Raw genomic sequence first — 54,024 nt, 5'->3', positions numbered from 1 at the left:
CACGTAAACGTGGGCACAATTGGTCACGTTGACCATGGTAAAACAACTCTTACTGCTGCGATCGCAACTATCTGTGCGAAAACTTACGGCGGTGAAGCGAAAGATTACTCGCAAATCGACTCGGCTCCAGAAGAAAAAGCACGTGGTATTACCATTAATACTTCACACGTAGAATACGATTCTCCAATTCGTCACTACGCGCACGTTGACTGCCCAGGCCACGCCGACTACGTTAAAAACATGATTACTGGTGCTGCTCAGATGGACGGCGCGATTCTTGTGTGTGCAGCGACTGACGGTCCTATGCCACAAACTCGTGAACACATCCTTCTTTCTCGTCAGGTAGGTGTACCTTACATCGTTGTATTCTTGAACAAATGCGACCTTGTAGACGACGAAGAGCTTCTTGAGCTTGTAGAAATGGAAGTTCGTGAACTTCTATCTACTTACGACTTCCCGGGCGACGACACTCCAGTGATCCGTGGTTCTGCACTTGCAGCGCTTAACGGTGACGCAGGTCAGTACGGCGAGCCTTCAGTTCTTGCGCTTGTAGAAGCACTAGACTCTTACATCCCAGAGCCAGAGCGTGCAATCGACAAAGCATTCTTGATGCCAATCGAAGACGTATTCTCAATTTCTGGTCGTGGTACAGTAGTAACTGGCCGTGTAGAAGCTGGTATCGTGAAAGTAGGCGAATCAGTTGAAATCGTAGGTATCCGTGATACACAAACTACGACAGTAACTGGCGTTGAAATGTTCCGTAAACTTCTAGACGAAGGCCGTGCGGGCGAGAACTGTGGTGTTCTTCTTCGTGGTACTAAGCGTGAAGACGTACAACGTGGTCAAGTACTTGCTAAACCAGGTACAATCAAGCCGCACACTAAATTCGACGCAGAAGTATACGTACTTTCTAAAGAAGAAGGTGGTCGTCATACTCCGTTCCTTAACGGTTACCGTCCACAGTTCTATTTCCGTACGACTGACGTAACTGGTGCAATCCAATTACAAGACGGCGTTGAAATGGTAATGCCAGGCGACAACGTTGAAATGTCAGTAGAATTGATCCACCCAATCGCAATGGACCCAGGTCTACGTTTTGCGATCCGTGAAGGTGGTCGTACTGTAGGTGCTGGTGTTGTTGCGAAAGTAACTGCATAATCAAATAAAGTTGCATTTCACAAGCCGGGGGTCTAGACTCTCGGCTTGTGTGTCATAGGTCAGTAGTTCAATTGGTAGAGCGTCGGTCTCCAAAACCGAATGTTGGGGGTTCGAGTCCCTCCTGGCCTGCCATTTTTTTCTAAATAAAAGCTTGATGCTGGCTTAATTGTCATATAATAAGTCGCGAATTCTACGACGAGTACAAAAATGTCGAACGATAAATCGCGTGACGCATTAAGCGACGCGCCAATTCCTCAACGAAACAATTCTGCTGAAGTTGTCACTTCTGCATCTGCATTAGACGTAGTGTTATGGGTTATTGCACTGGCGTTATTGATTGGTGCAGCCATGGTAAATCAATATTTGCCTGCATATTGGCCGCCTGCAACCAGTGTTTGGGTGCGTGTCGCTGTAATTTTGACTTGTATCGTCGTCGCTTTAGGTTTATTATACGCCACCCATCAAGGTAAAGGCTTTGTTCGTTTACTTAAAGATGCGCGAATTGAGTTGCGTCGAGTAACTTGGCCGACCAAGCAAGAAACAGTGACTACATCTTGGCAGGTGCTGTTGGTCGTAGTGATTACATCCATTGTGTTGTGGTGTTTTGACTATGGTTTAGGTTGGTTAATTAAGTTGATTATCGGGTAAAAGAGCTATGAAACGTTGGTATATTATTCATGCCTACTCTGGTTATGAAAAGCAGGTGATGCGTTCGCTTAATGAGCGAATCCAGCGTAGCGCTGTTGCCGATAGCTTTGGTGAAGTCCTTGTTCCAACCGAAGAAGTGGTTGAGATGAAGGATGGCAAGAAACGCAAATCTGAGCGTAAATTCTTTCCGGGCTATGTGTTAGTCGAAATGGAAATGAATGATGAAACTTGGCACATTGTAAAAGAATGTCCAAAAGTGCTTGGATTTATTGGTGGTACTGCTGAAAAGCCTGCCCCAATTACGCAAAAAGAAGCGGATGCTATTCTTGCACGTGTACGCAATACTGGTGAAGCACCTCGTCCGAAGACGATGTTTGAACCAGGCGAAGAATTGTTGGTGATCGACGGTCCGTTCACAGACTTTAAAGGAGTCGTGGAAGAGGTACTGTACGAAAAGTCACGTCTCACGTTGACGATTAATGTATTTAACCGTCCAACTCAGGTTGAACTTGAATTTCGTCAAGTCGAAAAAACGGTTTAATTTGAATTGGTTGGAAAGCGCCCGATTTAATCGGGCATTGTTATTACAGTGCTTTGGTGCTGTGAAATGAAAATTGGGGAGCCTCACGGCGTTTGTACCCAGAGGTAATAGATAATGGCTAAGAAGATTGACGGCTATATCAAGCTGCAAGTTCCAGCTGGTAAAGCGAATCCATCTCCACCAATTGGTCCTGCTTTGGGTCAACGTGGTGTAAACATCATGGCATTCTGTAAAGAATTCAATGCTGCTACACAAAAACTTGAAGTTGGTTTGCCAATTCCAGTCGTGATCACTGTGTACAACGACAAGTCGTTCACATTCATCATGAAAACTCCTCCTGCTTCTATTCTTCTTAAGAAAGCTGCAGGTATCCAAAAGGGTTCATCTGTACCGAACAAAACTAAAGTTGGTAAGTTGACTCGTGCTCAATTGGAAGAAATCGCGACTACTAAAGAACCAGATCTTACTGGTGCTGATTTAGACGCACGTGTTCGTACCATCGCTGGTTCTGCACGTTCTATGGGCTTGGAAGTGGAGCTATAAGACATGGCAAAGTTAACTAAACGTCAAAAAGCCATTGCTGCTGCTCTTGAAGCAAACAAAGTTTACACTTTGGAAGAAGCGGTACAAGTTCTTAACAGCCTACCAGCTGCTAAGTTCAAAGAGTCAATGGATGTTGCGGTAAACCTTGGTGTTGACCCACGTAAATCTGACCAAGTTGTTCGTGGTGCTACGACACTTCCAGCCGGTACTGGTAAAACTGTACGTGTTGCTGTATTTGCTCAAGGTGCTGCTGCTGAAGCTGCTAAAGCTGAAGGTGCTGACATCGTTGGTTTTGATGACCTTGCTGAAAGCATTCAACAAGGTAACCTTGACTTTGACGTTGTGATTGCAGCTCCAGATGCAATGCGCGTTGTAGGTAAGTTGGGTACGATTCTTGGTCCACGTGGCTTAATGCCAAACCCGAAAGTGGGTACGGTTACTCCAGACGTAGCTTCTGCAGTTAAAAATGCGAAGTCAGGTCAGGCGCGTTACCGCGTAGACAAAGCGGGTATTATCCACGCTGCGATTGGTCAGGTTGGTTTCACTGCTGAAGCAATCCGTCAAAACGTTGAAACTTTAGTTGCAGACTTGAAAAAGTTAAAGCCTGCTACCTCTAAAGGTGTTTACATCAAAAAGATCACTTTAAGCTCAACTATGGGCCCAGGTCTTGTTGTTGACGTAAACAACGTTTCAAACTAAGTCTTAACTTAGTCAAGAATTTTAAAGTCCTGATTTTGGATATGGCCTTTGGTTATATCCAACCCATCAGGCGGACTTTGAATTGATAAATGTAAATTTATCAGCGTCAAAGACCTCAGGCGAAGTGAGCTTGTTTGCAAGCGATCTTCTTAATAGACCAGTCTGAGTAGACGCGGTGGTGTGATTTATTCCTCCTCCGCGTGTAAATCGAAAGATTTACGAATTGGGAGTGTACCTGTTTAGGTGCATAAATCACCGTTAGGAGGTTTTACAATGGCTCTTCTTATCGAAGACAAAAAACAGATCGTTGCAGAAGTAAGCGAAGTTGCTTCTAAAGCGTTTTCTGTTGTTGTGGCTAACTATCAAGGTTCTAGCGTAGAGAAATTAACTCAACTTCGTGTTGAGGCTCGTAAGCTTGGTGTAACGACACGTATCGTACGTAACACTTTGGCAAAACGCTCACTCGAAGGTACTCAGTTTGATATCTTGAGTGAAGAACTTGTTGGCCCAACCATTCTCGGTTTCTCAACTTCTGAAGACGATATGGGTGCAGCTGCACGCTTGTTCGAAGAATTTGCAAAAACGAACAAAACATTTGAACTTAAAGCTGCTGCATTTGACGGCAAGCTTTATCAAGGTGCAGATGTTAGCGTGATCGCAAACCTTCCGAACCAAGAGAAAGCGCTTACTATGCTTGCCTCTGTTCTTCAAGCTCCTATTTCGAAATTGGGTCGCCTTATTACAGCGCTCAAAGAGAAAAACGAGTCAGAAGCGGCTTAATCCTACTCTCACACCATTCAATATCCATTTGGAGTTTATCTCATGGCTTTAACTAACGAAGAAATCTTAAACGCAGTTGCTGAAAAAACAGTTCTTGAACTTGTTGAATTAATCTCTGCTTTCGAAGAAAAATTTAACGTATCTGCTGCTGCTGTAGCTGTAGCTGCTGCTCCTGGCGCTGCTGCTGCTGCTGAAGAGCAAACTGAATTCAACGTTGAATTGACTTCTTTCGGCGCGAACAAAGTAGCTGTTATTAAAGCAGTTCGTGAAGCAACTGGCCTTGGTCTTAAAGAAGCTAAAGATCTTGTTGAAGGTGCTCCACAAGTTCTTAAAGAAGGCGTTTCTAAAGAAGAAGGCGAAGAGCTTAAGAAGAAACTTGAAGAAGCTGGTGCTACAGTTACTCTTAAGTAATTTCTTAAGGGGTCGATTATTTGATAATCGGCTCCATAAAATGGCTGATGGCTCTTGGGTCATCAGCCTTTTTGCGTTACAATAATCGGCTCGATTTTTGTTTGTTCGAATGTACGAATTCTAATTTTAAGAATAAACAAAAGAATTTCAAACGCTTACCAATATTTTTCGATCTTAAAAATATTGTTAAGCGTTTTGATACCACTTAAAAATTGCAGCATTTGTAAAAGTGGTGGCCATATCGGCCTGCGTAATTCCATCCAAGCTCGTTCTGCAGGCGAGCCTGGTTTACTTTCCGAGGACTCCAGATGGCATACTCATATACCGAAAAGAAACGGATCCGTAAGAATTTTGGTAAATTGCCTAGCGTCATGGACGCTCCATACTTGCTTTCGATTCAAGTCGACTCGTATAGAACGTTCTTGCAAGATGGCAAAACACCAAAAAGTCGCGAAGATATCGGTCTCCAAGCGGCATTTCGTTCAGTTTTCCCAATTGAAAGTTATTCTGGCAATGCTGCTTTAGAATTTGTTGAGTATAGTCTTGGTAAACCAGAGTTTGACGTGCGTGAATGTATTCTTCGCGGGTCAACTTATGCGGCACCAATGCGCGTTAAAATTCGTTTGATCATTAAAGATCGTGAAACGAAATCAATTAAAGATGTACGTGAGCAAGAAGTGTACATGGGTGAAATTCCACTCATGACCGAAAACGGTACGTTTGTGATCAACGGTACTGAGCGTGTCATCGTATCTCAGTTACACCGTTCACCAGGCGTGTTCTTCGATCACGACAAAGGCAAGACCCACTCAAGTGGTAAAGTCTTGTACTCTGCACGTATCATTCCTTACCGTGGTTCATGGTTAGACTTCGAGTTTGATGCAAAAGATTTAGTATACGTACGTATCGACCGTCGTCGTAAGCTATTGGCATCGGTGATCTTGCGTGCCCTAGGGTATAACAACGCTCAAATCCTTGAATTATTCTACGAAAAAGTACCGGTATATCTAGACTTCGGTAGTTACCAGATTGATTTGGTGCCTGAGCGTTTACGTGGCGAAATGGCGCAGTTTGACATTGCAGACAATGACGGCAAAATCATTGTAGAGCAAGGTAAACGTATCAACGCACGTCACGTTCGTCAAATGGAAGCTTCTGGTCTGACTAAACTGTCTGTTCCAGATGAGTACTTGTATGAGCGTATCACTGCTGAAGACATCACGTTACGTGATGGCGAAGTGATTGCAGCCAATACTTTGCTTAGCCATGAAGTGATGGTGAAACTGGCAGAAGGTGGCGTTAAACAGTTTAATATTCTGTTTACCAACGACATCGACCGCGGTTCATTTGTTGCCGATACATTACGTGCCGACACCACTGTAGGCCGTGAAGATGCCTTGGTTGAAATCTATAAAGTGATGCGTCCGGGCGAGCCACCAACCAAAGAAGCTGCAGAGAACCTATTTAATAACTTGTTCTTCTCTTCTGAGCGTTATGACTTGTCTCCAGTGGGACGTATGAAATTCAACCGTCGTTTGGGTCGTCCATACGAAGTCGGTACAGATCAGAAATCACGTGAAGTCGAGGGAATCCTCTCGAATGACGATATCATCGATGTACTTCGTACATTAGTTGAAATTCGTAACGGTAAAGGTGAAGTCGACGATATCGACCACTTGGGTAACCGTCGCGTACGTTCGGTTGGTGAAATGACCGAAAACCAGTTCCGTGTAGGTCTGGTACGTGTTGAACGTGCAGTAAAAGAACGTTTGTCACAAGCAGAAACAGATAACTTGTCGCCACAAGACTTGATCAATGCCAAACCTGTTGCAGCGGCGATCAAAGAATTCTTTGGTTCAAGCCAGTTGTCACAGTTTATGGATCAAAACAACCCACTGTCAGAGATTACGCATAAGCGTCGTGTTTCTGCACTTGGTCCGGGTGGTTTGACTCGTGAGCGTGCAGGCTTTGAAGTGCGTGACGTACATCAAACCCACTATGGTCGTGTATGTCCGATTGAGACGCCGGAAGGTCCAAACATTGGTTTGATCAACTCGCTTTCTGTGTATGCAAAAGCCAACGATTTTGGTTTCTTGGAAACACCGTACCGTCGAGTTGTAGAAGGTCGTGTTACAGACGATGTGGAATACTTGTCTGCAATCGAAGAAGTAGGCACCGTGATTGCACAGGCCGACTCTGCCGTTGACACTGATGGTAACTTGATGGAAGAGATGGTCTCTGTTCGTCATCAAGGTGAATTCGTTCGCATGCCACCAGAAAAAGTAACGCATATGGACGTTTCTGCCCAACAGGTTGTTTCTGTTGCGGCATCGTTGATTCCGTTCCTTGAACACGATGACGCCAACCGTGCATTGATGGGTTCCAACATGCAACGTCAGGCGGTTCCAACTTTGCTTGCCGATAAACCACTTGTGGGTACCGGTATGGAAGCAAACGTTGCGCGTGATTCGGGCGTATGTGTGATCGCGAAACGTGGCGGGATGATCGAGTTTGTTGATGCTTCACGTGTCGTGATTCGTGTCAATGAAGACGAAATGATCGCAGGCGAGGCAGGTGTAGATATCTACAACCTGATCAAGTACACCCGTTCGAACCAGAACACCTGTATCAACCAGAAAGTACTGGTGAATTTGGGTGATAAAGTTGGTCGTGGTGATGTCTTGGCCGATGGTCCATCAACGGATGGCGGTGAGTTGGCGCTGGGTCAAAACATGCGCGTTGCGTTCATGACTTGGAACGGCTACAACTACGAAGACTCGATCTTGCTTTCTGAGCGTGTGCTTCAAGAAGACCGTTTGACTTCGATTCACATTCAAGAATTGTCATGTGTTGCACGTGATACCAAGTTGGGCGCAGAAGAAATTACTGCCGATATTCCTAACGTGGGTGAAGCAGCACTGTCTAAGCTTGACGAATCAGGTATCGTGTACATCGGTGCTGAAGTGACTGCGGGCGACATCTTGGTTGGTAAAGTGACACCAAAAGGTGAAACACAATTAACCCCTGAAGAAAAACTGCTTCGTGCCATCTTCGGTGAAAAAGCCGCAGACGTGAAAGATTCATCTTTACGCGTTCCATCGGGCACCAAAGGTACCGTAATTGACGTTCAAGTCTTTACCCGTGATGGTTTAGAAAAAGATGAACGTGCACTTGCGATTGAAAAAGCACAGCTTGATGCTTACCGTAAAGACTTGAAAGAAGAATACAAAATCTTTGAAGAAGCGGCGCGTGAGCGTGTTGTACGCTTGTTGACCAATCAAGAATCGAATGGCGGTGGCACCACCAAACGTGGTGACAAACTGTCTGAAGATATGTTGTCAGGTTTAGAGTTGGTTGATCTATTAGACATCCAACCAACTGATGAAGGTATCGCAGAGCGTCTGAGCCAGATTCAAGTGTTCTTGAAAGAGAAGAGCGCAGAGATCGACGAGAAATTTGCAGAGAAAAAACGCAAACTTGCAACCGGTGATGAACTCACAACGGGTGTATTGAAAGTTGTGAAAGTGTATCTTGCAGTTAAACGTCGTATCCAGCCTGGTGATAAGATGGCGGGTCGTCACGGGAACAAGGGTGTTGTCTCTAACATTCTGCCTGTAGAAGACATGCCACACGATGCCAACGGTGTACCTGTTGACGTGGTATTGAACCCGCTGGGTGTACCATCACGTATGAACGTGGGTCAGATTCTTGAGACACACTTGGGCCTTGCAGCAAAAGGCTTGGGTGAGCAAATCGATAAGATGTTGCAACAGCAACGTACGATTGCCGAGCTACGTATTTTCTTAGACAAAATCTACAACAAGGTAGGTGGCGAGCAAGAAGATCTTGATAGCTTGACTGACGAAGAAATCTTGGTGCTTGCAGGTAACTTGCGTAAGGGTGTTCCTTTAGCCACGCCAGTGTTTGACGGTGCTGAAGAAAACCAAATCAAAGAGTTGCTTGAGCTGGCTGAGTTGCCACGTACGGGCCAACAGATTTTGTTTGACGGACGTACAGGTGAACAGTTCGATCGTCCTGTTACTGTAGGTTACATGTACATGCTCAAGTTGAACCACTTGGTTGACGACAAGATGCATGCGCGTTCAACTGGTTCTTACTCGCTTGTCACTCAGCAGCCGCTTGGTGGTAAAGCACAATTCGGTGGTCAGCGTTTCGGTGAGATGGAAGTCTGGGCACTAGAAGCATACGGCGCAGCTTATACGCTTCAAGAGATGCTTACAGTGAAGTCGGATGATGTAGAAGGTCGTACCCGTATCTATAAGAACATTGTAGATGGTAACCACTACATGGATCCGGGTATGCCTGAATCCTTCAACGTATTGACCAAAGAGATCCGTTCTTTAGGTATCAACATTGAACTGAAAAATGGTGACTAAGCGTTAAGCTCGCTCAGATTTTTCAGGAAAAACAGTATTTGTGACCCAGCCGAGTGAGTGAAAACTCCTCGGCATACGGAGAAATAAATTGAAAGACTTGCTCGATATCATGCGTAAGAAAACGGACTCAGACGGTCATACACCGATTGAGTTTGACCGTATTCGTATTGGTCTTGCGTCACCAGAAATGATTAAGTCATGGTCTCACGGCGAAGTAAAAAAGCCTGAAACCATTAACTACCGTACTTTTAAACCAGAACGCGATGGTTTGTTCTGTGCCAAAATCTTTGGTCCAGTAAAAGATTACGAATGCTTGTGTGGCAAATACAAGCGTATGAAATACAAAGGCGTCATTTGTGAAAAATGTGGCGTAGAAGTCACGACTGCAAAAGTTCGTCGTGAACGTATGGGTCACATCGAACTGGCGTCTCCAGTTGCACACATCTGGTTCTTAAAGTCGTTGCCAAGCCGTATCGGTTTGCTACTCGACATGACACTTCGTGATATCGAACGCGTTTTGTATTTCGAATCTTACGTAGTGACTGACCCAGGCATGACACCGCTTGAAAAGTATCAACTTCTCACTGATGAAGAATACTTCAATGCACTTGAAGAACACGGAGATGAATTTTCTGCGAAAATGGGTGCTGAAGCGGTTCAAGACTTGTTAAAAGACATCGATCTTGATGCTGAAATTTCACGTCTTCGTGAAGAGATTCCACAAACAACTTCTGAAACGAAGTTGAAAAAAGCGTCAAAACGCTTGAAATTGATGGAAGCTTTCAAAGAGTCGAACAACAAGCCAGAATGGATGGTGATGAATGTACTGCCAGTACTTCCACCAGACCTACGTCCGCTTGTACCACTTGAAGGTGGTCGTTTTGCGACATCTGACTTGAACGATTTGTATCGTCGTGTCATTAACCGTAACAACCGTTTGAAGCGTCTTCTTGACCTTGCAGCGCCAGATATCATCGTACGTAACGAAAAACGTATGTTGCAAGAATCTGTCGATGCATTGCTTGATAACGGCCGTCGCGGTCGTGCAATTACCGGTTCGAACAAACGTCCATTGAAATCTTTGGCAGATATGATCAAAGGTAAACAAGGTCGTTTCCGTCAGAACTTGTTGGGTAAACGTGTTGACTATTCTGGTCGTTCGGTAATTACCGTAGGTCCTACTTTACGTCTACATCAATGTGGTCTTCCAAAGAAAATGGCACTTGAGCTATTCAAGCCGTTTATTTTTGCAAAACTACAAGCGTCTGGTCAGGCCACAACCATTAAAGCTGCGAAGAAAATGGTTGAGCGCGAAACTCCAGAAGTATGGGACGTTCTTGCCAACGTGATTCGTCAGCATCCAGTGATGTTGAACCGTGCGCCAACGCTTCACCGTTTGGGTCTTCAAGCATTTGAACCGATCCTGATCGAAGGTAAAGCGATCCGTTTACACCCGCTCGTCTGTGCTGCGTTTAACGCCGACTTCGACGGTGACCAAATGGCGGTACACGTTCCATTGACACTTGAAGCACAGCTTGAAGCACGTGCCTTGATGATGTCGACCAACAACATCTTGTCACCAGCCAACGGTGAGCCGATTATCGTTCCATCTCAGGACGTGGTCTTGGGTCTTTACTACATCACGCGTGATGCGGTAAATGCCAAAGGTGAAGGCATGATGTTTGCCGACACACACGAAGTGAACCGTGCGCTTGCAACCGGTCAGGTCGCTATTCACGCACGCGTAAAGGTTCGTGTTCACCAAACCGTGATCAATGAAGACGGTCAACGTGAAAAGCAAACCATTGTTGTGGATACCACACCTGGTCGTTGCTTGCTTTGGGAAGTTGTTCCTGAAGGTTTAAGCTTTGAAATGATTAACCTTGAGATGACCAAAAAGAACATCTCGAAGCTGATCAACTCGTGCTACCGTAAGCTTGGTCTTAAAGACACTGTTATTTTTGCCGATCAGTTGATGTATCTTGGCTTCCGTCAAGCAACACGTTCAGGCGTTTCTGTCGGTATGGAAGACATGGTCATTCCACCGCAGAAGCAAGCGATTATCGACAAAGCAGAAACTGAAGTTCGTGAAATCGAAGAACAGTTCGAGCAAGGTTTCGTAACCGCAGGTGAGCGTTACAACAAAGTGGTCGATATCTGGGCACGTACCAACGACCAAGTTGCAAAAGCGATGATGGACAACTTGTCTTTTACCAACGTGAAAAACAAGCAAGGTCAAGACGAGAAACAAAAATCGTTTAACAGCATCTACATGATGTCTGACTCGGGTGCCCGTGGTAGTGCGGCGCAGATTCGTCAGTTGGCGGGTATGCGTGGTTTGATGGCGAAGCCAGATGGCTCGATCATTGAAACCCCGATTAAAGCAAACTTCCGTGAAGGTTTGACGGTACTTCAGTACTTTATTTCAACGCACGGTGCGCGTAAAGGTTTGGCCGATACTGCATTGAAAACTGCAAACTCAGGTTACTTGACACGTCGTTTGGTTGACGTTGCGCAGGACTTGGTAATTACCGAGCCGGATTGTGGCACCATGGGTGGTTTGGTGATGACACCATTCATTCAAGGTGGTGACGTGATCGAGCCATTACGTGACCGCGTATTGGGTCGTGTAACGGCGGAAGACGTACGTCGTGCATCTGATGACGAAGTGGTGTTGCCACGCGGTACATTGATCGACGAGAAAATCGCAGCTCAGCTTGAAGAAGCGGGTGTCGATGAAGTGAAAGTGCGTTCAGTAATTGCATGTGAATCATCATTTGGTGTGTGTGCAAAATGTTATGGTCGTGACCTTGCACGTGGTCATCAGGTTAATCCTGGTGAGTCTGTGGGTGTTATGGCAGCGCAATCGATTGGTGAGCCGGGTACACAGTTAACCATGCGTACGTTCCACGTAGGTGGTGCGGCAAGCCGAACTTCTGCAGCAAACAGTGTTCAGGTACGTAACAAAGGTACAGTTCGTTTCCACAATGTGAAAACGGTACAGCACGCGAAAGGTCACTTGGTGTCTGTTTCACGTTCAGGTGAAATCGGTATTGCCGATGAGTTGGGTCGTGAGCGCGAGCGCTATAAACTGCCATACGGTGCAAGCATCTTGCTTAAAGATGGTGAAGCGGTAGAAGCAGGCGGTATTGTGGCGACTTGGGATCCGCATACGCATCCACTTGTGACTGAAGTTGCGGGTAAAGCACGTTTCAGCCAAATTGCGGATGGTGTGACTGCAACATCGAAAACTGATGATGCAACCGGTATGACAACAGTTGAAATCTTGCCAGTGACTGCACGTCCTGCGTCAGGTAAAGACTTGCGTCCTGCGATTGTACTCGACACAACCGATGGTGGCGAACAGTTCTACTTCTTGCCACAAAATACCATTGTGACCGTTCGTGACGGTGAAACAATTGGTGTAGGTGACGTTATTGGTCGTGTACCACAAGAATCTTCACGTACACGTGATATTACCGGTGGTCTTCCACGCGTTGCGGACTTGTTCGAAGCACGTAAACCAAAAGAGCACGCGATCTTGGCCGAAGTGTCTGGTATCGTGAGCTTTGGTAAAGAAACCAAAGGTAAGAACCGTTTGGTGATTACACCTGATGATGGTTCTGAGATCTACGAAGAATTGATTCCAAAATGGCGTCAAATCAACGTGTTCGAAGGTGAGCATGTCAACCGTGGTGAAACCATTTCTGATGGTCCACAAAACCCGCATGACATCTTACGTTTGAAAGGCGAAGTGGCGTTGACCAACTACATCGTGAACGAAGTTCAAGACGTTTACCGTCTCCAAGGTGTAAAAATCAACGATAAGCACATTGAAGTCATCGTACGTCAAATGTTGCGTAAAGTAGACATCACCGATGGTGGCGATACCAGCTTCATCAAAGGCGAACAAGTGGATTACATCCGTGTTGTTCAAGAGAACCAAGCTGTCTTGGCGCAAAATAAATTCCCTGCGAAATTTGAGCGTCAATTAATGGGTATTACCAAAGCATCGCTTTCGACTGACTCATTTATCTCGGCAGCATCGTTCCAAGAAACGACGCGCGTGTTAACCGAAGCCGCTGTAACAGGTAAAGAAGATGATCTACGCGGTCTCAAAGAGAACGTTGTGGTGGGTCGTCTGATTCCAGCCGGTACAGGTTTGGCGTATCACCTTGAGCGTCGTCGTCAGGAAGCGGAAGCGGCAGAATTTGAACTGCACAACGACTTTAGTGACGTTGACCAAGCGTTCAGTCAAGCATTGAACCAAGAACAGTTCTAATCTAAGTAGATTGCAAAAAAGGCACCTTCGGGTGCCTTTTTTTATATCGATGAATTGAATGTGTAAGCAGTTACAAAACTCCTGCATTTTTTTGTAGGAATTAACATTTTGACAAGTATCAATTCACAAAAAATGCTTATGCTGAGTGAAAAGAAAGGAGGATCTTTTCATGAAAAAGACAATAAGTTTAATGGCTACAGCAATCGTTTCAACCGCACTTCTTGCAGGCTGCCAAAATATGAGCCCATCTGATCAACGTATTGGTGCAGCCGCACTGGGCGGTGCCGTTGGTGGTGGTGTGGGTAACCATGTTGGCGGTGGTTTAGGTGCAGGTGTCGGTGCAGCTGCTGGTGCCGGTGTAGGATCAAATGCCAAAGGTGGTAGCCGAAATACCACCACCAGCAGTGCAGTCGGTGCCGGTATTGGTTCGGTGGTCGGTAAAGCCATTTTTGGTGGTGATGGTGGTGCTGCCATTGGTGGCGCAATCGGTGGTGGTGCAGGCGCTGCGATTCAAGAGCGACGCTAAATCTGCCTTATCAAAAGAGACGACTCGGGTCGTCTTTTTTATTGCCGTGATGATTTAGGCTTTTTGCGGCGGATGTATAGCGTTTTATGCACTTCTGCAATACGAATACCAGACTCATCAAATATATTCACCACATAATTACGAATGACGGGCGCATAATTCTCGGCCAATCCTTTAACATGATCAATTTCGTTGGCATCCAGCCGGATATCAGCATACACCGTACTGCGTCCCGGGGCCAGAAAGTGAATCGTGGCAGATTTATCCCAGACAATATATTTAGACCCCAGATGATGCATCAGAATCAGCATGTAAAAAGGGTCAACCATTGAATATAAACTTCCTCCAAAATGTGTACCGACAATATTTTGGTTTTTACGCGTCAGGGGCATTTTGACGCGGATAAAGTAGTTATTCAGGTCGATTTGATCAATCTCAATGCCGGCACCCCGGTAGGGAGAGTAGCGATTGATCATAAACTTGGACACCATGGGTATGGTCTGAAGATGTCTTAAAATATTCATAATGGTCAATTGTTTTTATATGATGATTATTCATACTAAATAACTATCACTAATCTGGCATTGATGGCAATGCCCAATCCGACTAAAAACATGGTCAATTAAAACAACAAGGACATCGCAATGCATCCTCAGATTTCGACTGTACGCACCACGGATCAACAGACCTTATGCTGTAAAGCATGGGGGCATCCAGAATTACCAGCGTTGGTACTGGTACACGGCTATCCTGATAATCAGGAAGTGTGGGAGCCGATTATACAAGAACTGATTCAGCACTTTTATATTGTGACCTATGACGTGCGAGGCGCCGGACAGTCGAGTGTTCCCAAAAAAATCTGGGATTATCGTATGGCGCAATTGTCTCTAGATCTGGAGGCGGTAGTAGATCAGGTTTTAGAAGGGCGACCTTTTCATTTGGCTGCCCATGACTGGGGGTCATTGCAATCGTGGGAATCGGTGACAGATCCAAGATTTAAAGATCGGATTTTATCGTATACCACCATTTCGGGGCCGTGTCTGGATCATGCAGCACACTTGCTGGGCAGTGAACTGAAAAGCCAGCCGTTAAGTGTATTAAAAAAGCTATCAAAATCATGGTATATCGCGGCGTTTCATCTGCCATTTCTGGCACCGTCGGTGTGGCATTTCTTTACCCCACAGAAATGGGGGAAAGTGCTGAGTAGGTTAGAACGCAAGCAAGATTTACCACTCAATCCGAATATTGCACGTGATGGCAAATATGGCATTAATTTATACCGTGCCAATTTTATTCCTGCAATGCGTCATCCGCGCAAGCGTTTTGCGCAGTGTCCTGTACAGGCCTTGGTACTTAAGCACGATGCATTTGTCAGCCCTGAATATATTTTAAACGAAATGCCAAACTGGGTTGATCAGTTTGAGTATCAGGAAATTAACGGCAATCATTGGGCCGTGTTGAGCCAGCCAAAATTAGTCGCCGGCCATATTGCACGCTTTGCCCAGCAGCATCATGATGAAAACACCCTGTGAAAGCCCATGAGTATTCCGACAAGATAAACGACAGTCACAGCCCATGCATGGCATGAATCTGCTAAAATATCGCCTTTTATTTTACCTGACCTTGATTCATGAATGCTGTTGTTATTGCGATTGCCGTGATGTTTATCTTGTCACTGGCACGAGTCTCTGTTGTTTTAACGTTGGTGATTTCTGCTGTTGTGGGGGGATTGGTCGCAGGCTTAAGCTTATCCGATACGGTTCAGGCTTTTAATGCTGGACTAGGCGATGGTGCCGAAGTGGCGCTTGCCTATGCGGTTTTGGGTGCATTTGCCTTGGCATTGTCCAAATCTGGATTACCAGATTTGCTGGCGCATAAACTGATCGGTTTACTGGGGATGGAAGCCAGCAAAAAGCGCGAGAAAAAAGTTAAGTATTTATTGCTGAGTATTTTACTGATTGCCGCGATTTTTTCACAAAACCTGATTCCGGTCCATATTGCCTTTATTCCGGTGCTGGTGCCGCCTTTATTGCAGGTCATGAACCATCTAAAGCTGGATCGTCGTGCTGCGGCATGCGTACTCACATTGGGCTTGGTCGGAACCTATATTTTCTTGCCTGTGGGTTTTGGTGCCATCTTTCTTGAACAGATCCTGATGGGGAACATCAATAAAATTGGCGCACAGTACGGCTTGCATGTCGAACGCTGGATGATGCCGATGGGAATGGCCATTCCGGTTATGGGCATGGTTCTGGGAACACTGGTGGCAGTATTTATCAGCTACCGTAAGCCACGCCATTATCAAGATCGAGCCGTCGCCCGCGTGACCACAATTGACCTAGATAAACCACTTCGTGCCGAAGCGCATGTCACGCATTCTCTTGCCGAAGATGCAGAAGAACTCAAGCAAGAAGCACAGCACGTGCCGTATATTTCCAAGAAAACCCTATTCATGGCGATTTTAGCCATCGCGCTGACCTTGGTTGCACAGCTGTATTCGGGATCGATGATTTTAGGCGGATTGGTCGGTTTTGCCGTGTTGTCTACCGCGGGTATATTCAAATGGCAAGATGCCGATGATGTGTTTGTACAAGGGATGCGGATGATGGCATTGGTTGGCTTTATCATGATCTCGGCTGCCGGCTTTGCTTCGGTGATGACCCATACCGGTGATATCAACCAGTTGGTCAATGGCGTAGTGCATCTGATTGGTGATAATCATGCTTTGGCTGCATTTCTCATGCTGTTTATTGGTCTGTTTGTCACGATTGGGATTGGTTCATCGTTCTCAAGTGTACCTGTACTGGCTGTGATTTATGTACCCCTCTGTGTACAGTTTGGTTTTTCACCACTTGCGACCATTGCACTGATTGGAACTGCTGCGGCATTGGGTGATGCGGGATCACCTGCATCTGACTCAACCTTGGGCCCAACGGCAGGACTGGGGGTCGACGGTCAGCATGACCATATTTGGGACACTGTGATTCCAACATTTATTCACTTTAATATTCCTTTACTGATTTTTGGCTGGATTGCAGCCATGGTACTTTAATTTATTTATTAACGCGTGAATATAAATCAGTACTTCCTGATTTATGTTCATGCGAAGTTTAATTTAACAACAAATAAAACCTGATTAAAAAGGTTGGAATAAATAAAAAATCAGATTAAATTAATCGGAATTAAATCCTGATTAAAATAATAAGAATTAAAAATAAAACCAAGTATTTTTGTATGAATTAAAATAATTTTATTATTAATCATTGGTTTAAAAATAATATTAAAATATATTAATTCTCTATATTGCATTTAAATAAAATCAATGTTTATTATTATAAAAGAGATAGGGGGTAATCATGTTGCTTAGAGTTTTTGTTTTATCTTTGCTAGGTATTTCAGCGTCAGTATTTGCTGGCGAATGGCAAGTTAAAGTGGGTGCAAGTGTTTTGGCACCTTCAAGTGATCATAATACGATGGCCGATGGTGCTGTCACTGAAGCGAAAGCCGATCATGCATTTAGTTTTACACCATCAATCGAATATTTTTTTGCCAATCGCAATATTTCATCTGAGCTTTTATTGGCGACACCCTTTAAACATAATGTATTGGCACGTGTCGCGGGTGGAGCGCCTGAAACGATTGCGAGCTTTAAACAGTTGCCACCTACACTCACGGTGAAATATCACTTTAAAAATTCTACTGGATTTACGCCATATGTCGGCGTAGGTGCAACCGCACTATTGGCATGGGATGAACAGACCAAAGGTTCACTTGCAGGAACTTCATTAAAGGCAGAACACGCCTATGGGTTTACCGGTCAAGTCGGGTTTAATTTCCAGCCGGCCGATGCAAAACATTGGGGTGTTTTTGCCGATGTGCGTTACGCTGATATTGGTTCTGATTTGAAATGGAATGGTGAAAAAATTGGAACACTTGAAGTTAATCCGTGGGTATATAGCGTAGGTTACAGCTATAAGTTTTAATTTAAGTATCAACCATAGCGCAAAATAATAAAAACCATCATAAAAATAACAAGAGAGATAACGGCAATTAAAGGTCTTATTGGAGAGCATAAGACCTTTTTATTTTTTTATAGTGAGATACACAGTGTCACATTTTGTGTTGAAACTTTACCCAATGCCACATTTGAATTTTTTAAGCTAAGTATATAAGCCTTAAAATGAGAATTAAAATATGCGTCGTTCAGCTTTTATCATGTTCACGTGGTGTGGTTTGATGTTTGCGGGTGCGGCTTCTGCTGCAAGCTTTCCCTGTGAAAAAGCCCAGCTTCGCTCGGAGAAAACCATTTGCCAGACTCGCTCACTCAATGATGCCGATGTAAAAATGGCCACCACCTACGCAATTGTATTGCATGCATTACCTATGGGAGGGCGTGATGCCGAAAAAGGCATGCAGTATCAATGGCTCAAACAGCGCAATACTTGCGGTTCAAACACGGGCTGTTTAAGTCGAAGCTATGCATCGCGTCAGCAACACCTCGATGACATTATTCAAAATCGTGTTTTGAGTCATGGGCCATTCTGATTGATCAAAAAATCTTTAGGATTACCATTGAAAATTAATCTAGGCACTCCAATACATAGCACATTACATAACAACATGTTGTGATCTATTAAGGAGTGTCCTATGAGTGAGCAAACGAGCACATCACAAAATTATAGCTTTCAAGCCGAAGTTGCACAGTTACTGCATCTGGTGACCCACTCACTGTATTCGAATCCTGAAATTTTCTTACGTGAGTTGATTTCGAATGCGTCCGATGCTTGCGACAAACTGCGTTTTGAAGGCATTAAGCATCCGGAATATTATGAAAACGATTCGGCACTGCGTGTACGCGTGCGTCTGGATAAAGATAATCGTACGTTAACCATCAGTGACAATGGCATTGGCTTGAGCCAGCAAGAAGCAATTGACAACTTGGGTACGATTGCTAAATCGGGAACCAAAGACTTTATGTCTAAGCTAACCGGCGATCAAAAATCTGATGCACAATTGATTGGTCAGTTTGGTGTTGGCTTTTACTCAGGCTTTATTGTGGCCGACAAAATTACGGTAGAGTCGCGTCGTGCCGGGTCGGATGCACAAGACGGTGTTCGCTGGATTAGCGGCGGAACGGGTGAATTTGAAGTACAGCAAATCACTAAGGATTCACGTGGAACCGACATCATTTTGCATTTGCGTGACGATGCACTGGACTATTTAGAATCTTGGAAAGTTAAGCAGATTATTAATAAATACTCTGACCACATCAGCTTGCCAATCGAGATGCAAAAAGAAGTATGGCAACAAGAAGAAGCTGCTGAGGGAGAAGAAGCGAAACCGGGTCAGTATGTGAAGACTGACGAATGGGAAGCCATTAACTCGGCGAGCGCATTATGGACCCGCAGTAAAAGCGAGATCACTGACGAGCAGTACATCGAGTTTTATAAAAATGCAACGCATGATTTTGAAGCACCGCTTGCATGGACACATAACCGCGTAGAAGGCAATACTGAGTACACTCAGTTGCTGTATATTCCGGCCAAAGCCTCACAAGATATTTTTACCCGTGAAGCCAAAGCAGGCATTAAGCTGTATGTGAAGCGCGTCTTTATTATGGACGATGCGGATAACCTGATTCCAAACTACTTACGTTTCGTTAAAGGTGTGATCGACAGTGCCGATTTACCACTGAACGTGAGCCGTGAGCTGTTACAAGAAAGTCGTGATGTCAAAACCATCCGTGAAGGCAACACGCGCCGTATTTTGAATGTGTTGGATGGTTTGGCGAAGTCTGAAGATGAGAAAGATCAGGAAAAATTCAAGACCTTTTATGCCGAATTCGGTTCTGTACTCAAAGAAGGCTTGGGTGAAGATTTTAGCAACCGTGAACGTATTTTAAAGCTTTTGCGTTATGCAACTTCGACTAACGATGAGATCAGCACCTCGTTTGCCGACTATAAAGCGCGTATGAAAGAGGGCCAAAAAGCCATCTACTATGTTACGGCAGAGAGTTTAAATGCAGCCAAACATTCTCCACAGCTTGAGTTGTTTAAGAAAAAAGGCATTGAAGTCTTGTTAATGTCGGAGCGTGTGGATGAATGGGCAATGAACTTTGTGCATGAGTTTGACGGTGTGGCACTGCAAAACGTGTCGAAAGGTGCGGTTGATCTGGGCGATCTGCAAGATGCCGAAGAGAAAAAAGCACTTGAAGAAGCTGCGGAACAATTCAAGCCAGTGGTTGATAAATTATCGGATTCACTCAAGGCAAAAACCAAAGAAGTGCGCGTGACTACACGTCTGGTCGATTCGCCTGCCTGCTTGGTGACCAGTGACGGTGAACTTTCACCTCAGTTGGTTCGTATGCTGAAACAAGCAGGGCAGCCTGTACCTGAAAGCAAGCCAATTTTAGAAATCAATCCAGCGCATCCATTGGTACAAAAGCTCGAACATGCAGCGCAGTTCGATGATCTGGCCAATGTCATCTTTGATCAAGCCGTGATTGCTGAAGGTGGTTTGCCGGAAGATCCAGCCGCTTATGTAAAACGTATCAACAGTTTGCTGCTAAGCTAACAGTAAAGCCCCGATTTCGTATCGGGGCTTTTTTTAATTGTGGATAACGTCAAACTTATCCACAATTCTCATCGATACTAAAAATTGGCCTCAAAACTCATTTGATAACTAAAGTGATAGCCATTTTGATCGGTCAGATCATCGGTATAGTTCAGATCATTTTGCATAAATAACCAGTTACGCCATAACGGGCGTCGCCAAGACAAATAAGGGCCCCATTGGCTCAGAAGTACATCTTTCTTCTGTTTTTCATAAATTCCTGAGGTTAATACACCATAGGTCACTTTATCTTTACCGCTTAAACTGAGCTGATGAAAGGTGGTATTACGCCATGTAAAATCTTCATCCTGTGTTTTGGTCACATTAAACTGGCTGGCAAAGAGCGTGCTGTCGCTCAATTTTTGTTTGAGATTCAGATTAGTTTCACTGTAATTTTTACTGCTCGAACCGTAGCGGAACACTTGCTCGGTATCTAAATCTAAATGATGCATCAATACCCATTTCTTTTTAGCCAGAAACTGGACATAGACATCTGAACTTGAATTTGCACCCAAATCGAGATCATTGGAAAAAGGCAATAGGCTTGAAAGTGTCGACCAACTGGCTGAAAAAGGGTTGGGTGCGGTCGACTCGGCCCGATGTGTTTTTGAGTTCTTTTTGGTTTTGCCAAAGCGTTTGACGGGCGGCGCATAATGCTGCTGCGTGCGTTGCCACAATGAATCTTGTCCAAAGACTTCAAGTAAACGTTGATTTAAAACTTGAGGATCTTCAAGAGACGATGCAACCTCAGACACTGATGCGTTGCTTTCGGTTTCGCAGTGCTGATCAGAAGACCTGACCAAAAGATACTTTAAAGACGAACCATTACTCAGCAATTGCATGCCGTAGTAAATGCTGAGCATGCCCATTGTGATAAAACTTAAAGAGATCACATGCCGTTGAGTCATCGTTTAAAAAAACATAAATCATGAACGGCACACTATAGGCAATCAAGCTTAATAAATGCTTTAAGCTCAGACCATTACTCATCTATATCACTGCCAAATTAAACCGTATTTGGCAGCCAGTACATCGACTTAAAAAATAGCTTCCAAACGTACAAAGGTACTCAGATAATGACTACGATCTTCACGATGATCATTGAGATAATTGAGATCACCTTGCACATAAAACCACTCCCGCCACACGGGTTGACGCCATGACATAAACGGCCCCCAGCTATTGAGGCGTAAATCGTTGTCGTTGTAATAGCCGCCCATATAAATGCCATAGTTAAAGCGCTGATTGGTAAAAAACTGATGCTGACGAAACAGACGGTTGTCCCACCACCAGTCATCTTCTTGTTCATCGGCATGTGTCAGGCTAAATTGATTCGACAAAAAAGCTTCGTTTGGGCGAGCATGGGTGAGTTCTAAGTTGGTTCGGAAATAGTTTTTGCTGTCGATACCGTAGCGATAGATTTGTTCGGCATAAAATGAAAAATCATTACGTAATACCCACGCGCGTTTGGCCTTAAGTCTGACATAAATGTCATCGCCTGAGCGAATCCCTAAATCGGCATCGGTTTCAAAGGGAAGCTTTTTCGCAAAATCTGACCAGCGCAGGGCAATGGAACTGTTGTTGTCTCTGGTCTGGCGGGTATCGAGACGCTTGTTATCGGCATTGGGTTCGATGTTGGTATTGGCAATGTTATTTTCAAACTCGTTATCGAGCGACTCATCCCCAAACACCACACTAAAGCGACGTTCTAAAGTGGGAAGCTTAATTTTACCTCGAATACGTGGTTTGACTTCAAAACCGTTATATTTATCCCAGTAATTATCCAGCATTACACGTAATGTGGCATTGGCGGGTTTATTGGGGTCGATATCACCAAACCAGTCATCAATTTTAACTGAAGTATGATCAGCCCAATCGCGAATTTGTTTTTGCTTACGATCCACCCAAGTTTTGTTTTCGGTTTCGTTCACTGACGGCACCATGACCTGATCGGATTCCTTCGGCAGCATGGTCGGCATGGCATCTACCCATGCCGGAATATAATCCAGAAGATTCTTTTCATTACTTTGATTTAATTGCCGAAGTTCGACTGGATAGGCCACTGAGGTGGGAGGAATGTCTGGATTACTCGGTAAAACCAAATCAGCGCTGGCTGTGCTGGTTACGGTACTTTCGGCCCAAGCAGATGGAAGGCTGGCACCAATCAAACACGTTGAAACCGCCCCGAAAATCCATACTTTTTGTTGTGTTTTCATCATGTATCAAATCGTTATTATCAAACTTATACTGGTCACTGTTGTTGATTTGGCATGTAAAATCAAGACCATCAACAAAATAAAATAAATTTAATAACATAAGCCTCTTTAACTCAAGCATGATTCAGGCTTTAATCAAAAGGTTGCTTGATACACATAGAAAAATGCCCCTCATTTGAAGGGCATATTGATCATGAAATAAATATGATGATTAAACACAATCATTGATTATGATTAAGCTGTTTTAGCACAGCGTCGAGAATAGAGTTTACCTGCAACTCCCCCAATCAGGGCACCACTAAATGTACCAAATACTGGCAGGACACTGCCTGCAACAGCACCAATCACAGCGCCTTTAACCGTTGGAGAAAAGCGAGATTTTTTCTTCGCTACAGGTTGCTCCGGTTGATCAGATGGTTCAACAGAATTAAGTGGGCGTGCTGTGTCTTGATTCTCTAATGTCGTCATTGTTTATCCCTCTTGTTTAAAATACAGATTTGATTCGATATCGCGCCAAAGCGAACGAATCATATTGCTTAAACATTCATCTAAACACAAAAGCAGGGTGTGCGTGTGGTGAACGTGTTAAGTTCGCAAGGGCTTCAGTTAAAAATGACAATGTTTGATTACAACAGCAGATCTCTTGGTAATTCACGTTAAGCTATGTAATAAAAATGCAATAAAAAAGCCTTCTAATCCCTAGAAGGCTTTTTTAAGAAAAAGTTCTCAATGATCGAGAGCAAAATAAGAAACTACAGCGCATGAATACAGTAAATTCAAGAGTTGTATCTTAAAAAGAAAGTTCTGCCATGTATAGTCATATTTTTGCAACGCTGCATTGCAGTTTTGCTTAATAATTGTTCAATAATCGTGAAATGTGCTACACCACAAATTTGATTAGTGATTTGTATCACATTTTTCATCTGAGCAGGTATTGGCATCTGTTGGCGATTGCTGTTCAATTTGTGCCAAGCTCTGATTGAGAACTTGCAGAAAAACTTCACGCGGCTGTGCACCTGAAAGTGCAAATTTTTGATCGAACACAAAAAAAGGGACACCTGAAATATTCAGTTGCTCATGCGCGATTTTCTCATCGTGACGAACAAAGTCAGCCAACTCGTCACTTTGCAGTACGTATTCGACCTCGGCATGATCTAAGCCGATCCGTGATGCAATCTCTTCAACCACTTCGCGTTCGCCAATCGCTAAACCTTCGGTCATGTAAGCGTGAAAAAAGGCTTCCTTGGCCTGATTGCCCAAGCCTTTGCTTTGCGCCAGGTGAATGATGCGATGCGCATCGAAGCTATTGCCAGAGTTGGCTTTTTGCCATTGAAAATCAATCCCTTCCTCGGCTGCCATTTGCGCAATGTTTTGCTGCATCTGTTGCATCTCCTCGACACTTCGACCGTATTTTTTGGCCAAGCGTTCGGTATTTGAGGTGTCATGATGTGCTGGTGCATCTGGATCAAGCTCAAAACTATGCCAGTGAATGTCCAGTTCCACTCCAGCTTCGGCAGCCACATGCTCAAGGCGTTTTTTACCAATATAACAAAATGGGCAGACCACATCGGACCAAATATCTACGCGCATAGTAACATCTCAAAAAATCACAGATTCTCCATCATAAGCATGAAATAATCAGAGATAAAGGCATAAAGATGTAATTGCCTGTTGCGTCGTATGCAATACACCCATTTTATGAAATGATCACGTATCAATAACAACAGCGAGCAATCAACAACAACAAGATGAAGGAGAGGAGTATGCGCCGTTTTCAGATCATCATCGCAATCCTGATTGTGATCCTGTCCCTTGGTTTTTTTTCTTATCACTATATTCAACAGCAACAGCTTAAAGACACCAGTCAGATGTTTGATCAGGTCATGTCTGAAAAAATGGCGCTGCTTTATGATCAGGCACAAGACTGGTCTAAACCTGTACAACTGGATATTCATGATCGCCGATTGGCGGGAAATTATAAAAAGATTTCCGAGTTTTTACTGAATTACTGGGTACAAAACATCAATGCACGTAATGCTTATTTACGTGCCCTCAAGGCAGCCCAATGGGATACCTTTTTAGATGTGACACGGCTTGAGCAAGATCAGAAACAGCAGTATGCGCAAACACAAAAGATGCTCAATGATGTTCGGCAGGCATCCGTGCTGTATCAAAATCAATATGAACAGATTCATCAAGCTTTTCTGGCCGAGGCCAAAACCTTGTCGGTAGAACCAGATATGCGGATTTTGCTGGAAAAGAAACTGGGCAGTAACCAGAAAGTCGATCAGGATCATGCCATTTTCTTGCTGGAAATGCAGATTCTAGATAAAGCCGATGCCATGTTTGCCATTTTAAAAACCCATGCATGGGAACGAAACGGCAAAAAAATTCTGTTTCGAGATACCGCGCAGGTGAAGGCGTTTAATCAGTTATATCAGGATGTATTACGCCTCAATGCCAAAATTGAAAATATTAAAAAGCGCAATATGGCTGCGCTTGATCAGCAGTTAAAAGATGCAACTTGATTGAGTGAGGGAGCAGCTCATGCAACATGTATATGTACTTCATGGTTACTCTGCCTCACCAGAGGATCATTGGTTTCAAGATATTAAAAATCAGTTAAATGGTGATCAGACACAAGTCACCTTAATTCACTTTCCAGATTCAGCTCATCCAGATGTAAAGGCATGGCAAGGCACGCTTGACCATCACATCCCTAAAATTGATGACACTATATTCTTTGTCGCGCATAGTTTGGGAGTTATCAGTCTGTTGCATTTTTTTCATCGGCACCAAATACAGTATTTGGGAGGAATGTTGCTGGTTTCTGGCTTGCGAGAAGCTTTACCTGCATTACCAGAACTAGATGATTATATTGCGCAGAGTCAACAGATTCCGCAAACTCTTCAACTCAGGGCTGGCGCCTATATGTATTTGTCGGATCATGATGCTTATGTCCCTCCAGAGTGGAGTATTCGCTTGGCGCTGGAGCTGAATATACCCTATGAACAAATTGCACACGCGGGACATTTTCTGGCAGAAGATGGTTACACTACGTTTCCAGCATTGATCAAACGCTTACATGATATGCTACGGGCATAAAAAACCCCGCAATTTGCGGGGTTTTTCTTTTATTTGAAAGTCATATTAAACACGTTCGATAATGGTCGCGATGCCTTGGCCCAAACCGATACACATGGTGGCAAGACCAATTTGCGTGTCTTGTTGTTCCATCACATTCAGTAGGGTAGTGGTAATACGCGCACCCGAGCAGCCTAAAGGATGGCCCAGTGCAATCGCACCACCGTTTAAGTTGATGATGTCTTGCTTTTCATACACACCCAAACCTTTCATGACTGATAGACCTTGAGCAGCAAAAGCTTCGTTCAATTCGATGGTCTGAATATCTGCCATGCTCAAGCCCGCACGTTTGAGTGCTTTTTGAGTGGCTGGCACAGGGCCATAACCCATGATTGCTGCGTCACAGCCAGCAACCGCCATTGAGCGAATCACGGCACGCGGTTTTAAGCCGAGGGCTTGCGCACGTTCTGCCGACATCAAGAGCATCGCAGAGGCACCATCAGACAATGCAGATGATGTGGCTGCTGTTACGGTGCCGCCTTTCGGATCGAATACAGGACGCAACGCCTTAAATGCCTCTAAGTTGGCATCTGGACGAATCACTTCATCGATGTCGCAAAGGATTTTAAAGCCATTGGCATCGTGACCTTCAACACCCACAATTTCATGTTTAAAACGACCTTCTTGCGTCGCAGCCCAAGCACGGCGGTGTGACTCTACACCAAACGCATCTTGCTCTTCACGGGTAATACCGTTCATGCGTCCGAGCATTTCTGCAGTTAAGCCCATCATGTTGGATGCTTTGGCATAGTGCTTCGAGGCTTCTGGGTTAAGATCGATACCATGCATCATGCCGACGTGGCCCATGTGCTCGACACCCCCAATGATAAAGATATCACCTTGGTTGGTGGCAATTTGCGCCGCCGCAGTATGAATTGCCTGCATCGATGAACCGCACAAACGGTTGACGGTTTGCCCTGCAACCGTTTTAGGCAAATCGGCCAATAGACCAATATTACGGGCAATGTTCATCCCTTGTTCGAGTGTCTGGTTCACACAGCCCCAGATCAAGTCTTCTACTTCATTGACATCAAATTGGTTACGTGCAACCAGCGCACGTACCAATTCTGCAGATAGGCTGTCGGCACGTACATTTCGGAACATCCCGTTTTTAGATTTGCCCATGGCAGAACGAACACCATCAACAATCACAACGTCACGTGGATTTAAAGTAGTCATTCACGTTGCTCCCTTAACCGTAAAATTTCTTGTTGTTTTCAGCCATATCGCGCAGCATTTGCGGTGCTTCGTACGCTTTGCCGAGATGTGCATATTTGTTGCAAAGCGCAACGTATTCTGGCACGCCAGTCTGATCGATATAGCGGCATGGGCCACCACGGAACGGCGGGAAGCCAATGCCCATAATCATGGCCATATCCGCTTCAGCAGGAGTGGCGACGATGTTGTCTTCGAGGCAACGAACCGTTTCGTTACACAGTGCCAGCATCATGCGGTCAATGATTTCTTGCGGGTCAAACTCGTGTTTTTCACCTGTCACAACCGATGCAATCACTTCATAGGCGCTTGGGTCAACCGTTTTGGCTTTCTTACCTTTTTTGTCGAGTTCATACTTATAAAACCCGACATCATTCTTCTGGCCCAGACGTTTGGCTTCGTACATGGTCTGGATTGAACCTTTAAAGTCTGGTTTCATACGATCAGGGAAGCCTTCTGCCATTACTTCGGCGCCGTGCACACCCGTATCGATCCCCACCACATCCATCAGGTAAGCAGGGCCCATTGGCCAGCCAAATTTTTCCATAACTTTGTCAATTTGCTGGAAATCTGCACCGTCTTTAAGTAACAAATCAAATGCACCAAAGTACGGGAACAACACACGGTTGACCAAGAAACCCGGACAGTCATTCACCACGATTGGGGTTTTGCCCATTTTTTGTGCCAGAACAACGGTCGTTGCAACCGCTTCATCGGAGGTTTGTTCACCCCGGATGACTTCGACCAGTGGCATCATGTGCACCGGATTGAAAAAGTGCATACCGACAAAATTTTCCGGACGCTTTAACGCTTTGGCCAAACGTGTAATCGAAATGGTCGAGGTATTTGAGGCAAGAATGGTGTTATCACGGACTTTGGCTTCGGTGTCGGCCAGTACCGCTTCCTTGATTTTTGGATTTTCGGTCACCGCTTCAATCACGATATCGACGTCTTTAAACTCGTCGTAGCTCAAGCTTGGACGAATTCGCGCCAGTGTTTCGCCCATTTGAGCTGGCTTCATTTTTTTGCGTTCAACTTGTTTGGTTAACAGGTTGTTGGCTTCTGACATTCCAAGCGCGAGCTGAGGGTTCCCAATATCTTTCATGATAATTGGCGTGCCTTTGCTGGCAGCTTGATAGGCAATCCCGCCGCCCATAATCCCGGCGCCCAATACAGCAGCTTGATTAACAGGGTGCGCGCCTTTTTCGTGTTTTTTCGATACTTTCTTGATGATTTGGTCGTTGAGGAACAAACCAATCAGTGCTTCAGCTTGCGCAGTGACCGCAGCTTTGGCAAAGCCTTCTGCTTCAACCTTCAGCGCATCGTTACGGCTGAGGCTTGCACCGGCCTGCAATGAATCAATCATGAGTTTAGGTGCAGGGTATTGCGCTGGATTGGCTTTGGCCAAAACGGCACCTTTAGCAGTATTAAACGCCATCATTTGTTCAAGCGGTGCCAGTTTAACTGGATCGATTTTTTCCTGACGCTTGGCTTTCCAATCCAGACGTCCAGCGAGGGCTTGTTTCACCAAATCAATTGCAGCATCTTGTAATTTGTCGGCAGCGACCACGGCATCGACGGCACCATCTTTTAAAGCAGCAGCCGGTTTTTTTGGTGCGGCCATCGCAATCCATTCGACTGCATTGTCAATCCCGATCAAACGGCTCAAACGCACGGTACCACCAAAGCCCGGAAAAATTCCCAGTTTGATTTCTGGTAAGCCGACCTGTGCGCTTTCAGACATCACACGGTAATCGCACACCAAGCACATTTCAAAGCCACCACCTAATGCCATGCCATTAATGGCAGCGACTTTAGGGATGTCTAGATCTTCAAAGCTGTTAAAAATCTCATGAACAGGTAAGGCCCACTCCACAATCGCGCTTTCGCCCTGTGCAAAGTTATCGCCAAATTCGGTAATGTCGGCACCCACAATAAAGGTCGATTTGCCGCTGGTGACGATCAAACCTTTTACTTCAGAATGGTTTTTAACTGCTTCGATGGCAGCTTTAAAATCGTCTAGGGTTGCACGGTTAAACTTGTTGACTGACTCACCTTGTAAGTCAAAGCGGAATTCTGCAATTCCGTCCTGAAGCATTTGGACGGTAATGGCATTGCCAGCGTGGATCATGCCTGATCTCCTTTATTCTGGAGGATTTATACGTTGATGTTGTGACGTGTATATTGCGTTATACAGTGAAAATACCTCGTCAATCTTACGATAACTATATCGAAAAAGAATCTAACAAGTTGTATCTAGTCGTGACGCAAGGGTCACCTATTTTTCACGGCTCATTTGGGTGAATATACTTAAAAACCCATACATATTCGTGTTGAATAATTTTATCACTATGATTTATATATTTTTTTATAAGTGATTTTGCACAGTAAGCCTAGTCTTCACTCAAATTTAAAAGTTGTGTTTTTGTAATAAGACTGTCAATAAAGTCAATTCGCCATTTTGAAGGTCTTTTTTTATGCCGGATTTTACCTTTATAAGATCATTCATTCAGAGCAGGATACATTGGGTAGATGATCAAAACATAAGTTGTTAAAATACGCGCAATCTTTTTTGAGTGGGTCTTCATGATTAAGTGGATCATATTGGCGATTTTTGTGATATCAGCGTTGTATATCCAGCATCGCGGTAAAGTACGACATTCGTTTTATCGTCAGTTTTTCGACCATTCGACTTTGCTTGCCCCGATTAATTTCTTGATGTACTTATTTTCAAAAGTGCCCAACCAGCCGTATATCGATACCCAACATTTTAAAGATTTAAAAGTGCTGGATGAAAACTGGGAAATGATTCGCGATGAAGCACAGGCCTTATATCAGCAAGGTGGCATCAAAGCATCGAGTACCTACAATGATTTAGGCTTTAACTCATTTTTTAAAACAGGCTGGAAGCGTTTTTATTTAAAATGGTACGACTCTGCGCATCCATCGGCGGCAGAACTGTGCCCAAAAACCACGGCGCTACTCAAAACCTTACCGACGATTAAAGCGGCCATGTTTACTGAACTGGCGCCAAACAGCCGTCTGGTACGCCATCGTGATCCCTATGCTGGCTCATTACGCTACCATTTAGGTTTGATCACGCCCAATGATGATCGTTGCTTTATCGATGTCGATGGACAGCGTTATTCATGGCGTGATGGTGAGAGCGTGGTGTTTGATGAAACCTATATTCATTATGCTGAAAATACCACAGACCAAAACCGGATTATTTTCTTTGCCGATGTCGAGCGCCCACTCAAAACCCGTCTCATGGAAAAATTTAACCACTGGTTTGGTAAAAACGTGATGACCGCAGCCAGCTCACCGAACGAAACGGGTGATAAAACGGGTGGCCTCAATAAAGCCTTTGGTTATGTATATCAGATCCGAATCAAGGCCAAGGCACTCAAAGCCAAAAACCGCAAGTTGTACTATGTGTTGAAATGGGCGCTGATGCTGGGTATTTTCTTCCTGATTTTCGTACGCCCTTATGTGTTTTAAGAGATAAAACCAAACGCCCTGCGGGGCGTTTTTTTATTGAAGTACACACTTCAAGGCTGTTGTGTGAACCGCGTCGCGGGCTCAAGAAATTGTTACAACTATTAAAGTTCAATTCATAAAGTTTGGTTCTACAATGGCACCGTTTTGAAAAAGTGGTTCTTCGAAGTAGGTTTTTACAATGGCTCATGTTCATCACGCAGTCCACGTTCACCATGTGCAGGTGGCTGAAAAAAAAAGTGCGCATGTACATCATCACGCTCGCCCGCAGACGACGCATAAAAAATCTGCGTCGCATCATGCAGCACATAAAACGCAAAGTAGCCATTCAAGTACCACACATCGTAAAAGCCATAGTACGCATAGCGCAGGGCATCATAAAAAGCATGTCAGCCGCGATATCGATTTACATAAATTTTCCCATAAGCTTGAAAGTATTTCCGCGCGCCATAGCAAGAAAAAATGTGCACGCAATATCCGCATTGCCTTACAAACGGCAGGTGCCGATGTATCCAAACATCCTGTCGCTGCATCGGATTGGGGGCATACTTTAGAAAAAAACGGCTATAAAAAGATTAAACCGGCTTTTGGTCACCCGCAACCGGGCGATATTTATATCATTCAGCGTACAGGCGATCATGTTTATGGTCACATTGCCGGTTATACGGGCAATGGCTGGATTTCAGATTTCCGTCAAAAAAACTATGCGGTATATAAAGAAAAAGATTTGAAATACACGTATTACCGTCTTGAGTCTTAGATCAGTTTAAGCACGCGTTATGATCTGATTTACAGTGATAGCTTGAAAACAGCGTATGGAACCGTCACATTAACAGTCTGACCTTTAGCTAAGACCATGATTGTGAATTCAAACGCGCGTCCACATATTGAAAAACTGCTCGCCAACATGACCCAATTGCCTGGGGTGTATCGCATGTTGGGTAAAGACGGCGAACTGCTTTACGTGGGTAAAGCTAAAAATCTGAAGAACCGTGTCTCCAGCTATTTTGTCAAAACCATTGAGCACCCCAAAACGCAGGCATTGGTGGCGCGTATCTATGATATCGAGACTTTGGTCACGCGTTCGGAAACCGAAGCGCTTCTGCTTGAACAAAACCTGATTAAACAGCATCGTCCGCCTTACAATATCATGCTGCGCGACGATAAATCCTATGTGTACATTTTTGTTTCGAGCGACAAACCGTATCCGCGGATTGCCAGTGGTCGTGGCAAAGGCAAACATCAAATCGGCAAGTTTTTTGGGCCTTACCCTAGTGCCTATAGTGCCCGCGATACATTACTGGTGTTACAAAAACTATTTAATGTACGCCAGTGCGAAAATAGCTATTTTGCACAGCGTAAACGGCCGTGTTTGCAATATCAGATCAAGCGATGTTCGGCACCGTGTGTGGGGCTGATTTCACCTGAAGACTATAAACAAGATGTCGAAAACTCGATTCGGTTTTTACAAGGCGATACCAAAGAGCTGAATCAGGAGCTGATTGCCAAAATGGAGGAGGCAGCCGAGCAACTGGCGTTTGAAAAGGCAGTATTTTATCGCGATCGACTGGGGTTGCTGCGTGAAGTACAGGCACAGCAGGCGGTATTTAAAATTAAAGGTGAGGCCGATATATTGGCGATTGCCTTTCAGGCTGGCGTGACCTGTGTGCAAATCATGCACGTCCGTAATGGGCGCATGCTTGGTGGAAAAAGTTATTTTCCGGATATGCTCAGTGATGATCTGGGACAAATGCTCAGTGATTTTATGGCCAACTTTTACTTTCAGGTGGCCGATGAAATTCCGGTAGAATTAATTGTGAATATGGAGTTGCCGGATAAAAAAGAGCTGGAGCAGGCATTTCAGACCGAATTTGGTAAGAAAATCCAGATCAAGCACAAGGTGCGTGAAACCCGAGCTGAATGGCAAGAACTGGCTGTGATGAATGTGCAGCATGCCATTAAAGGCCAGCTCAGTAATCATTTAGAGCTGAATGAGCGCTTTTATCAGCTTGAACAGGTGGTTGGGCGTCCGATCGATCGGATTGAATGTTTTGATATTAGCCATACCATGGGCGAAGCGACGATTGCCTCATGTGTGGTCTTCGATCAAGGCGGTGCACGTAAACGCGATTATCGTCAGTTTTCCATTGAAGATATTACCGCTGGTGATGACTATGCGGCCATGCGTCAGGCGCTCACGCGGCGCTATAAAAAGAATTTGTTGCCCGATTTATTGCTGATTGATGGGGGGAAGGGACAGTTACATATGGCCATGGAAGTGATGCAGCAGTTGGGGCTAGATGCTTTTATGATTGGCGTTTCAAAAGGCGAGGGGCGTAAACCTGGTCTGGAAACCCTGCATTTTACCGATGGCAGCAAAATTCAACTTCCTGAAGACCATAAAGCACTGCATTTGATTCAGCAGGTGCGTGATGAAGCGCACCGCTTTGCGATTACGCGCCATCGCGCCAAACGTGATAAGCGACGCGCATCGTCGGTACTTGAAGCCATTCCGGGCTTAGGGCCGAAGCGCCGTCGTGATTTGCTCACGCATTTTGGCGGCATTCAGGGTGTACTCAAGGCCTCTGAAAAAGAACTCACCTTGGTTCCGGGGCTGGGTCCATCTATGGCCCGTACCATTTATAAGATTTTGCACGAGTAAATTGACCAAAAGCATCAGTGACTCTTGGGTCATCTCCCATTTTAGTTTGTTTAAAATCGGTCACAATAGCAGCGAAGAAAAAACAAGAGTGAACTTATGTTGCTAAACGATGCATCACCACAAGTGAATCACCGCAAGGATATTCAGATTTCATCGGGCTGGTCGCAGGGACGTACCGTCTACGGTGGACTGGTTGCCGGTCTATTAATGCAAAATGCACTGGATGTGGTTGCCAATCCACATCAACAAGTTTTAAGTTGCAGTGTAACCTTCGTCGGGCCAGTGAAGGAGGGTGCGGCACAGTTAACTGCCGAGATCTTGCGTAAGGGAAAGTCGGTCACGACCATTGAAGTACGACTGTGGCAGGCAGGTGCGGTTCAAAGTATTTTGCTGGCAAGTTTTGGCGAGCCGCGTTCGTCTGAAATTGTGGTGCATCAGTTACCAGAAGCTCCCGATTATTTGTTGCCAGCGCAACTCTCACGAATGCCTTACGTGCCCTTAATGCCCGAATGCTATCAGCAGTTTGATTTACGCTGGGCCGAAGGGCATTATCCGATTAGCAATAAACTGCCCGATTTTGGTGGATGGTGCCGATTTGACCCTGAGCTACATGCTGAACGTGCATTTAATGTGGCCGACTTATTGATTTTAATGGATATCTGGCCACCAGGGGTATTGCCGATGTTTCAGCAAATTGCACCGGCTAGCTCGCTGACTTGGCACTTAAGTTTTGTTCGCCCGATTGAATATGCTTTACATGACTGGTTTAAATATAAAGTGGTGACGCAGCACGCCGCGTTTGGTTATGCCACCGAATATGCGCACTTGTGGGATGCACAAAATCGGTTAATTGCGATATCTAGACAGACCGTTACTGTCTTTGCGTAGTCGACACTGTGACACATTTCGTATAAAGTTGGCGGTAGTTAAACATGCATGAAACCTTAATTTGCCATATTGGCATGATCTAATGAGGGGCCTCACAGGCGGTGTCTATGACAACAGGTCGAATCCTGAATATCCCAAATATTTTAACACTTGCTCGAATCGCCCTAATCCCGGTATTTTTGATGTTGGCCTATTGGCCACCAGCCATTGGGGTGAATTTTCATGAGGGGAGTTTTTTACGGCATATCGTGCTGACCGCGATTTTTATTTTGGCTGCAGTGACCGACTGGTTCGACGGCTATTTGGCGCGCGCGCTGAATCAGACTTCGGCGTTTGGTCGTTTTCTGGATCCGGTGGCAGACAAGCTCATGGTGGCATCGGCGCTGATTGTTCTGGTGCAATGGCAACCTACCATTTCTATGGCCTTTGCAGCGATTGTCATCATTTCCAGAGAGATTACCGTATCGGCACTACGTGAATGGATGGCCGAGCTAGGCGCCAGAACCAATGTTGCAGTGTCGACGGTAGGGAAATATAAAACAGCGTTTCAAATGATTGCGATCAGTGTATTTCTGCTCAACTGGAAGCCACTAGATTTACTGGCGTATGCCTTGCTTTATACCGCGGTTATCCTGACTTTATGGTCGATGTTTATTTATCTGCGTGCCGCATGGCCGTATCTGAAACAGCCTTAAATTAAAGACCTTTCTTCGTGAAAGGTTTTTTTATGGCCAAGTGCAAGAATCGGGTCGATTGCTTGCACCAAGCTGGGATAAAGTACTTCAAGAGCAGGAGAAGAGTGCGATGAAAACTTTATCGACAGCGCAGTTTACGGTGATTGCCGAGGTGATTGCGTATTTATATAGCCATGCATCACAACAGCCCAGCCTCGAAGAAGCTGCCGCTCAGGTTGGCTGGAGTAGCAGTTATTTGCAGCGCCAGTTTCAGGCATGGGTTGGCATTAGCCCCAAAAAATTTATTCAGTACATCAGTGTACAACATGCCAAAGCCTTGCTCTCACAACAGCATTCGGTGCTCGAAACTGCCCTAGAGACTGGATTATCCGGTACTGGTCGCCTGCATGATTTATTTGTGCATCTTGAAGGTGTATCTCCAGGAGAGTTTAAGCAACTAGGTCATAACATCGAGATTGATTACTCTTATGAGGCGACGCCCTTTGGCGATATTTTTATTGCCAGTAGTGCGCGTGGTGTTTGTTCTGTCCAGTTTGTACTTAATGAGCAATCAGCGTGTCCACTCACAACCTTGGCACAGCAATATCCATACGCGCGTTTTCAAGCCCATTCGCGCCACTGGCACACACAAATCGCACAGTGGATATGTGGTGATTTAAGCGTGAGCCTATCTCAGAAAATTCCGCTGCGTTTACGTGGTACGCCTTTTCAGCTGAAAGTATGGGAAGCGCTCCTGAAGATTCCAGCAGGGCAACTTTACAGCTATCAGCAAGTGGCTGAACATATGGGACAACCTTCGGCCGTTCGGGCCGTGGCCAGTGCAATTGCCAAAAATCCAATTGCTTATCTGATTCCGTGCCATCGGGTGATTCGCGCGTCAGGCGTTGTCGGGGAGTACCACTGGCACACATCACGTAAATTAGCATTGCTATCTACAGAGCTTGCAATGGTGAGATGACACATGACCTTGGATTTATTCGCTCCTGAGCCGCGGCAGAATATATTGCCTTACGATGGTGATGTACAAGACTACGGGTGTATTTTTAGCCCTGATGAAGCCGACGCTTATTTTCAGTATTTGTTACAGCACTTACACTGGCGTCATGATGAAGCCAAGCTGTATGGAAAGCACTTTGTGACCGCAAGACAGGTGGCGTGGTATGGCGATCGACACTATCGCTACAGCTACTCCGGCGTGATTCGAGATGCATTGACTTGGGAGCCTGAACTCCTAAAACTCAAGCATCGCCTAGAGCAGTTGCTGTCAGAGCGCTTTAATTCGTGCTTGGCCAATCGTTATGAAGAAGGCACACAGGGAATGGCATGGCACAGTGATGGCGATATGTCGCTGGCCAAAGAAACCACCATTGCATCACTGAGTTTTGGTGCAACACGGAAATTTTGTTTCCGGCATATGCAGAGCAAGGAAAAAGTCGAGTTGCATTTGCAATCGGGGCAATTGATCGTGATGCGGGGGCAAACCCAGCAGCACTGGCAACATGCGCTCATGAAATCACAAAAAGTTATACAGCCACGAATCAACCTGACCTTTCGCCAGTTTCTGCTTTAAAGGGTTAGATCACTGTAGATGATGACAGTCGCTTAGGGGTGTTCAATTTGAGATAAAGCCAAAAATTTCTGCTCAATTTGAACGGCATTGGTCTGTAAAATCTCAATCAGTTTTTCGATATTGATAAATTCAAAGCGATTTTTGGAGGCCACCAAGGTCAGCGCCATGGGCGATTCTTTGCTATTGGCAAATTTGATCGGAACTGAAAGCCCGGTTACCAACGGATTGAGCTCGCCGTGAGAAATATAATAGCCATCTTTTTTGATTTTTTTCATGCGCTGTAAGAAGCCTTCTTCGTCATGGGCAAAATCGACATCGGCCAACTGGCTAGAAAAGCGCTGATAGTAATCTTGAATCTGGCGTTTGCTGAGCTGCGCCATAATGACTTTAGGTGAAGACCCCATATAGACCGGGCGTGGACAGCCACGACCATAAGACAGTAAGTCGGCGTTTCGAAACACTTCGTGATGGACATCGATACAATAATCACGGTTCAAGTGGGTCAGTAAGCAGCACAGTTCGGTTCGTTCGGCAATTTCGCGCATAAATGGGCTGCTGATTTGTACAATCGGGTCGGTGGTACGCGAAATATAATCCATGACCGCAATTTTAGGGCCCAGCGTATAGTCACCTGAAGTACCACTGATGCGCTGTAAAATTTCGCTCGACACCAACTCCTTTAAATAGCGATAACCCGTCGGTTTTGACAAGCCCAGCTCATCACAAATCGTATCGACATTAATGACGGGACGATGAACCGAAAATAAGTCGAGAACTGTCAATATCTTACCAAAACTTGAAAGCGCCATGATGAACTACTTCACTAAATCATACTGAGGAAACGAACCGAAGATTCTTTATAACAAATTGCCTATCATCTTGCAGCGATATTTCACTGAGAGGATTAAATTATCCAAAATTGAACTAAAAAAGTGCAATAAAAATATATTAATTATCATAATAAGATATTTTGTTGACGTATTATGTTTTTTTTGAAACAATATTTGAACCAAAATATCGAATCAAGAAATTTCTGATTGTCGTTTTTTGCGTTTTTCTTCTCTTTCTTCTTCTCTGAAAGAATCTAAAGGTCTGGATCTTCCTGCTCCAGATCAGGCGGTCAACCGCCTTTAAAAAATGTTGAATATTATTTTGATTCGTCAGAACAATAGTAAAACATTTGTAGTCATCGTTATCGTTTTCGATCTAGGCCATGTGGTGGGGTTGTTGAGCACCGCTGTGTCTGATGTAGAGATATATTCATGCTTTGGAAACAGATCTTGGCGTTTCGGCCCAGTCGAATGGATTTGATTTTTGCCGTCAAAACCTTTATCGCCATGATGCTCGCGCTCTATATTGCCTTTTCACTGGATTTGACTTATCCGATGTGGGCCGCGGGCACCGTCATTATCATTGCACAGCCTTATGCGGGTATGGTGTCGTCTAAAGCGCTGTATCGTTTATTGGGTACGGTCGCTGGTGGTGCGGTCGCGATCTTTCTCACACCGCATATGATCGATATGCCGATTCTGTTTACCTTCGTGTTGTCGCTCTGGATTGCACTGTGTTTGTATATTTCCCTGCTCGATCGTACACCGCGAAGCTACGTATTTATGCTGGCCGGATACACCACCGCCATGGTGGCCTGTAGCTCGATCAACAGTATTGATACTTATAGCGTTTTTGATATGGCGTTGAGCCGTGTTCTGGAAATTTCGGTGGCGGTAATTTGTAGTGCTGTCGTTTCTGCCACAATTTTTCCAGCGCATCTGGGCACACAACTGCAACGCCGAGTACAAAAAACTTTAGACGATACCCGCGAAGCATTCGAACGTATTTTGACAGATGAACAGCATAGCAGTCAGTACACGCAATTGCTGGCAGGTGTAGCACGTGATACTTCCGATATTCATGGCTTGGCTGTACATTTGGCCTATGAACGAGGCGAATTGCGAGGCATGACCAAACCGTTGCAAGAGCTGTTACACCAGATCACCATGATTGTGGCCAATCTGGTCTCGATGTCTGAGCGTATCGCACAAATGGATGAGCTGGATCTACGTTATCGTCAGGTTTTGCCGCAGCTGCATACGCATGTGGTTCGCTTTTTGCGTGAGCAGCAGGATATCCAAGACGATCAGCTAGATCATTTACCTGCCGAATTTACAACGGATTTTCAGCACTTATTCGAGCTGATTCATCCTTCGCAACGGGTGATGTTGCAGGCTTTTCAAATGGATGTGCGTCATTTTATTCAAAATGTCATGACCATCAAACTCCTCTGGACGCGTATCCAGCGGGGCGATAAACGCATTCCGGATCGGATTGCAGCGCTCACGACACAATATCCAAGTTTACATCGTGATCACGGGATTGCTGTGCGCAGCTCGATTGCAGCAGGTATTGCAACGGCCGCCTCGTTTTTGCTCTGGATTTATAGCGGCTGGCATGCCGGTTATATGATGGCGCAGCTCACAGCGGTGAGTGCCTGTATTTTATCGACGCTCGATAATCCTGTGCCTGCGCTTAAGCTATTTATTAAAGGATCGATCTTATCGGCCGTGTTAACGGTGTTTTATGCCTTTATCATCATGCCGGAAGTGAAAGAATTTTGGCAACTGGCCTTTGTACTGGCACCGATGGCCATTTATTTGCTGTCGATGTTTCCGCAGCCTGCATTGATGGGATTGGCACTGCCGATGCTGATTAACTTTGTGATGAGCTTGAATTTGCAAAACCATTATGCAACCAATGCGGTAGTGCTCATGGACACGGCCATGGCAGGCGTGATGGGGCCGATTATTTCAATTTTAGCGATCCAGTTTATTCGTGCGATGTCTCCCGAGACCAGTGCCACACGCATTTTGGCGTTACATTATAAAGCAATGCGCGAAGCTTTATATTTGCCTTATGGGGTTCGCTTTCGGGTTCATTTACGCAGCATGCTTGATCGCATTGGTATTTTAAATACCAAAATGGTGCAGTCTGATGAGCTGAAGCAGGCGATGAATCGTGCGCTGATTGAAGCCAGTGCTGTGGTGAATTTGAGCCGTATTGCTGAAGTACTGCACGGTGATACAGGCTCTACCGAGTTAAAACGGGCGTTATTTCGTTTTCAACAGTTACTCGATCGTGGCTTTAAAGAGCAGGAAAAACAATTAGAAACACCACAGGCTTTGCAAGAGAAATTACTGGCACAAATACAACAGATTGAAATGGTATTGGTAAATGAGCCGAACCTCAGCTTAAAACAGCGTATTGAAGTGAGTATGAACAACATCCGAAGCAGTATTTTTCATGCGCAGCAGAATAAACCAGCCGCGCTGATGTCTAAAGGGGAAAGCAATGGGTGAGTTTAATGCATACGGGGTGTACTTTCCGAGCTTTCTGATTCAGGCCATTTGTGCCTTTATCGCCTTTAAAATCGTAACGCGTGGAACCGACCGCCTCATTGCAGCAGGCTGGATTGGATTCCCCGGTGTGTTTAACCTGTGTTTATACATCATCCTGTTGATGGGCATGCACTGGATTTTTCTTTGGCAGTTTGGTCGATGACAGCATCGTTACTAAGTGAAATTGGAACAACGCAATGAGTAAGGTAGATTTACGCAAATTCGTTCGACCCGTGGTCACACTGATCATGGTGATTGTCGCGGTTTTTGTGATTGTGCATTTATGGAATTACTACAATGCCTCGCCATGGACACGTGACGGGCGAGTGCGTGGCGATGTGGTTCAGGTGTCTTCAGATGTATCAGGACTGGTCACTGAAGTCTTGGTGCACGATAACCAGAGCGTCAAGAAAGGGCAGGTGCTATTTAAAATCGATGTGGCGCGTCAGCAACTCGATGTTGAACAGGCACGATCAGATTTGGCCAAGGCCAAAGCCGGGCTGGCACAGTCACAAGCCAACCTGATTGCGGCAAAGGCCAATTTAGCCAAGACTCAAGCTAATATGGCTTTAGCCGAAAAAAATGCAGCGCGTTATTCAAGTTTGCTCGATGGTGCAATTTCCAAGCAGGAACAAGATCAGGTCTATGCCACACGTGATCAGTCACGTGCCGAGATTGCGCAGATGAAAGCATCTATTGAACAGGCCGAAGCTACCATTACGGAACAAAAATCGTTGATTGATGTGGCCCAAAGTAATTTAAATCTGGCGCAGCTCAATCTGAATCGCTCACAGGTGGTGGCACCAGCAGATGGCACCTTGTCTAACTTCGATTTACAGGTGGGAAATTACGTTAAGACGGGGGACGCAGTAGCCGCCTTGGTCGACCGTAAGCAGCTCTATGTGGTGGGATATTTCGAAGAAACCAAACTCAATCACATTCATGTAGGCGACAAAGCCGTGATCCAGTTGATGGGAGATGATCAAAAAATCAAAGGTCATGTTCAGGGGATTGCATCGGGCATTGAAGATCGCGAGCGTTCGACCAGTTCAACCTTGCTGGCCAATGTCAATCCGACTTTTACTTGGGTCCGTCTGGCACAGCGTGTACCGGTCAAAATCGTACTTGATGAAGCGCCTCACAATCCACTGGCGTTTGTGGCTGGGCGCACTGCGACAGTCAGTATTGTCGAGTCTGAACAGCAAAAGTAAGTCTTAAAAAAAGGCTCCTCAAAATGTGGAGCCTCATTATTAAGGCGTGATACCTGTCGGGTTGCGATACCAGCTTTGAATCAGTAGTCCCGCAGCCAGACTATCGGCCGCCACCCCTTTGGCGCGCCCCTGACTGTGGTAATGATCGAGTTCATCGCGTGCTTCACGCGTGGTTAAACGTTCATCGACCATCCATGTGATGATATTGGTTTGATGGCGTAAGCGTCTGGCAAACTTACGTGCGCGTGCTGAAAGCTCCGACTCACTATCATCCATATTCAGTGGCAAGCCCACCAAAAATAATGTGGGTTTCCACTCCTGAACGATTTTAAGCAGTTGCTCCCAGTTGGGAATGCCGTCTTTCATGGGAAAGAGGGCCAAAGGCGTGCTGCTTTCGATGGCCGCCTGGCCAATGGCAATTCCCATTTTTTGAGTGCCAAAATCGAATGCCATAATCATGCTGTGTGTAGAAATATCAGGCATGACCAATCTCGGATGATAACCAGTTCCGGTCGACGCCGAGTTTTTTATACGCAGCGTCCCAACGTTCGTCATAAGGTAAGTTAAAAATCAGATCCATATCGGCGTCGCAGACCAGCCAGTCGCCACGAGAGATCTCGTCTTCAAGCTGGTTTTTTGTCCAGCTGGCATAACCCAGCGCAATTTGATAGCGGCCAACCCCTTCGTTATGCGCAATCGCGTCCAAAATATCTTTACTGGTGGTAATGCATAGGTTTTCGCCTACTGCAATCGAGGAGTGCCATACGGGTTGACCGGTATGTAACACGAAACCAGCCTCCGGGCGCAATGGCCCACCTTGCAAAACTTCATGCGGCTGTACGTGATCGGCATCGATGTCCAGATCATTGAGTAACTCACGAACCTGAATGCCCGACGGCCGGTTGATGATCAGGCCCTGAGCACCATCACCATCATGACGTGCCAGATAAATCACGGTATTTGCGAAAAAATCATCGGCCATTTCTGGAGGGGCAATCAGACAACGGTGTGTCAAATATTGTTTGGTCACCTAGACGCTTCTCCTTTAAATCGGTCGCTTTGAAAGATAGATTCTTCTTATCAACATACAAGAGTAAATGGATTTCGCCAATCATTTTCCATGATTTATTTCTATGACCAAATCTCTAGGCATGCTGGAATTTAAGCTGTCTTAACTGTCTGGCGTGCTGTAACGTGGTTTCATTAATTTCCACACCGCCAGACATTCGGGCCAGTTCAAGAACGCGTTGTTGTTCATCTAGTTCGATGATGGTGCTGCTGGCGGGGTCGGTTTGTTGTTTCTTGACCAGCAGATGTTGATCGGATTGAGCGGCCACTTGGGCCTGATGGGTGATACACAGTAACTGCACATGCTGCGCCAGATCGGCCAGTAGTCGTCCGACCACTTCGGCTGTGCCGCCGCTAATACCCACGTCAATCTCATCGAAGACCAAGACTTCGGCTTCGGTTTTCTCCGCATTCATCACTTGCATCACCAAGGCGATGCGCGATAACTCGCCGCCTGATGCCACACGCGCAAGCGGTTGGGGTGGAATCCCTTTATTTGCTGTAAAGAGTAGTTGAATGAAGCTTAAGCCCTCGGCAGACGGTTGCTCCAGCGGTTCAAACTTAAATTCGAAATGTGCCTCAGGCAAGGCTAAAGGTTTCACTTGCTCGGTCAGCTGTTTGGCCAGTGGTTGTGCGGCTTCACGACGGATCTGATCCAGATATTCAGCTTTTTCCAAGAATTCCTGATGGGCAATGTCGACTTGCTCGGCCAGTGTTTCAGGGTCTTCAAGTTGATGTAATTGATCTAGCTCAAGTTGCCATTGTGCATAATCCTGTTTGAGCTGTTCAGGCTGTGTGCGATATTTACGGGCCAGACGATGAAAGACTTCCAAGGTACTGTTGAGTTCTTCCATACGTTCTGGATCGAAGCTTTGGCGGTCGATAAACTGGCGTAAATTGGCCGTGGCATCGTCGATTTCACTTTGTGCATTGAGCAATGAATTATAAATTTCAGACAACTGCTCACTACGACCAGCATGTGACTCAAGCCGACGCAGTAAAGAGGCCAATTCTTGGGTAATATTCGGCTCAGCCTCATCGAGTAAATTTAGACCATAGCTACAATCTTGCATGATATGTTCATGATGACTCAGTCGATCAAATTCTTGTTCAAGCTCTTTGTAGTCGATTGCGACTATGTCTTCAAGTTCTTCAATTTGTAATTCCAGTGTGGCGATGCGCTGCTGGCGGGTGGCCTGTGCATCTAGTGCCGCTTGATGCTGACGAATAGTATTTTGCCAGTCATTGTAGGCCTGTTTTACTGCATGTGCGGGCGTGTAAAAGTTGTAGTAACGATCGAGCCAGTGTTTGGGATAGGGCGGTTCAAGTAATTGTTGCTGACTATGCTGACTATACAGTTGTACCAGCAAGCGCCCCAACTCACGTAGTTCAGACAAGCTGCTCGGGCGGCCGTTAATCCAGGCTTTGCTCCGGCCAGTGGCGAAAATGACGCGACGCAAATGAATTTCACCGGAGTCATCATCGAGTTCATGCTCTTTGAGCCATTCGGCCTCTGCGCTGTGTTCGCGATAACTGAAGGTTGCGGTGATATCGGCTTTTTCTGCCCCATAGCGCACGTAATTGGTGTCGGTACGCTCGCCCAAACTTGCTGATAAGGCATCTAAAAGCAATGATTTTCCAGCCCCTGTTTCCCCGGTCAGAACGTTAAATCCGTGTTCAATATCCAAGGCAAGGTGATCGGCCAAAGCAAAATTGATAAGAGTTAAATGTGTCAGCATAAACGCATCCAAGGCGCCAAGAGTTTTTTGTTTAAGATGTTTAAGATAGTGAACTTTTGGACTTGTCACAAGAGATTCGTTATTCTAAGTCCATTATAAGAATAGCAAGATTTGTCAGTCAGAAAATGAAAATACGTCTTCCCTTACCTAAACCTGTACAAAAAAGCGCGCAATCGCCAAAAAAATTGGCGCAGCTCAATCAACAGCTTGCAGCACTATCGGCACAATTTCGTCGTGCAAGTGCGGCAGCAGATTATCAGCGGGCCTATGAGCTGGTACGGCAGGTGATTGATCTTGTACCTCAGCATCCGGTGGCCTACATGGATTTGGCCTATACAGAACTTCAGTTAAAGCGTTATTTAGATGCTTATGCGCATTATCAGCATGCCATTACGTTAAGCAACGGATCTGTCGACCCCAATATTTATGACGGACTCTGTGAAGTCTGTTTTGCGCTTAACCGCGCGCAAGACATGCAGCACTTTGGCCGTCTTGCTATTGAGCGTAAACAGCAACAGGCAAGCCAAGAACCAAAATTGACACTGCCACAAGCAGCACCCGAACGCTTTCTGGCAGAAAATCCTAACCAGAATATTATTTCATTTTCATTATTTGGAGATCATCCGCGTTATTGTGAAACCGCAGTGTTAAATGTTATTCGAGCCAAAGAACTCTATCCAAATTGGCGCTGCCGCTTTTATGTCGATGATTCAGTGCCGACGCCCATTTTGCAGCGATTAAGCCAGCATGGTGCACAGCTCATTAAAGTGACCGAGACTCAGGCTCAGATTTCAGGGTTGTTCTGGCGCTTTTTGGTGATGGACGATCCGCAAGTCAAACGCTTTTTAATCCGCGATGCCGATTCACTGATTTCACCACGAGAGGTTGCAGCCGTTCAGCAATGGCTGGACAGTGACCGCTGGTTTCACCTTATGCGAGATTACTATTCGCACACCGAATTAATCTTGGCGGGGATGTGGGGTGGATGTACAGGTGTTTTTCATCAGGTTGAAGCTTTGATTAGTGATTATATTCATTCCGGACGTTATCTAAATACGCGGGTCATGGATCAGCATTTTTTACGTTATTGTATCTGGCCAACCTTATGTCAGAGTGTTATGACCCATGATCGATATGGATTTGACCCTTCTGCCGAAGCATTTCCAGGCGATCAAAAGCAAGATACGCCAGTAACACTGACCCGACACGCGCATGTGGGAATGAATGAATCGAGTGCAGTGGTCAACGTAACTGTGCCTGATTCAATGGCCCGTCAAATCCAATGGATTTTATACAACAATAAAAAGCAAATTGTGTGTCAGTACCGCGCCACGGTGGATGAATCTGGATCAATCGATTTACATTTGCCAGAATTATATGCGGCGCAGATCCGTGTAAAGGCATGGAATTTGCAGATTTATCCTGTTTAAAACTGATTGATTAGTTATTTCGCCACAATTAAACTACATCTGTCATTACCTCATATAAATGCGACATTTTTTGGAGACGTACGCATGAGTTCTACTCAATTTGATCACGTGAGTGTGATTAAAAAATCAAATGTATATTTTGGTGGTTTATGCATCAGTCACACCGTTCAGTTTGAAGACGGTACAAAAAAAACATTAGGTGTGATATTACCGACTGAACAGCCACTAACATTTGAAACCCATGTTCCTGAGCGTATGGAAATTATCTCTGGCGAATGTCGCGTAAAAATTGCCGATAATACTGAAAGTGAATTGTTCCGTGCCGGACAATCGTTTTATGTGCCTGGAAATAGCCTATTTAAAATCGAAACTGACGACGTATTAGATTACGTTTGTCATTTAGAAGGCTAACTCATCGGCTGTTAAATCAGTTAAAATGGTCGCGTTAAAAAATCCTGTGAAGCTGGCTTTACAGGATTTTATTTTTTTATCTGTGCTTTTAGAGGGTCACCATGGCTAAACCAGAATATTATTATGGCGTTCATTCGGTGGAGTCATTGTTGGAGTTGGAGCCTGAGCGGGTTTTGACCCTGTTTACACTCAAAGGCCGAGATGATCAGCGCTTGCAAAAAATTTTAGAGCTGGCCGAACCATTTGGGATTAGTGTACAAAAAGCCAGCCGTGACAGCTTGGAAAAACTGGCTGGTTTGCCGTTTCATCAAGGCGTGGTGGCTGCGGTACGCCCACATCCGGTGTTAAATGAAAAAGACTTAGATCAATTGCTCGAGCAGCAAGACAATGCCTTGCTTTTGGCTCTCGATCAGGTCACCGATCCGCATAACCTTGGTGCATGTATCCGTACGGCGGCGGCGATGGGCGTGGTGGCGGTGATTGTTCCGCGTGACCGTTCTGCCGGACTCACACCCACTGCACGTAAAGTCGCTGCTGGTGGCGCAGAAAAAGTGAAGTTTATTCAGGTTACCAATTTGGCACGTACATTGGCGCACATTAAAGCGCAGTTCTTTGTCAAAGTTGTGGGCACTATGCTGGATGAAAAAGCATTACCTTTACAAGAGTGTGATTTTTCTGGAAACGTTGCCATTGTGATGGGGGCTGAAGATACGGGTTTACGTCCGATCACGCAGTCGCAATGTGACCAAACCGTGTATATCCCAATGTCGGGAAATCTTCAAAGTTTAAACGTGAGTGTAGCCACAGGAATGGCGCTCTATGAGGCCTGCCGTCAACGTTTGGTTTAAGCGTTAAATTCGGCATTGTCAAAGGTTAAAGATTGCCATGTCACCCAGATTACAAGGGTACGGTTATGTGGCCATTACCATGTGTATTTGGGGTGGCTTCACGATTTTTTCTCGACTCAATGCCCAGTGGCATATCAGTGCCTGGGACATTGTGGCAATTCGTTTTGCAATCGCCTTTTGCCTGTTGATGCCTATACTGATCTACAAAAAAGACTGGGCCTTTTTATGGCAGCCCAAAGCCATGATTTTGGCGCTGATTGGCGGTGTGGGCTATTGCCTGACGGTTTATAGTGCGTTTTTGTATGCACCCGCCGCACATGCCGCGATTTTTTTAAATGGCACCATGCCGTTATGGACAGCCATTGCAGCCTTTGTGCTGTTCGGGCAGCCCTTTGACCGCCATACATGGCTGAGCTTTTGCATTATTCTGGCTTCAATTGGCCTGATGAGCGTATTGATGCTTCGCCAAAATCATAGTGGTTTTGGCGTTGGTGATGTGCTTTTTGTATGTAGCGCAATGTGGTGGGGAGTTTTTACCATCTTGCTCAAGCAATGGAAGCTGAGTGCATGGCATGCCATGACCAGCGTAGCCATCTGGTCGACATTATTTTATTTACCCGTTTATGCGTTGTTTCTGCCCAAACATTTTAATCAGGTTGAGCCGCTTCACTTAGTGGTGCAGGGGCTGTTCCATGGCGTATTTGTGGTGATTTTGGCCACACTGACCTATATTGCCGCGATTGAACGTTTAGGTGCGTTTAAAGCGGGCAGTATCGTCAACTTGGCGCCATTTTTGGCGGCATTGATTGCTGTTCCCTTACTTCATGAGCCGCTGAGTCTATCGCTTTTGTTTGGTCTAATTGGAATGGGAATAGGCGCGTTGCAGCCGTGGCGCTGGCGCTTGAAAGACACGCTCACCCGAGAGCTTGAAAAGCAGAAAAATCAATCAGGCGAGCGTGTTAAATAATCGGTGTGTAAACGCATCAATTGCTCATACAGCTCATCGAGCGTACCTTCATTGTGTACCACATCATCTGCGCGTTTTAATTTTTCAGAACGCGGCATTTGTGTGGCTATAATTTTCTGGATCTGTTCGGTCGATTGCGCATCGCGTTGGCTGGCTCTTTTCAGTTGGGTGGCTTCACTCACATCGACCAGCAGATTGCGATGGGTCATTCGATCTTGACCGGTTTCAAACAATAACGGCGAAACCAGAATCACATACGCACTCTGTGCCTGTTGCAACTGCGACAAAATCGATTGTCGGATGATAGGGTGGGTAATGGCTTCGAGCTGTTGGCGTGCCTCCGGATGCTGAAAAATATAGTCACGTAAGGCGCGGCGATCCAGTTGACCGTCTGCCTGCAAAACCCAGTCACCAAAGTGCTGTGCAATTTTTTCCAGTGCGGGTTGTCCCGGTTGCACAACTTCACGTGCGACCACATCGGCATCGACCACATGAATGTCTTGATGTTCAAACCATTGGCTGGCAGCCGATTTACCACTTCCGATTCCACCTGTAAGCCCCACGATGTACGGCATGCTCATCCTCCTAAATATACCCGCATAATTGCATCTCCCCATAAAAAGGCAATCCAGCCCGCAATGGCAATAAAGGGACCAAATGCAAAAGGCTGATTTTGCTTGCGAATACGCAAAAGTACAACACCAATAATCGCCCCCACAAACGACGACAACAGCACAATCAGCGGCAGCATTAGCGGCCCCATCCAAGCCCCCAGCGCTGCCAGTAGTTTGAAATCACCGTATCCCATGCCTTCTTTTTTGGTGAGCAGTTTAAACAGGTAATACACCACCCATAAACACAAAAAGCCGATGACATAGCCCCAGATGGCCTCATTGGGAGAAACATACACATGCGCGCTATTGATGGCCAAGCCTAATCCTGCAAGGGTGAGGGTATAGCGATCTGGTAAAAGCTGAGTATCAAAGTCGATAAAGGTCAGCGCAATTAACATCCAAGTGAGCACTAGCCCAAACAACATTTTAAGCGTTGGCCCCAAAACCATCAGCACAGTCAGTGAGGTCAGCAGCGTAAGCACTTCAATGGCGGGGTAGCGGATTGTAATCGGGTGGTCACACGCATGACATTTCCCGCGTAGAGCCAGCCAGCTTAGCACTGGAATATTGTGATACCAGCGAATTGGCGCACGACAATGCGGACATGAAGATGCAGGTGAACTTAGACTGAGCTTTTCGGTTTCAATTACGACCTGTTCTGGATGCAGCAACAACTGGCATTCTTGTGTCCATTCCTGCTCCATCATTTTGGGTGTGCGGTAGATCACCACATTTAAAAAGCTGCCAATACACAGGCTTAAGATACCAATCACGAGATAAAGCGCAGTCGAATTGGTAATAAAATATGAGAAGATATCAGACATTACACCACTGAACCCATTTGGAAAATCGGAAGATACATCGCAATCACCAGACCACCCACTAAAATGCCCAGAATTGCCATAATCAAGGGTTCCATCATCGATGTAAGTCCGTCTACCGCGTGATCGACTTCACTTTCATAATAATTGGCAACTTTGTCCAGCATTTCATCTAGTGCCCCGGATTCTTCACCAATGGCCACCATTTGAATGGCCATCGTGGGGAAACGATTCGACACTCGCATGGCAAAATGAAGCTGCTGGCCTGTAGATACATCGTCACGAATTTTAAGCACAGCACGTTCATAAATACTGTTATTGGTTGCACCTGCGGTAGATGCCAGCGCATCAATCAGTGGAACACCCGCTGCGAAAGTGGTGGCAAGGGTACGACTATAACGGGCAATAATGGCTTTATAGACCAGATCACCCACAATCGGCAGACGAAGCACGAGTTGATCTAGACGATCACGAAAAGTTTTGCTGCGTTTACGTGCCTCTAAAAAGCCAGCAATCACCGCACCGATAATGAAAATGAGCAATATCCAGTAAGACTGCATCCAGTTGGACATGTTCACCACCATCTGGGTAAAGGCTGGTAAGTCGGCGCCAAATGAGGTAAATAAATCTTTAAATACCGGAACCACTTTCACCATCAAAATAATGGTCACCACGATCGCGACCACAATCACCATGGCCGGATACTTCATGGCTTTTTTGATTTTTTGCTTCAATACTTCACTTTTTTCTTTATATACCGCAACTCGCTCTAGCATGGTTTCAAGCGAACCCGATTGTTCACCCGACTCAATTAGGGAGCAAAACAGATTATCGAAGTGCTGCGGATATTTACGTAGCGCACCAGCAAAAGTATTGCCTCCTTCGACATCTGTTTTGAGTCCGAGTACCACCTCGCGCATGGCAGGATTATCCAAGCCTTCAGCGACAATTTCAAAGGCCTGAACCAGCGGCACACCTGCTTTCATCATGGTTGCCAACTGGCGAGTAAAAATCGTGATATCGAGCGGTTTAACTCTTTTCTTAAATAGTCCTTCAAGCAGGTTGCGGCGCTTTTCACGAATGGTTCGAATGGTAATGCCTTGTTTACGCAAGGTGACTTTGGCCAATGCCATATTGCGGGCAGAAAGCTCTCCTTTGAGTTTGATCCCCTTGCGATCAACACCTTCATACGCGAAAGTGGGCACTGTTTGTACTTTTTTTGCTGCCATCAGATGATCCTTGCTTTGCCCCGTTATTCTTCATTCGTCACACGATTGACTTCCTGTAACGATGTGACCCCCTGCATCACTTTTTTTAAGCCAGAACGGCGTAAGTTGCTAAATCCAAGCTGTTCAGCGGCTGCTGCAATTTCAAGTGCATTGCCGTCTTGCATAATAATTCTTGAGATTTCTGGTGTAATTTTCATGACTTCATAAATGCCCACACGTCCTTTGTAGCCCTCCCGACATTCTTTACACCCCACCGGTTCATAGATCTGAAAGTCTGGAGCATCTAAATCGGTTTCGGTAAATCCCATTTCGAGTAAACTGGCACGTGGCACGTCGATACGCCGTTTACACTGATTACACAGGCGTCTGGCAAGGCGCTGCGCAATCACCAGATTGACCGAGGTGGCGATATTAAAGGTCGCCACCCCCATGCTTCTCAGGCGTGTCAGTGTTTCGGCAGCGTTATTGGTATGCAGTGTCGACATCACCAAGTGACCGGTTTGAGCCGCTTTAATGGCAATCTCTGCGGTTTCTAAATCACGAATTTCCCCCACCATAATGATATCAGGGTCTTGACGTAAAAAAGAGCGTAATGCCGCAGCAAAGGTCAGGCCGACTTTGGGATTTACATTGACCTGATTAATACCTTCAAGATTAATCTCGACTGGGTCTTCGGCGGTAGAAATATTGGCATGTTCGGTATTGAGAATATTTAAGCCGGTATACATCGATACGGTTTTCCCCGAGCCCGTAGGGCCGGTAATCAGCAGCATGCCTTGTGGTCGATTCAGCGCTTCGGTAAACAATGCTTTTTGCTCAGGCTCGTAGCCCAGTGCATCGATACCCAGCATCGCGCTCGCAGGATCCAGAATCCGCAGTACAATCTTTTCACCAAATAGGGTCGGTAGGGAGTTGACCCGAAAATCGATGGTTTTGGTTTTCGACAGTTTCAGTTTAATACGACCATCTTGCGGAACACGCTTTTCCGAAATATCCATTTGAGACATCACTTTCAAACGCGAGGCCAGTCGGGTAGCCAGTTGTAAGGGTGGTGTTGCAATTAAACGAAGTACACCATCGACCCGATAACGGACCCGATACATTTTTTCATAAGGTTCAAAATGTAAGTCTGATGCATTCATACGAATGGCATCAATCAGTAATTTATTGATGTATTTGACCACCGGGGCTTCATCTTTACTGATTTCTTCATCGTCGTCGTCATCTGAAGTGGGGGAATTCACCTCCAGATCCAGATCAAAATCTTCGGTGTCAAAGTTAAAACGGCTATCTTCGGGGAAATATTCGTTTAACAGTCGCTCAAGCTTATCGTGTTCTACAATAATCGGTTCGACTTTGAGTTTGCTGTTAAAACGGATGGCATCCATCGCTTCAAGATTGGTCGGATTGCAGGTCGCGACATAGAGCACATGCCCACGATGAACCAACGGCATTACACGATACTTGCGAATCAGCTTTTCATCGATACGATCTTTGAGAATCAGCGCAGGATCAAAAACATCCAGATCAAATAGCGGTTCGCCAAACTCGACCGAGATGGTTTCAGCAATGGTGATCGGGGTAATGGCATAATGGTCGATCAAATAAGGAACAATATCTTGCTTGTTTTTTTTGGCGCTCTCTTGAGCCATTTGCATGTCGTGTGCATCAATATGACCTTCTTCGACAAGGCGCCGAATGAATCCTGAAAATTTAGGTGATGCGGTAACTAATGACATGGGACTGCCTTGTAACATTGATATCATTATAATTTGTATATAGAAAATTATACGGCGCCACAGAAAAAATACCACCCTGTACAGCCAGCTTTCCATACAACAACGCGTCTATTTTGTTACTGGGAATTGTTGAATTGTCTTGTATCTAACAATTATGGTGCTAAAAGGTCGATCGCTTTACACATGCGATGTAAAAGAAATCGTTCTAATTTCGCTTAAAATCCGTGTAGAATGAGCTGCATTTTTGAAGAAAGGTTAGCAATATGTCGGGCTCGACTATTATTCCTTGGGTTGTCGGCAATTGGAAAATGAATCCTCAACAATCTACTGCCATTCAACTTGTACAACAATTTAAAGATTTATTAAAGCAACAGCCAATTTCTGAGCAGCACTGTCATATTGGTGTGGCGCCAATCTCAATCGCCTTGACGCGTATTCAAAGCGAGCTGGCCAGTGCGAACCGTGCAGTGGCAACCGTTGCCCAAGACGTCTCACGATTTGCTGGCACAGGCGCCTATACTGGCGAGGTCAGTGCAGATTTACTTACCGACAGTCAGATTCAGTATGTTTTGATCGGGCACTCTGAGCGTCGCGAACTGCTCGGTGACCAGGTTGAAATTTTAAAACAAAAAATGACGCATGCCTTACAAGCAGGTATGACGGTGATTTATTGCGTCGGTGAAAGCCTTGAACAGCGTGAGCAAGGGCAGGCTGAGCAAGTGGTGTTGCAGCAAATCTGTGATATCGCCTCTGTGGTTAGTGCCGAGCAATGGCAGTCGCAAATCGTGATTGCATACGAGCCAATTTGGGCAATTGGAACAGGGCGGACGGCATCACCAGAAGATGCGCAAGCCATTCATGCCAAAATTCGTGAAGGTTTATGTCAGATTACCCCAGCAGGCGCACAAATTGCGTTACTTTATGGTGGTAGTGTTAAACCTGAGAATGCAGTAGAGTTGGCGGCCTGCGCTGATATCAATGGCGCTTTGGTTGGCGGGGCTTCCCTCAATGCCGAATCATTTTATCAAATCGCTCAGGCATTTGCCCAAACACAACAATAGGAGGTCAGCATGCATACATTTGTGTTGGTTGTACATATCATCTTGGCCGTTATGATTATTGGTCTCGTATTGATTCAACACGGTAAAGGCGCTGATGCCGGTGCATCTTTTGGTGGCGGCGGTGCTGCAACCGTATTTGGTGCTTCAGGTTCAGGTAACTTCCTGACCCGCGTGACGGCAATCTTAACGGCATTGTTTTTTGTGACCAGTTTAAGCTTGGCCGTCTTTGCGAAAAAACAAACTACAGATGCTTATAGCTTAAAATCTGTACAAACAACGAACTCAGCTCCTGCAACAACGCCTGAAACTTCGCCAAATGCACCTAAGTCGAGTCAATAATTGAAAATTGCTCTTTATTTTTGTGTAAGAAGCGACTAGAATTCCTGCCACAAGCTGCGGTGGTGGTGGAATTGGTAGACACGCTACCTTGAGGTGGTAGTGCTTTCGGGCGTGGGGGTTCAAGTCCCCCCTTCCGCACCAATCTTCAAGTCATTTGATGATTGGTGTATGCAGCAGTTGAAGGAGTCGCATTGAATACGAACATCCTGAGATTAAAAAAAGGTATCTTTTATAAGATACCTTTTTTTGTTTGTGTAAATTAAAAATATAACCCTAATTTCTTGTTGGGTGCCGATCAGAAGATGATGCGCCGTGTAACGGGATCTGATCTTAAGAATTACACATCAAAATAAATCAAAACCCGAAATAGCCCCCAACATCCTTAACACCAAGAAAATGTGTGCTTGTCAGATGGAAAATCTCGATTTTGAGTGTAAATTGTGCGGTGTTGTTCGATAATTGGGCGTTTGGTGAGTGTAAAGCTGAATAATCGGAATCATTGGTTGACAGGGTGGGTTTAACTCTCTATAGTTCGCTTCACCAGAAAAGTTGCACTGTTTGTGAGACACACAACAGGCTAAGATGTTAAAAATCTTGGTGCAAACTTTTTGCCACACAAAGTGTGTGTTGATGCGGGATGGAGCAGTCTGGTAGCTCGTCGGGCTCATAA

The 54,024-nt window shown here is 45.4% G+C and carries 48 protein-coding genes and 2 tRNA genes; 35 read left to right on the top strand and 15 right to left on the bottom strand.

Translation table 11 applies throughout. The features are described from left to right. The 11 genes from tuf to ADA42_RS12020 form a co-directional block, all read left to right on the top strand. The coding region (tuf, locus tag ADA42_RS12070; RefSeq protein ID WP_029952609.1) for an elongation factor Tu at window positions 1–1,158 on the top strand (1,158 nt) is incomplete at its 5' end. Between the two features lie 56 nt (window positions 1,159–1,214). Further along, window positions 1,215–1,290 (top strand) — tRNA-Trp (locus ADA42_RS12065). A gap of 75 nt (window positions 1,291–1,365) precedes the next feature. Continuing rightward, window positions 1,366–1,806, top strand: a complete 441-nt coding sequence (secE, locus tag ADA42_RS12060) for a preprotein translocase subunit SecE (protein WP_004932360.1) — start codon at window positions 1,366–1,368, stop codon at window positions 1,804–1,806. 7 nt (window positions 1,807–1,813) lie between these two features. Beyond that, window positions 1,814–2,347 carry a transcription termination/antitermination protein NusG gene (gene nusG, locus ADA42_RS12055; RefSeq protein WP_004932362.1) on the top strand — a complete coding sequence of 178 codons (534 nt, stop codon included), beginning with the start codon at window positions 1,814–1,816 and terminating at the stop codon, window positions 2,345–2,347. Between the two features lie 114 nt (window positions 2,348–2,461). Then, a complete protein-coding gene (rplK, locus tag ADA42_RS12050; protein ID WP_004637639.1) occupies window positions 2,462–2,890 on the top strand; it encodes a 50S ribosomal protein L11 in 429 nt (142 codons plus the stop codon). A gap of 3 nt (window positions 2,891–2,893) precedes the next feature. Then, complete coding sequence (gene rplA / locus ADA42_RS12045) at window positions 2,894–3,589, top strand: 50S ribosomal protein L1 (RefSeq protein ID WP_004932366.1); 696 nt, start codon at window positions 2,894–2,896, stop codon at window positions 3,587–3,589. 273 nt (window positions 3,590–3,862) lie between these two features. Next, complete coding sequence (gene rplJ / locus ADA42_RS12040) at window positions 3,863–4,369, top strand: 50S ribosomal protein L10 (RefSeq protein ID WP_004932368.1); 507 nt, start codon at window positions 3,863–3,865, stop codon at window positions 4,367–4,369. Between the two features lie 42 nt (window positions 4,370–4,411). Beyond that, the gene (rplL, locus tag ADA42_RS12035; RefSeq protein ID WP_004932371.1) at window positions 4,412–4,780 is read left to right on the top strand and encodes a 50S ribosomal protein L7/L12; all 369 of its coding nucleotides are present in this window, start codon (window positions 4,412–4,414) and stop codon (window positions 4,778–4,780) included. A gap of 308 nt (window positions 4,781–5,088) precedes the next feature. Beyond that, window positions 5,089–9,177: a DNA-directed RNA polymerase subunit beta gene (rpoB, locus tag ADA42_RS12030; protein ID WP_004932374.1), complete on the top strand. Its 4,089-nt coding sequence runs from the start codon at window positions 5,089–5,091 to the stop codon at window positions 9,175–9,177. A gap of 88 nt (window positions 9,178–9,265) precedes the next feature. Further along, window positions 9,266–13,459 (top strand): DNA-directed RNA polymerase subunit beta', encoded by a 4,194-nt coding sequence (gene rpoC, locus ADA42_RS12025; RefSeq protein WP_004932377.1) that lies wholly within the window; start codon window positions 9,266–9,268, stop codon window positions 13,457–13,459. A 169-nt stretch (window positions 13,460–13,628) separates the two neighbouring features. Next, window positions 13,629–13,985: a hypothetical protein gene (locus ADA42_RS12020; protein WP_025095278.1), complete on the top strand. Its 357-nt coding sequence runs from the start codon at window positions 13,629–13,631 to the stop codon at window positions 13,983–13,985. A 38-nt stretch (window positions 13,986–14,023) separates the two neighbouring features. Here ADA42_RS12020 and ADA42_RS12015 read toward each other — a convergent pair whose 3' ends face one another. Continuing rightward, window positions 14,024–14,509, bottom strand: a complete 486-nt coding sequence (locus ADA42_RS12015; RefSeq protein ID WP_004932383.1) for a DUF4442 domain-containing protein — start codon at window positions 14,507–14,509, stop codon at window positions 14,024–14,026. 120 nt (window positions 14,510–14,629) lie between these two features. Here ADA42_RS12015 and ADA42_RS12010 point away from each other — a divergent pair, with 120 nt between their 5' ends. From ADA42_RS12010 to htpG, 5 genes are all read left to right on the top strand, one after another. Next, complete coding sequence (locus ADA42_RS12010) at window positions 14,630–15,517, top strand: alpha/beta fold hydrolase (RefSeq protein WP_048765408.1); 888 nt, start codon at window positions 14,630–14,632, stop codon at window positions 15,515–15,517. A 98-nt stretch (window positions 15,518–15,615) separates the two neighbouring features. Beyond that, entirely contained in the window at window positions 15,616–17,037 is a 1,422-nt protein-coding gene (locus ADA42_RS12005) for a Na+/H+ antiporter family protein (RefSeq protein ID WP_004932388.1), read from the top strand. A gap of 304 nt (window positions 17,038–17,341) precedes the next feature. Further along, window positions 17,342–17,968 (top strand): OmpW/AlkL family protein, encoded by a 627-nt coding sequence (locus ADA42_RS12000; RefSeq protein WP_048765407.1) that lies wholly within the window; start codon window positions 17,342–17,344, stop codon window positions 17,966–17,968. 211 nt (window positions 17,969–18,179) lie between these two features. Continuing rightward, window positions 18,180–18,530: a lysozyme inhibitor LprI family protein gene (locus ADA42_RS11995; protein ID WP_004932393.1), complete on the top strand. Its 351-nt coding sequence runs from the start codon at window positions 18,180–18,182 to the stop codon at window positions 18,528–18,530. A gap of 102 nt (window positions 18,531–18,632) precedes the next feature. Beyond that, on the top strand, window positions 18,633–20,558 hold the full coding sequence (gene htpG / locus ADA42_RS11990; RefSeq protein ID WP_048765405.1) for a molecular chaperone HtpG: 1,926 nt from the start codon (window positions 18,633–18,635) through the stop codon (window positions 20,556–20,558). A gap of 77 nt (window positions 20,559–20,635) precedes the next feature. On the opposite strand, the gene ADA42_RS11985 is transcribed toward htpG, so the two are convergent. The 4 genes from ADA42_RS11985 to ADA42_RS11970 all read right to left on the bottom strand — a co-directional run bounded on the left by ADA42_RS11985 (window position 20,636) and on the right by ADA42_RS11970 (window position 24,403). After that, a complete protein-coding gene (locus ADA42_RS11985; RefSeq protein ID WP_048765403.1) occupies window positions 20,636–21,505 on the bottom strand; it encodes a hypothetical protein in 870 nt (289 codons plus the stop codon). 129 nt (window positions 21,506–21,634) lie between these two features. Beyond that, the gene (locus ADA42_RS11980; RefSeq protein ID WP_414629816.1) at window positions 21,635–22,765 is read right to left on the bottom strand and encodes a hypothetical protein; all 1,131 of its coding nucleotides are present in this window, start codon (window positions 22,763–22,765) and stop codon (window positions 21,635–21,637) included. A gap of 282 nt (window positions 22,766–23,047) precedes the next feature. Further along, window positions 23,048–23,281 carry a DUF456 domain-containing protein gene (locus tag ADA42_RS11975; RefSeq protein ID WP_004932406.1) on the bottom strand — a complete coding sequence of 78 codons (234 nt, stop codon included), beginning with the start codon at window positions 23,279–23,281 and terminating at the stop codon, window positions 23,048–23,050. 429 nt (window positions 23,282–23,710) lie between these two features. Further along, complete coding sequence (locus ADA42_RS11970; RefSeq protein WP_004932408.1) at window positions 23,711–24,403, bottom strand: DsbA family oxidoreductase; 693 nt, start codon at window positions 24,401–24,403, stop codon at window positions 23,711–23,713. 173 nt (window positions 24,404–24,576) lie between these two features. Here ADA42_RS11970 and ADA42_RS11965 point away from each other — a divergent pair, with 173 nt between their 5' ends. Continuing rightward, a complete protein-coding gene (locus tag ADA42_RS11965; RefSeq protein WP_048765399.1) occupies window positions 24,577–25,341 on the top strand; it encodes a hypothetical protein in 765 nt (254 codons plus the stop codon). Between the two features lie 19 nt (window positions 25,342–25,360). Then, window positions 25,361–25,918, top strand: coding sequence for an RBBP9/YdeN family alpha/beta hydrolase (locus ADA42_RS11960; RefSeq protein ID WP_048765397.1), 558 nt, complete (start codon window positions 25,361–25,363; stop codon window positions 25,916–25,918). A 45-nt stretch (window positions 25,919–25,963) separates the two neighbouring features. Here the strand turns inward: ADA42_RS11960 and fadA are convergent, their stop codons facing one another. Further along, complete coding sequence (gene fadA, locus ADA42_RS11955) at window positions 25,964–27,136, bottom strand: acetyl-CoA C-acyltransferase FadA (protein ID WP_004944028.1); 1,173 nt, start codon at window positions 27,134–27,136, stop codon at window positions 25,964–25,966. Between the two features lie 13 nt (window positions 27,137–27,149). Further along, window positions 27,150–29,303, bottom strand: a complete 2,154-nt coding sequence (gene fadB, locus ADA42_RS11950; protein ID WP_004932415.1) for a fatty acid oxidation complex subunit alpha FadB — start codon at window positions 29,301–29,303, stop codon at window positions 27,150–27,152. A 455-nt stretch (window positions 29,304–29,758) separates the two neighbouring features. Between fadB and lpxO the strand changes: the two genes are divergently transcribed. From lpxO to ADA42_RS11915, 7 genes are all read left to right on the top strand, one after another. Further along, window positions 29,759–30,673 (top strand): lipid A hydroxylase LpxO, encoded by a 915-nt coding sequence (gene lpxO / locus ADA42_RS11945; protein ID WP_004932417.1) that lies wholly within the window; start codon window positions 29,759–29,761, stop codon window positions 30,671–30,673. A 178-nt stretch (window positions 30,674–30,851) separates the two neighbouring features. After that, window positions 30,852–31,430 carry a CHAP domain-containing protein gene (locus tag ADA42_RS11940; RefSeq protein ID WP_025095288.1) on the top strand — a complete coding sequence of 193 codons (579 nt, stop codon included), beginning with the start codon at window positions 30,852–30,854 and terminating at the stop codon, window positions 31,428–31,430. Window positions 31,431–31,532: 102 nt separating this feature from the next. Next, complete coding sequence (gene uvrC, locus ADA42_RS11935; RefSeq protein ID WP_034435207.1) at window positions 31,533–33,332, top strand: excinuclease ABC subunit UvrC; 1,800 nt, start codon at window positions 31,533–31,535, stop codon at window positions 33,330–33,332. A gap of 96 nt (window positions 33,333–33,428) precedes the next feature. Then, the gene (locus ADA42_RS11930) at window positions 33,429–34,220 is read left to right on the top strand and encodes a thioesterase family protein (RefSeq protein ID WP_004932425.1); all 792 of its coding nucleotides are present in this window, start codon (window positions 33,429–33,431) and stop codon (window positions 34,218–34,220) included. A 107-nt stretch (window positions 34,221–34,327) separates the two neighbouring features. Further along, the gene (pgsA, locus tag ADA42_RS11925; RefSeq protein WP_004932427.1) at window positions 34,328–34,915 is read left to right on the top strand and encodes a CDP-diacylglycerol--glycerol-3-phosphate 3-phosphatidyltransferase; all 588 of its coding nucleotides are present in this window, start codon (window positions 34,328–34,330) and stop codon (window positions 34,913–34,915) included. 109 nt (window positions 34,916–35,024) lie between these two features. Then, the gene (locus tag ADA42_RS11920; RefSeq protein ID WP_048765393.1) at window positions 35,025–35,873 is read left to right on the top strand and encodes a bifunctional transcriptional activator/DNA repair enzyme AdaA; all 849 of its coding nucleotides are present in this window, start codon (window positions 35,025–35,027) and stop codon (window positions 35,871–35,873) included. A gap of 3 nt (window positions 35,874–35,876) precedes the next feature. Beyond that, a complete protein-coding gene (locus ADA42_RS11915; protein WP_048765391.1) occupies window positions 35,877–36,485 on the top strand; it encodes an alpha-ketoglutarate-dependent dioxygenase AlkB family protein in 609 nt (202 codons plus the stop codon). A 32-nt stretch (window positions 36,486–36,517) separates the two neighbouring features. Here ADA42_RS11915 and ADA42_RS11910 read toward each other — a convergent pair whose 3' ends face one another. Beyond that, complete coding sequence (locus ADA42_RS11910) at window positions 36,518–37,294, bottom strand: IclR family transcriptional regulator (RefSeq protein WP_004932434.1); 777 nt, start codon at window positions 37,292–37,294, stop codon at window positions 36,518–36,520. Window positions 37,295–37,747: 453 nt separating this feature from the next. Between ADA42_RS11910 and ADA42_RS11905 the strand changes: the two genes are divergently transcribed. From ADA42_RS11905 to ADA42_RS11895, 3 genes are read left to right on the top strand one after another with little or no spacing between them, the layout of a single operon-like run. Further along, window positions 37,748–39,838, top strand: a complete 2,091-nt coding sequence (locus ADA42_RS11905) for an FUSC family protein (protein ID WP_048765389.1) — start codon at window positions 37,748–37,750, stop codon at window positions 39,836–39,838. Continuing rightward, the gene (locus ADA42_RS11900) at window positions 39,831–40,040 is read left to right on the top strand and encodes a DUF1656 domain-containing protein (RefSeq protein WP_048765388.1); all 210 of its coding nucleotides are present in this window, start codon (window positions 39,831–39,833) and stop codon (window positions 40,038–40,040) included. Before ADA42_RS11905 ends, ADA42_RS11900 begins: the two co-directional genes overlap by 8 nt. Before the next feature lie 34 nt (window positions 40,041–40,074). Continuing rightward, window positions 40,075–41,088, top strand: a complete 1,014-nt coding sequence (locus ADA42_RS11895) for an HlyD family secretion protein (RefSeq protein ID WP_004944009.1) — start codon at window positions 40,075–40,077, stop codon at window positions 41,086–41,088. Window positions 41,089–41,127: 39 nt separating this feature from the next. Here the strand turns inward: ADA42_RS11895 and ruvX are convergent, their stop codons facing one another. The 3 genes from ruvX to recN all read right to left on the bottom strand — a co-directional run bounded on the left by ruvX (window position 41,128) and on the right by recN (window position 43,895). Then, a complete protein-coding gene (ruvX, locus tag ADA42_RS11890) occupies window positions 41,128–41,571 on the bottom strand; it encodes a Holliday junction resolvase RuvX (RefSeq protein ID WP_048765386.1) in 444 nt (147 codons plus the stop codon). Beyond that, window positions 41,564–42,118 (bottom strand): YqgE/AlgH family protein, encoded by a 555-nt coding sequence (locus tag ADA42_RS11885; protein WP_004932445.1) that lies wholly within the window; start codon window positions 42,116–42,118, stop codon window positions 41,564–41,566. Before ADA42_RS11885 ends, ruvX begins: the two co-directional genes overlap by 8 nt. A 115-nt stretch (window positions 42,119–42,233) precedes the next feature. Further along, a complete protein-coding gene (gene recN, locus ADA42_RS11880) occupies window positions 42,234–43,895 on the bottom strand; it encodes a DNA repair protein RecN (RefSeq protein ID WP_048765384.1) in 1,662 nt (553 codons plus the stop codon). 125 nt (window positions 43,896–44,020) lie between these two features. On the opposite strand from recN, the gene ADA42_RS11875 reads away from it, so the two are divergent. The 4 genes from ADA42_RS11875 (at window position 44,021) to ADA42_RS11860 (ending at window position 47,551) form a co-directional block, all read left to right on the top strand. Continuing rightward, complete coding sequence (locus tag ADA42_RS11875) at window positions 44,021–45,325, top strand: tetratricopeptide repeat protein (RefSeq protein ID WP_048765382.1); 1,305 nt, start codon at window positions 44,021–44,023, stop codon at window positions 45,323–45,325. Between the two features lie 84 nt (window positions 45,326–45,409). Beyond that, on the top strand, window positions 45,410–45,736 hold the full coding sequence (locus ADA42_RS11870) for a pyrimidine/purine nucleoside phosphorylase (RefSeq protein WP_004932453.1): 327 nt from the start codon (window positions 45,410–45,412) through the stop codon (window positions 45,734–45,736). Between the two features lie 101 nt (window positions 45,737–45,837). Continuing rightward, a complete protein-coding gene (gene rlmB, locus ADA42_RS11865; protein ID WP_004932455.1) occupies window positions 45,838–46,584 on the top strand; it encodes a 23S rRNA (guanosine(2251)-2'-O)-methyltransferase RlmB in 747 nt (248 codons plus the stop codon). Window positions 46,585–46,621: 37 nt separating this feature from the next. Continuing rightward, on the top strand, window positions 46,622–47,551 hold the full coding sequence (locus ADA42_RS11860) for a DMT family transporter (protein ID WP_048765380.1): 930 nt from the start codon (window positions 46,622–46,624) through the stop codon (window positions 47,549–47,551). Here the strand turns inward: ADA42_RS11860 and coaE are convergent. Genes coaE through pilB form a run of 4 tightly spaced genes read right to left on the bottom strand, consistent with a single transcriptional unit; the run spans window position 47,527 to window position 51,954 of the window. Further along, complete coding sequence (gene coaE / locus ADA42_RS11855) at window positions 47,527–48,126, bottom strand: dephospho-CoA kinase (protein WP_048765378.1); 600 nt, start codon at window positions 48,124–48,126, stop codon at window positions 47,527–47,529. The two genes, ADA42_RS11860 and coaE, sit on opposite strands and share 25 nt — an antisense overlap. A gap of 2 nt (window positions 48,127–48,128) precedes the next feature. After that, a complete protein-coding gene (locus ADA42_RS11850) occupies window positions 48,129–48,989 on the bottom strand; it encodes a prepilin peptidase (protein ID WP_048765376.1) in 861 nt (286 codons plus the stop codon). Beyond that, window positions 48,989–50,215: a type II secretion system F family protein gene (locus tag ADA42_RS11845; RefSeq protein ID WP_004943990.1), complete on the bottom strand. Its 1,227-nt coding sequence runs from the start codon at window positions 50,213–50,215 to the stop codon at window positions 48,989–48,991. Before ADA42_RS11845 ends, ADA42_RS11850 begins: the two co-directional genes overlap by 1 nt. Before the next feature lie 23 nt (window positions 50,216–50,238). Next, a complete protein-coding gene (gene pilB / locus ADA42_RS11840) occupies window positions 50,239–51,954 on the bottom strand; it encodes a type IV-A pilus assembly ATPase PilB (RefSeq protein ID WP_048765414.1) in 1,716 nt (571 codons plus the stop codon). A gap of 263 nt (window positions 51,955–52,217) precedes the next feature. Here pilB and tpiA point away from each other — a divergent pair, with 263 nt between their 5' ends. From tpiA to ADA42_RS11825, 3 genes are all read left to right on the top strand, one after another. Beyond that, a complete protein-coding gene (gene tpiA / locus ADA42_RS11835) occupies window positions 52,218–53,015 on the top strand; it encodes a triose-phosphate isomerase (RefSeq protein WP_004932474.1) in 798 nt (265 codons plus the stop codon). Window positions 53,016–53,024: 9 nt separating this feature from the next. Then, window positions 53,025–53,354: a preprotein translocase subunit SecG gene (gene secG / locus ADA42_RS11830; RefSeq protein ID WP_004932477.1), complete on the top strand. Its 330-nt coding sequence runs from the start codon at window positions 53,025–53,027 to the stop codon at window positions 53,352–53,354. Between the two features lie 56 nt (window positions 53,355–53,410). Then, window positions 53,411–53,495: transfer RNA gene (locus ADA42_RS11825), tRNA-Leu, on the top strand. Window positions 53,496–54,024 lie beyond the last annotated feature (529 nt).

The organism is Acinetobacter sp. 243_ASPC (assembly GCF_001054715.1).
In the GTDB taxonomy this organism is placed as follows: Bacteria; Pseudomonadota; Gammaproteobacteria; order Pseudomonadales; family Moraxellaceae; genus Acinetobacter; species Acinetobacter soli.
The sequence above is the reverse complement of the archived record's forward strand: the minus strand, read 5'-3'. Positions and strand labels throughout refer to the sequence as shown.

Bases quoted from the DNA above. Each gene is read 5' to 3' on its own strand.
- ADA42_RS11905 (WP_048765389.1), top strand. From the start codon at position 37,748: ATGCTTTGGAAACAGATCTTGGCGTTTCGGCCCAGTCGAATGGATTTG.
- lpxO (WP_004932417.1), top strand. From the start codon at position 29,759: ATGATTAAGTGGATCATATTGGCGATTTTTGTGATATCAGCGTTGTAT.
- ADA42_RS11965 (WP_048765399.1), top strand. From the start codon at position 24,577: ATGCGCCGTTTTCAGATCATCATCGCAATCCTGATTGTGATCCTGTCC.
- rlmB (WP_004932455.1), top strand. From the start codon at position 45,838: ATGGCTAAACCAGAATATTATTATGGCGTTCATTCGGTGGAGTCATTG.
- ADA42_RS11985 (WP_048765403.1), bottom strand. From the start codon at position 21,505: ATGACTCAACGGCATGTGATCTCTTTAAGTTTTATCACAATGGGCATG.
- ADA42_RS11845 (WP_004943990.1), bottom strand. From the start codon at position 50,215: ATGGCAGCAAAAAAAGTACAAACAGTGCCCACTTTCGCGTATGAAGGT.
- fadB (WP_004932415.1), bottom strand. From the start codon at position 29,303: ATGATCCACGCTGGCAATGCCATTACCGTCCAAATGCTTCAGGACGGA.
- ADA42_RS11995 (WP_004932393.1), top strand. From the start codon at position 18,180: ATGCGTCGTTCAGCTTTTATCATGTTCACGTGGTGTGGTTTGATGTTT.
- ADA42_RS11915 (WP_048765391.1), top strand. From the start codon at position 35,877: ATGACCTTGGATTTATTCGCTCCTGAGCCGCGGCAGAATATATTGCCT.
- secG (WP_004932477.1), top strand. From the start codon at position 53,025: ATGCATACATTTGTGTTGGTTGTACATATCATCTTGGCCGTTATGATT.
- tpiA (WP_004932474.1), top strand. From the start codon at position 52,218: ATGTCGGGCTCGACTATTATTCCTTGGGTTGTCGGCAATTGGAAAATG.
- ADA42_RS11895 (WP_004944009.1), top strand. From the start codon at position 40,075: ATGAGTAAGGTAGATTTACGCAAATTCGTTCGACCCGTGGTCACACTG.
- nusG (WP_004932362.1), top strand. From the start codon at position 1,814: ATGAAACGTTGGTATATTATTCATGCCTACTCTGGTTATGAAAAGCAG.
- ADA42_RS11860 (WP_048765380.1), top strand. From the start codon at position 46,622: ATGTCACCCAGATTACAAGGGTACGGTTATGTGGCCATTACCATGTGT.
- ADA42_RS12015 (WP_004932383.1), bottom strand. From the start codon at position 14,509: ATGAATATTTTAAGACATCTTCAGACCATACCCATGGTGTCCAAGTTT.
- ADA42_RS11975 (WP_004932406.1), bottom strand. From the start codon at position 23,281: ATGACGACATTAGAGAATCAAGACACAGCACGCCCACTTAATTCTGTT.
- ADA42_RS11900 (WP_048765388.1), top strand. From the start codon at position 39,831: ATGGGTGAGTTTAATGCATACGGGGTGTACTTTCCGAGCTTTCTGATT.
- rplA (WP_004932366.1), top strand. From the start codon at position 2,894: ATGGCAAAGTTAACTAAACGTCAAAAAGCCATTGCTGCTGCTCTTGAA.
- ADA42_RS11875 (WP_048765382.1), top strand. From the start codon at position 44,021: ATGAAAATACGTCTTCCCTTACCTAAACCTGTACAAAAAAGCGCGCAA.
- ADA42_RS11910 (WP_004932434.1), bottom strand. From the start codon at position 37,294: ATGGCGCTTTCAAGTTTTGGTAAGATATTGACAGTTCTCGACTTATTT.
- coaE (WP_048765378.1), bottom strand. From the start codon at position 48,126: ATGCCGTACATCGTGGGGCTTACAGGTGGAATCGGAAGTGGTAAATCG.
- ADA42_RS11960 (WP_048765397.1), top strand. From the start codon at position 25,361: ATGCAACATGTATATGTACTTCATGGTTACTCTGCCTCACCAGAGGAT.
- ADA42_RS11920 (WP_048765393.1), top strand. From the start codon at position 35,025: ATGAAAACTTTATCGACAGCGCAGTTTACGGTGATTGCCGAGGTGATT.
- ADA42_RS12020 (WP_025095278.1), top strand. From the start codon at position 13,629: ATGAAAAAGACAATAAGTTTAATGGCTACAGCAATCGTTTCAACCGCA.
- rplJ (WP_004932368.1), top strand. From the start codon at position 3,863: ATGGCTCTTCTTATCGAAGACAAAAAACAGATCGTTGCAGAAGTAAGC.
- ADA42_RS11970 (WP_004932408.1), bottom strand. From the start codon at position 24,403: ATGCGCGTAGATATTTGGTCCGATGTGGTCTGCCCATTTTGTTATATT.
- rplL (WP_004932371.1), top strand. From the start codon at position 4,412: ATGGCTTTAACTAACGAAGAAATCTTAAACGCAGTTGCTGAAAAAACA.
- ADA42_RS11940 (WP_025095288.1), top strand. From the start codon at position 30,852: ATGGCTCATGTTCATCACGCAGTCCACGTTCACCATGTGCAGGTGGCT.
- recN (WP_048765384.1), bottom strand. From the start codon at position 43,895: ATGCTGACACATTTAACTCTTATCAATTTTGCTTTGGCCGATCACCTT.
- htpG (WP_048765405.1), top strand. From the start codon at position 18,633: ATGAGTGAGCAAACGAGCACATCACAAAATTATAGCTTTCAAGCCGAA.
- secE (WP_004932360.1), top strand. From the start codon at position 1,366: ATGTCGAACGATAAATCGCGTGACGCATTAAGCGACGCGCCAATTCCT.
- ADA42_RS12005 (WP_004932388.1), top strand. From the start codon at position 15,616: ATGAATGCTGTTGTTATTGCGATTGCCGTGATGTTTATCTTGTCACTG.
- ADA42_RS12000 (WP_048765407.1), top strand. From the start codon at position 17,342: ATGTTGCTTAGAGTTTTTGTTTTATCTTTGCTAGGTATTTCAGCGTCA.
- pgsA (WP_004932427.1), top strand. From the start codon at position 34,328: ATGACAACAGGTCGAATCCTGAATATCCCAAATATTTTAACACTTGCT.
- pilB (WP_048765414.1), bottom strand. From the start codon at position 51,954: ATGTCATTAGTTACCGCATCACCTAAATTTTCAGGATTCATTCGGCGC.
- fadA (WP_004944028.1), bottom strand. From the start codon at position 27,136: ATGACTACTTTAAATCCACGTGACGTTGTGATTGTTGATGGTGTTCGT.
- ADA42_RS11850 (WP_048765376.1), bottom strand. From the start codon at position 48,989: ATGTCTGATATCTTCTCATATTTTATTACCAATTCGACTGCGCTTTAT.
- ADA42_RS11870 (WP_004932453.1), top strand. From the start codon at position 45,410: ATGAGTTCTACTCAATTTGATCACGTGAGTGTGATTAAAAAATCAAAT.
- rpoB (WP_004932374.1), top strand. From the start codon at position 5,089: ATGGCATACTCATATACCGAAAAGAAACGGATCCGTAAGAATTTTGGT.
- ruvX (WP_048765386.1), bottom strand. From the start codon at position 41,571: ATGCCTGATATTTCTACACACAGCATGATTATGGCATTCGATTTTGGC.
- ADA42_RS12010 (WP_048765408.1), top strand. From the start codon at position 14,630: ATGCATCCTCAGATTTCGACTGTACGCACCACGGATCAACAGACCTTA.
- rplK (WP_004637639.1), top strand. From the start codon at position 2,462: ATGGCTAAGAAGATTGACGGCTATATCAAGCTGCAAGTTCCAGCTGGT.
- ADA42_RS11930 (WP_004932425.1), top strand. From the start codon at position 33,429: ATGTTGCTAAACGATGCATCACCACAAGTGAATCACCGCAAGGATATT.